The organism is Sphingomonas sp. SORGH_AS_0870 (assembly GCF_031453175.1).
GTDB lineage: Bacteria > Pseudomonadota > Alphaproteobacteria > Sphingomonadales > Sphingomonadaceae > Sphingomonas.
The window spans coordinates 32,501-89,338 of sequence record NZ_JAVIYW010000002.1; the positions used below are offsets into that span (position 1 = coordinate 32,501).

General features: G+C 67.1%; 50 protein-coding genes, 1 tRNA gene and 2 pseudogenes (2 of these 53 only partly in view). 24 read left to right on the plus strand and 29 right to left on the minus strand.

Annotated features, from left to right (window positions below; translation table 11 throughout):
• Nucleotides 1-1,259: the 5' portion of an aldehyde dehydrogenase (NADP(+)) gene (locus tag QE363_RS00535; RefSeq protein WP_309690700.1), read on the minus strand. It extends 265 nt beyond the left edge of the window; only the first 1,259 of its 1,524 coding nucleotides appear in the window; its start codon is at nt 1,257-1,259; the stop codon falls past the left edge of the window.
• A gap of 107 nt (nt 1,260-1,366) precedes the next feature.
• On the opposite strand from QE363_RS00535, the gene QE363_RS00540 reads away from it, so the two are divergent.
• A complete protein-coding gene (locus tag QE363_RS00540) occupies nt 1,367-2,158 on the plus strand; it encodes a FadR/GntR family transcriptional regulator (protein ID WP_309690701.1) in 792 nt (263 codons plus the stop codon).
• A 58-nt stretch (nt 2,159-2,216) separates the two neighbouring features.
• On the opposite strand, the gene QE363_RS00545 is transcribed toward QE363_RS00540, so the two are convergent.
• Genes QE363_RS00545 through QE363_RS00555 form a run of 3 tightly spaced genes read right to left on the minus strand, consistent with a single transcriptional unit; the run spans nt 2,217 to nt 5,055 of the window.
• On the minus strand, nt 2,217-3,080 hold the full coding sequence (locus QE363_RS00545) for an SMP-30/gluconolactonase/LRE family protein (protein ID WP_309690703.1): 864 nt from the start codon (nt 3,078-3,080) through the stop codon (nt 2,217-2,219).
• 29 nt (nt 3,081-3,109) lie between these two features.
• A complete protein-coding gene (locus QE363_RS00550; protein WP_309690705.1) occupies nt 3,110-3,895 on the minus strand; it encodes an SDR family oxidoreductase in 786 nt (261 codons plus the stop codon).
• 14 nt (nt 3,896-3,909) lie between these two features.
• Nucleotides 3,910-5,055, minus strand: coding sequence for a fumarylacetoacetate hydrolase family protein (locus QE363_RS00555; RefSeq protein WP_309690707.1), 1,146 nt, complete (start codon nt 5,053-5,055; stop codon nt 3,910-3,912).
• 185 nt (nt 5,056-5,240) lie between these two features.
• On the opposite strand from QE363_RS00555, the gene QE363_RS00560 reads away from it, so the two are divergent.
• Complete coding sequence (locus tag QE363_RS00560; protein WP_309690709.1) at nt 5,241-5,615, plus strand: hypothetical protein; 375 nt, start codon at nt 5,241-5,243, stop codon at nt 5,613-5,615.
• Between the two features lie 76 nt (nt 5,616-5,691).
• On the opposite strand, the gene QE363_RS00565 is transcribed toward QE363_RS00560, so the two are convergent.
• Nucleotides 5,692-7,482, minus strand: coding sequence for an IlvD/Edd family dehydratase (locus QE363_RS00565; RefSeq protein WP_309690711.1), 1,791 nt, complete (start codon nt 7,480-7,482; stop codon nt 5,692-5,694).
• A gap of 13 nt (nt 7,483-7,495) precedes the next feature.
• Nucleotides 7,496-8,590 carry an aldose epimerase family protein gene (locus QE363_RS00570; protein ID WP_309690713.1) on the minus strand — a complete coding sequence of 365 codons (1,095 nt, stop codon included), beginning with the start codon at nt 8,588-8,590 and terminating at the stop codon, nt 7,496-7,498.
• A 182-nt stretch (nt 8,591-8,772) separates the two neighbouring features.
• Here QE363_RS00570 and QE363_RS00575 point away from each other — a divergent pair, with 182 nt between their 5' ends.
• Together QE363_RS00575 and QE363_RS00580 are read left to right on the plus strand one after the other, a co-directional pair.
• Nucleotides 8,773-10,077 (plus strand): sugar MFS transporter, encoded by a 1,305-nt coding sequence (locus QE363_RS00575; RefSeq protein WP_307101306.1) that lies wholly within the window; start codon nt 8,773-8,775, stop codon nt 10,075-10,077.
• A 137-nt stretch (nt 10,078-10,214) separates the two neighbouring features.
• A complete protein-coding gene (locus QE363_RS00580; protein ID WP_309690717.1) occupies nt 10,215-10,823 on the plus strand; it encodes a DUF1826 domain-containing protein in 609 nt (202 codons plus the stop codon).
• Between the two features lie 267 nt (nt 10,824-11,090).
• On the opposite strand, the gene QE363_RS00585 is transcribed toward QE363_RS00580, so the two are convergent.
• The 5 genes and pseudogenes from QE363_RS00585 to QE363_RS00605 all read right to left on the minus strand — a co-directional run bounded on the left by QE363_RS00585 (nt 11,091) and on the right by QE363_RS00605 (nt 15,495).
• Nucleotides 11,091-12,407: a copper resistance protein B gene (locus QE363_RS00585; RefSeq protein WP_309690719.1), complete on the minus strand. Its 1,317-nt coding sequence runs from the start codon at nt 12,405-12,407 to the stop codon at nt 11,091-11,093.
• Nucleotides 12,404-14,178: pseudogene (locus tag QE363_RS00590) on the minus strand (copper resistance system multicopper oxidase). Before QE363_RS00590 ends, QE363_RS00585 begins: the two are co-directional and overlap by 4 nt.
• Nucleotides 14,179-14,210: 32 nt before the next feature.
• Entirely contained in the window at nt 14,211-14,771 is a 561-nt protein-coding gene (locus tag QE363_RS00595) for an RNA polymerase sigma factor (protein ID WP_309690721.1), read from the minus strand.
• Nucleotides 14,768-15,199, minus strand: a complete 432-nt coding sequence (locus tag QE363_RS00600) for a periplasmic heavy metal sensor (protein WP_309690723.1) — start codon at nt 15,197-15,199, stop codon at nt 14,768-14,770. The genes QE363_RS00595 and QE363_RS00600 overlap by 4 nt, the downstream gene beginning before the upstream one ends.
• A gap of 8 nt (nt 15,200-15,207) precedes the next feature.
• A complete protein-coding gene (locus tag QE363_RS00605; protein ID WP_309690725.1) occupies nt 15,208-15,495 on the minus strand; it encodes a hypothetical protein in 288 nt (95 codons plus the stop codon).
• Between the two features lie 528 nt (nt 15,496-16,023).
• Between QE363_RS00605 and QE363_RS00610 the strand changes: the two genes are divergently transcribed.
• The 5 genes from QE363_RS00610 to QE363_RS00630 all read left to right on the plus strand — a co-directional run bounded on the left by QE363_RS00610 (nt 16,024) and on the right by QE363_RS00630 (nt 20,041).
• Nucleotides 16,024-16,542, plus strand: a complete 519-nt coding sequence (locus QE363_RS00610; protein WP_309690727.1) for a hypothetical protein — start codon at nt 16,024-16,026, stop codon at nt 16,540-16,542.
• 1 nt (nt 16,543) lies between these two features.
• On the plus strand, nt 16,544-17,185 hold the full coding sequence (locus QE363_RS00615) for a hypothetical protein (RefSeq protein WP_309690729.1): 642 nt from the start codon (nt 16,544-16,546) through the stop codon (nt 17,183-17,185).
• Entirely contained in the window at nt 17,182-17,580 is a 399-nt protein-coding gene (locus QE363_RS00620; protein WP_309690731.1) for a hypothetical protein, read from the plus strand. Before QE363_RS00615 ends, QE363_RS00620 begins: the two co-directional genes overlap by 4 nt.
• Before the next feature lie 69 nt (nt 17,581-17,649).
• Nucleotides 17,650-18,150: a hypothetical protein gene (locus tag QE363_RS00625; RefSeq protein ID WP_309690733.1), complete on the plus strand. Its 501-nt coding sequence runs from the start codon at nt 17,650-17,652 to the stop codon at nt 18,148-18,150.
• Between the two features lie 625 nt (nt 18,151-18,775).
• A complete protein-coding gene (locus QE363_RS00630) occupies nt 18,776-20,041 on the plus strand; it encodes a site-specific DNA-methyltransferase (RefSeq protein WP_309690735.1) in 1,266 nt (421 codons plus the stop codon).
• Here QE363_RS00630 and QE363_RS00635 read toward each other — a convergent pair.
• The 3 genes from QE363_RS00635 to QE363_RS00645 are packed head-to-tail and all read right to left on the minus strand — an operon-like array spanning nt 20,038 to nt 23,847.
• Nucleotides 20,038-21,267 carry a hypothetical protein gene (locus QE363_RS00635; RefSeq protein WP_309690737.1) on the minus strand — a complete coding sequence of 410 codons (1,230 nt, stop codon included), beginning with the start codon at nt 21,265-21,267 and terminating at the stop codon, nt 20,038-20,040. The two genes, QE363_RS00630 and QE363_RS00635, sit on opposite strands and share 4 nt — an antisense overlap.
• Nucleotides 21,264-22,391, minus strand: a complete 1,128-nt coding sequence (locus QE363_RS00640) for an AAA family ATPase (RefSeq protein ID WP_309690739.1) — start codon at nt 22,389-22,391, stop codon at nt 21,264-21,266. The genes QE363_RS00635 and QE363_RS00640 overlap by 4 nt, the downstream gene beginning before the upstream one ends.
• On the minus strand, nt 22,384-23,847 hold the full coding sequence (locus QE363_RS00645) for a hypothetical protein (RefSeq protein ID WP_309690741.1): 1,464 nt from the start codon (nt 23,845-23,847) through the stop codon (nt 22,384-22,386). The genes QE363_RS00640 and QE363_RS00645 overlap by 8 nt, the downstream gene beginning before the upstream one ends.
• A gap of 212 nt (nt 23,848-24,059) precedes the next feature.
• On the opposite strand from QE363_RS00645, the gene QE363_RS00650 reads away from it, so the two are divergent.
• The 3 genes from QE363_RS00650 (at nt 24,060) to QE363_RS00660 (ending at nt 29,170) form a co-directional block, all read left to right on the plus strand.
• Nucleotides 24,060-25,061, plus strand: coding sequence for an HNH endonuclease (locus QE363_RS00650; RefSeq protein ID WP_309690743.1), 1,002 nt, complete (start codon nt 24,060-24,062; stop codon nt 25,059-25,061).
• A gap of 136 nt (nt 25,062-25,197) precedes the next feature.
• Nucleotides 25,198-25,959 carry an HNH endonuclease gene (locus QE363_RS00655; RefSeq protein WP_309690745.1) on the plus strand — a complete coding sequence of 254 codons (762 nt, stop codon included), beginning with the start codon at nt 25,198-25,200 and terminating at the stop codon, nt 25,957-25,959.
• Between the two features lie 262 nt (nt 25,960-26,221).
• A complete protein-coding gene (locus QE363_RS00660; RefSeq protein ID WP_309690747.1) occupies nt 26,222-29,170 on the plus strand; it encodes a MobA/MobL family protein in 2,949 nt (982 codons plus the stop codon).
• Nucleotides 29,171-29,392: 222 nt separating this feature from the next.
• Here QE363_RS00660 and QE363_RS00665 read toward each other — a convergent pair.
• A pseudogene (locus tag QE363_RS00665) lies at nt 29,393-29,746 on the minus strand (recombinase family protein); the annotation flags it as partial.
• A 471-nt stretch (nt 29,747-30,217) separates the two neighbouring features.
• Here QE363_RS00665 and QE363_RS00670 point away from each other — a divergent pair.
• The 5 genes from QE363_RS00670 to QE363_RS00690 are packed head-to-tail and all read left to right on the plus strand — an operon-like array spanning nt 30,218 to nt 34,875.
• A complete protein-coding gene (locus QE363_RS00670; RefSeq protein ID WP_309690749.1) occupies nt 30,218-31,624 on the plus strand; it encodes an AAA family ATPase in 1,407 nt (468 codons plus the stop codon).
• Between the two features lie 28 nt (nt 31,625-31,652).
• Nucleotides 31,653-32,024: a helix-turn-helix transcriptional regulator gene (locus tag QE363_RS00675; protein WP_309690751.1), complete on the plus strand. Its 372-nt coding sequence runs from the start codon at nt 31,653-31,655 to the stop codon at nt 32,022-32,024.
• The gene (locus QE363_RS00680) at nt 32,021-33,265 is read left to right on the plus strand and encodes a HipA domain-containing protein (RefSeq protein WP_309690753.1); all 1,245 of its coding nucleotides are present in this window, start codon (nt 32,021-32,023) and stop codon (nt 33,263-33,265) included. Before QE363_RS00675 ends, QE363_RS00680 begins: the two co-directional genes overlap by 4 nt.
• 48 nt (nt 33,266-33,313) lie before the next feature.
• The gene (locus QE363_RS00685; RefSeq protein WP_309690755.1) at nt 33,314-33,727 is read left to right on the plus strand and encodes a hypothetical protein; all 414 of its coding nucleotides are present in this window, start codon (nt 33,314-33,316) and stop codon (nt 33,725-33,727) included.
• Entirely contained in the window at nt 33,688-34,875 is a 1,188-nt protein-coding gene (locus QE363_RS00690) for a hypothetical protein (protein WP_309690757.1), read from the plus strand. The genes QE363_RS00685 and QE363_RS00690 overlap by 40 nt, the downstream gene beginning before the upstream one ends.
• 193 nt (nt 34,876-35,068) lie before the next feature.
• On the opposite strand, the gene QE363_RS00695 is transcribed toward QE363_RS00690, so the two are convergent.
• Both QE363_RS00695 and cpdR read right to left on the minus strand, forming a co-directional pair.
• A tRNA-Val gene (locus QE363_RS00695) sits at nt 35,069-35,143 on the minus strand.
• Nucleotides 35,144-35,188: 45 nt separating this feature from the next.
• Nucleotides 35,189-35,566: a cell cycle two-component system response regulator CpdR gene (gene cpdR / locus QE363_RS00700; RefSeq protein ID WP_307104665.1), complete on the minus strand. Its 378-nt coding sequence runs from the start codon at nt 35,564-35,566 to the stop codon at nt 35,189-35,191.
• Between the two features lie 100 nt (nt 35,567-35,666).
• Between cpdR and QE363_RS00705 the strand changes: the two genes are divergently transcribed.
• On the plus strand, nt 35,667-36,524 hold the full coding sequence (locus QE363_RS00705) for an N-formylglutamate amidohydrolase (RefSeq protein WP_309690759.1): 858 nt from the start codon (nt 35,667-35,669) through the stop codon (nt 36,522-36,524).
• Nucleotides 36,525-36,826: 302 nt separating this feature from the next.
• Here QE363_RS00705 and QE363_RS00710 read toward each other — a convergent pair whose 3' ends face one another.
• From QE363_RS00710 to QE363_RS00720, 3 genes are all read right to left on the minus strand, one after another.
• Entirely contained in the window at nt 36,827-37,366 is a 540-nt protein-coding gene (locus tag QE363_RS00710) for a cytochrome b (RefSeq protein ID WP_309690761.1), read from the minus strand.
• A gap of 3 nt (nt 37,367-37,369) precedes the next feature.
• Complete coding sequence (locus tag QE363_RS00715; protein WP_307101322.1) at nt 37,370-38,143, minus strand: SapC family protein; 774 nt, start codon at nt 38,141-38,143, stop codon at nt 37,370-37,372.
• 75 nt (nt 38,144-38,218) lie between these two features.
• The gene (locus QE363_RS00720) at nt 38,219-39,643 is read right to left on the minus strand and encodes an FAD-binding oxidoreductase (protein WP_309690764.1); all 1,425 of its coding nucleotides are present in this window, start codon (nt 39,641-39,643) and stop codon (nt 38,219-38,221) included.
• Nucleotides 39,644-39,709: 66 nt separating this feature from the next.
• Here QE363_RS00720 and QE363_RS00725 point away from each other — a divergent pair, with 66 nt between their 5' ends.
• The 3 genes from QE363_RS00725 to QE363_RS00735 all read left to right on the plus strand — a co-directional run bounded on the left by QE363_RS00725 (nt 39,710) and on the right by QE363_RS00735 (nt 41,954).
• Entirely contained in the window at nt 39,710-40,159 is a 450-nt protein-coding gene (locus tag QE363_RS00725) for a hypothetical protein (protein WP_309690766.1), read from the plus strand.
• A gap of 144 nt (nt 40,160-40,303) precedes the next feature.
• On the plus strand, nt 40,304-41,728 hold the full coding sequence (locus tag QE363_RS00730) for a DEAD/DEAH box helicase (protein WP_309690768.1): 1,425 nt from the start codon (nt 40,304-40,306) through the stop codon (nt 41,726-41,728).
• A 4-nt stretch (nt 41,729-41,732) separates the two neighbouring features.
• Nucleotides 41,733-41,954 carry a DUF1289 domain-containing protein gene (locus QE363_RS00735; RefSeq protein WP_309690770.1) on the plus strand — a complete coding sequence of 74 codons (222 nt, stop codon included), beginning with the start codon at nt 41,733-41,735 and terminating at the stop codon, nt 41,952-41,954.
• Between the two features lie 160 nt (nt 41,955-42,114).
• Here the strand turns inward: QE363_RS00735 and QE363_RS00740 are convergent, their stop codons facing one another.
• Entirely contained in the window at nt 42,115-42,882 is a 768-nt protein-coding gene (locus QE363_RS00740) for an enoyl-CoA hydratase/isomerase family protein (protein WP_309690772.1), read from the minus strand.
• A 574-nt stretch (nt 42,883-43,456) separates the two neighbouring features.
• On the opposite strand from QE363_RS00740, the gene QE363_RS00745 reads away from it, so the two are divergent.
• Nucleotides 43,457-44,884 (plus strand): glucoamylase family protein, encoded by a 1,428-nt coding sequence (locus QE363_RS00745; protein ID WP_309690774.1) that lies wholly within the window; start codon nt 43,457-43,459, stop codon nt 44,882-44,884.
• 28 nt (nt 44,885-44,912) lie between these two features.
• On the plus strand, nt 44,913-45,692 hold the full coding sequence (locus QE363_RS00750; protein WP_309690776.1) for an SDR family oxidoreductase: 780 nt from the start codon (nt 44,913-44,915) through the stop codon (nt 45,690-45,692).
• A gap of 6 nt (nt 45,693-45,698) precedes the next feature.
• Here QE363_RS00750 and rarD read toward each other — a convergent pair whose 3' ends face one another.
• The 6 genes from rarD to QE363_RS00780 form a co-directional block, all read right to left on the minus strand.
• Nucleotides 45,699-46,592: an EamA family transporter RarD gene (gene rarD / locus QE363_RS00755; protein ID WP_309690778.1), complete on the minus strand. Its 894-nt coding sequence runs from the start codon at nt 46,590-46,592 to the stop codon at nt 45,699-45,701.
• 220 nt (nt 46,593-46,812) lie between these two features.
• Nucleotides 46,813-48,105 (minus strand): dihydrolipoamide acetyltransferase family protein, encoded by a 1,293-nt coding sequence (locus QE363_RS00760; protein WP_309690780.1) that lies wholly within the window; start codon nt 48,103-48,105, stop codon nt 46,813-46,815.
• A gap of 1 nt (nt 48,106) precedes the next feature.
• Nucleotides 48,107-49,114, minus strand: a complete 1,008-nt coding sequence (locus QE363_RS00765) for an alpha-ketoacid dehydrogenase subunit beta (protein ID WP_309698030.1) — start codon at nt 49,112-49,114, stop codon at nt 48,107-48,109.
• A gap of 190 nt (nt 49,115-49,304) precedes the next feature.
• Entirely contained in the window at nt 49,305-50,600 is a 1,296-nt protein-coding gene (locus QE363_RS00770) for a 3-methyl-2-oxobutanoate dehydrogenase (2-methylpropanoyl-transferring) subunit alpha (RefSeq protein WP_309690782.1), read from the minus strand.
• 213 nt (nt 50,601-50,813) lie between these two features.
• Nucleotides 50,814-52,793, minus strand: coding sequence for a sialate O-acetylesterase (locus QE363_RS00775; protein WP_309690784.1), 1,980 nt, complete (start codon nt 52,791-52,793; stop codon nt 50,814-50,816).
• A 93-nt stretch (nt 52,794-52,886) separates the two neighbouring features.
• Entirely contained in the window at nt 52,887-53,744 is an 858-nt protein-coding gene (locus QE363_RS00780; protein WP_309690786.1) for an endonuclease/exonuclease/phosphatase family protein, read from the minus strand.
• A gap of 187 nt (nt 53,745-53,931) precedes the next feature.
• On the opposite strand from QE363_RS00780, the gene QE363_RS00785 reads away from it, so the two are divergent.
• A complete protein-coding gene (locus tag QE363_RS00785; protein WP_309690788.1) occupies nt 53,932-56,046 on the plus strand; it encodes a TonB-dependent siderophore receptor in 2,115 nt (704 codons plus the stop codon).
• Between the two features lie 36 nt (nt 56,047-56,082).
• Here QE363_RS00785 and QE363_RS00790 read toward each other — a convergent pair whose 3' ends face one another.
• Complete coding sequence (locus tag QE363_RS00790) at nt 56,083-56,766, minus strand: Fe2+-dependent dioxygenase (protein WP_309690789.1); 684 nt, start codon at nt 56,764-56,766, stop codon at nt 56,083-56,085.
• 19 nt (nt 56,767-56,785) lie between these two features.
• Nucleotides 56,786-56,838 carry the final stretch of a TonB-dependent siderophore receptor gene (locus tag QE363_RS00795; RefSeq protein WP_309690790.1) on the minus strand. It continues 2,335 nt past the right edge of the window, so only the last 53 of its 2,388 coding nucleotides appear in the window; its start codon lies off the right edge, out of view; it ends in the stop codon at nt 56,786-56,788.

Genomic DNA, 56,838 nt, shown 5'->3' on the forward strand with positions numbered 1-56,838 from the left:
CGCGCGGCCATATCGGTATCGCCCTCGTCCATCTGGATCGTCGCGGTCAGCTGGCCCTCGGCGGCCTTGAGCACCGCGATCAGCTCGGCCTCGTCGCGGCAGCGGACCAGGATCGACGACGCGCCGAACACCTCATGACCCAGCGCCTCGTCGGCGAGGAACGCCTCGGCCGTGGTCTGGAAGAAGGCGGCGCGACCGGCGGTGACGCCCTCGCCCACCTTTCCTTGCGCAACCGTCTCGACCTTGTCGTGGCTCGCCAGCGACTCCGACGCCTTGGTATAGGCGGCGTGGATGCCGGGCGTCAGCATGGTCTGCGCCGCCGCCTCGGTCAGCGCGGTGCGCGCCGCCTCGACAAAGCCGTCCAGCCCCTCGCCCTCGATCGCCAGCAACAGACCCGGATTGGTGCAGAACTGGCCCGCGCCCATGGTCAGCGAGCCGACAAAGGCGGTGCCCAGCGCCGCGCCGCGCGCCTTCAGCGCCTCGGGCATCAGCACGACCGGGTTGATGCTCGACATCTCGGCATAGACGGGGATCGGGATCGGCCGCTCCTGCGCGATCTTCAGCAGCGCCAGGCCACCCGCGCGCGAGCCGGTGAAGCCGACCGCGGCGATGCGCGGATCACGGACCAGCGCGCCGCCCAGTTCGTTGCTGGGGCCGGTCAGATGACCGAACACGCCCTTGGGCAGACCGCAGGCCTCGACCGCGCGTTCGATCGCGGCGGCGACCAGCGCGCCGGTCTGCGGATGGGCAGGATGGCCCTTGACGATCACCGGGCAACCGGCGGCCAGCGCCGAGGCGGTGTCGCCACCGGCGGTCGAGAAGGCGAGCGGGAAGTTGGACGCGCCGAACACCGCGACCGGGCCCAGCGGCACCATGCGCAGGCGCAGATCGGGGCGCGGCAGCGGCTGGCGGTCGGGCAGGGCGGGGTCGACACGGACCTGGAGATAGGCCCCGGCGCGCAGCACCTTGGCGAACAGGCCGAGCTGGCCGACCGTGCGACCGCGCTCGCCCTCCAGACGCGCGCGCGGCAGACCGCTTTCGCGCATCGCCGCCTGGATCAGATCGTCGCCAATGGCCATGATCTCGGCACCGATCCTGTCGAGGAACACGGCGCGCTCCTCGCGGCTGGTGGCGCGATAGACGTCGAACGCCTCCTCTGCTGCGGTACAGGCCGCATCGACATCGGCCGGTCCGTGCACCGCAAAGGCGTCGCCCACCGGCTGTCCGGTGGCGGCGTCGATCGAGCGGAAATCGGTCATAGGGGAAGCTCCTTTATATTACTCCGACATATTCGTTTGACGGAGCGATGGCAATGTTAAAGGTAATGCGCGAGGATAGGGGCGGAGAGGTACGATCGATGGATGACATGATGACGAACGGGGACGCCGCGCCCGAACCCCTGGTCGATTCCCCGGTCGAGTCCCCGGCCGATTCCGAGGTTCCCGCACCCAAGACCCGGCGCGGCACCGGCCGCCGTCTGCACGGCGCGATCGCGCACAAGCTGGGCGCGGCGATCGTGTCGGGCGAATATCGCCCCGGCGACACGCTGTCGGGGGAGGTCGCCTTTTCCGAGGCGCTCGACGTGTCGCGCAGCGCCTATCGCGAGGCGGTGCAGGTGCTGAGCGCCAAGGGGCTGGTCGAAAGCCGCCCCAAGACGGGCACCCGCGTCCTGCCGCGCAACCGCTGGAACCTGCTCGACCCCGATGTGCTCGCCTGGGCCTTTTCGGGCGAACCCGACATCCAGTTCGTGCGCAGCCTGTTCGAGCTGCGGTCGATCGTCGAGCCCGCCGCCGCGCGGCTGGCGGCCGAACGACGCGACAAGGCCGACCTGAAGGAGATGCGCGACGCGCTGGCCGCGATGCGCCGCCACACGCTGGCGACCGAGGCGGGGCGCACGGCGGACCGCGAATTCCACAACGCGGTGCTGGCCGCGACCCGCAACGACGCGCTGGTCGTGCTGACCGCCAGCATCGGCGCGGCGGTCGCCTGGACCACCCAGTTCAAGCAGCGGTCGCGCGCGCTGCCCCGCAATCCGGTGCCCGACCATGTGAAGGTCTATGACGCGATCGCTGCGGGCGATGTCGAGGGCGCAGGAGAGGCCATGCGGCTGCTCGTCGATCTGGCGCTGGAGGATACCCGCAGCGCGATGGAAGGATAAGAAGGCCCGCCCCCGTTCAGGAGCGGGCCACCCGAGACGCCGGGTTCGAAGATGGAGGTCAGAAGGCCGCGCGGTGGAGCGGCTTGGCCGGGATCGCGACCCGGAAGGTGAAGATGTCGCCCGCCTGGACCTGCTCGGCGAGTTGCTCGTCCGACAGGCCCTGGCGCGCGGTGGTGGCATAGGCGGTGCGGCCGTCGGGGCCGCCCAGTGCGATCTTGGTGATGTTGGACACGGGAAAGCGCACCTCGTCGGTCATCACCCCGTCGGGGCCGTAACGCCGCGCCGCCCAGCCGCCATAGAAGCCGACCCACACCCCGCCCTCGGCATCGCAGATCGCGCCGTCGGGATGACCGTCCGCATCGCCGAAGCGCGCGAACTCGGTCGCGGGGCCGAGGGTGCCGTCGGCCAGGATCGCATGTGCCAGGATGACCTTGCCCAGCGTGTCGACATGATAGAGCGTCGAGTCGTCGGGCGAGATGGCGGGACCGTTGGTGATGCACACCGCATCGGCGCTGGACGGCGAGACCAGTCCCGCGACCCAGCTGAACAGGCGGCCCGACAGCGCGGTTTCGTCATTGTCCATCGTGCCGAACCAGATCCGCCCCTGCCCGTCGACGCACGCATCGTTCAGGCGGTTGGCGGGGAGATGCGTATCGACCTCGGCCATACGCTCGAACCCGCCGGTCGCGGGATCGAAGTGATGCGGACCCGACTTCAGCCCGGCGACGAATCCGCCGCGCTGCGCCGGCACCACCCAGCCGACCATTTCGGGCGAGTCCCAGTGGTCGAGCGTGCCCGCCACCGGATCATGGGCATAGATGCGCTGCTGCTTGATATCGACGAACCACAGCAGGCCGTCGACCCAGATCGGGCCCTCACCCAGCGTCGCACCCACGGTCAGGCAATGTTCGGCCTGCTGCATCACTCTCTCCTATGCTCTCGCCCGGTCTGTCAGCGCCAACCGGCGTCGATGAAATAGTCGTGGCCGGTGCACATCCTGGCATCGTCCGAGGCCAGGAACAGCACCAGCGCCGCGACATCGGCGGGCTGGATGCGCCCGTCGAGGCACTGGGCCGCGACGATCTCCGCCTCGCCTTCGGGCGTGTACCATTTTTCCTGGCGCGGCGTCTGGACGTTGCCCGGCACGATGGTGTTCACACGGATATTGTCGCGGCCCAGGTCGCGCGCCAAGCTGCGGGTCAGGCCCTCGATCGCGGCCTTGCACGTCTGGTAGAGGACGAGGTCGTTCAGACCCAGGTGCCAGCTGATCGACCCGAAGTTCAGGATCGCGCCGCCACCGGCGCGCTTCATCGCGGGGATCACCGCCTGCGCGGCAAAGAACTGGTGCCGCAGATTGACGTTCAGCCGCTCGTCCCAATAGGCCGGGGTCACGTCCGCGATGCTGTGGCGGTCGTCATTGCCCGCATTGTTGACCAGGATGTCGACCCCGCCCAGCGCCTCTTCCAGCTCGGCGAAGATCGTCTTGAGATGGTCGAGATCGGTCAGGTCGCAGCGGCGATGGATCGGCGCATGGCGGGCATCGCCCGACAGCCGCTCGACCAGCGCCCGGCTCGCCTCCTCGGCGATGTCGACGAACGCGACGCGCGCGCCCTGCGCGACGAACGCCTCGACCAGCCCCTCGCCGATCCCCGAGCCGCCGCCGGTCACGATCACCCGCTTGTCGGTCAGGCTGGGATAGCGCGCGACCAGATCGGCGGCGCTGGTCTTCTGCAACATGTCTTGAGTCTCCGTCACAACAGGCCACGCTTGGCCAGGTTGCGCATCAGGTCGCCCAGACCGAAGGTCCAGGCCGGGGCGTCGGCGCTGGTCATCACCGGGTTGACCAGCGTGCCCAGACGCGGGTTGGCGATGACGACGGTGTCGCCGACCTTGTGGGTGAAGCCGCGACCGGGCTCGTCACGGTCCTGGGTCGGCGCGAACAGCGTGCCGAGGAACAGGACGAGGCCGTCCGGATAATGATGCTCGCTGAGCGCCTGGCCCAGCAGGTCCTCGGGATCGCGGCTGATCTGGTCCATCGAGCTGGCGCCTTCCAGCACATAGCCGTCGGCGCCGGTGATGGTCAGCTTGACCTCGCTCGACCGGACATCGTCCATGGTGAAGCCGTCGTCGAACAGCCGGACGAGCGGCCCGAGCGAGCAGGAGGCGTTATTGTCCTTCGCCTTGCCCAGCAGCAGCGCCGAGCGCCCCTCGAAATCGCGCAGGTTGACGTCGTTGCCCAGCGTCGCGCCGACCGCCTTGCCATGCGCGTCGGCGACCAGCACCACCTCGGGCTCCGGGTTGTTCCAGGTCGAATCGGAACGGACCCCGACCGGCATGCCCCAGCCCACGGTCGACAGCACCGGCGACTTGGTGAAGATCTCGGCATCCGGGCCGATCGCGACCTCCAGATATTGCGACCACAGCCCCTCGGCGATCAGCGCGTCCTTCAGTTGCGCGGCCTCGGGCGAGCCCGGCACCACCGAGCGGATATTGCCGCCCAGCGCCTGTTCCAGCGTGGCGCGCAGCCCCGCCGCCTTGGCATGGTCGCCGCGCGCGCGCTCCTCGATCACCCGCTCCAGCGCCGACACGGCGAAGGTCACACCCGCCGCCTTCACGCATTGCAGGTCGATCGGCGAGAGCAGGCGATTGGCCGCGCCTTGCTCGGGGGACAGGTTCAGGTCGCCCAGATCGCCCAGCGATTCCCCCTGCCCGGCCTCGATCGTACCGGCCGCGATCAGCGCCGAAACGGTCGGGGCGACGCGGCTCATGTCGAAAACTTCCCCGCCCTGCACCAAAATAGGACATGGCCCCTCGCCGCGATCGATACGGCCGACGAAACGGCCCGTCCGCCAATCCTCGGGCAGGGCATCGATCAGAGGAGTGGAATTGCTTGCCATGTCTTACTCTCCGCGATTTTTGTTAGCGGTATCGAGTGCCGCCCGGTTCAGGTCAAGAGGCGCTCGCCGTCGTCCAGCCGTCATCGCCATAGCGACATTTGGGTCATTCCCAATGGGTCCATTTTGGTTTTAACCACTTGGACAGCGACGCCATGCCATCTGGTGCCGGAGGGGGGAACAGGACCATGCGAATCGACGACCCCGGATTCTCCGTCTGGCTGGACGACCGCTTCATCATTCAGGTCCGGACGCGAACCGCGTGGACCATCGAGATCGCCGACCGTTACTGGGCCTGCTTCCAGCCCTTCCTCGACGCATCGCGCGCGCAGTGGGGCCATGCCAGGGTGCTGGTCGATCGACGCGGCACCCCCATCATGCCGATCACGATGGTCCAGGTGATGCGCGACGGCATCATGGCATTCTATCGGCCCGGCGACCGGCTGGCGCTGGTCGTCGATTCCAGCCCCCTGAAGATGCAGGTCCGGCAGAATTACCAGTTGCCCAATATCGACGCCTTCCTGTCCTACGACGCCGCCCTGGCCTGGCTCGAGAACAGCTAGACGAAAGGGTCGGTCCCCCGCCGGGCGGCCGGACGGGATGGACCCGCCCGGCCTGACCGTTCCGGCCAGTACCCGATCAGTGGTTGTCGCGCGGCAGGCCCTGGGTCTGGGCGATGCGCTGATACTTCTCGGCCCCCTCCAGGATCGCGCCGGTCGACATCTGGCCGACCACCGAACGCTGGATTTCCTGCCACGGGGTCTGCGAAGCGGGATATTTATACCCGCCCGCCGCCGCGAGGGTCTTGCGACGCTCGGCCAGTTCCTCGTCGGAGATGAGGATGTTGGCGGTGCCCTTGTTCAGGTCGATGCGCACCCGGTCGCCGGTCTCGATCAGCGCAAGGCCGCCCATCGCCGCCGCTTCCGGGCTGGCGTTCAGGATCGAGGGCGAACCCGAGGTGCCCGACTGACGCCCGTCGCCGATGCAGGGCAGCGAGTGCACGCCCTCGGTGATCAGATAGGCGGGCGGGCGCATGTTGACGACTTCCGCCGCGCCCGGATAGCCGATCGGCCCCGCGCCGCGCATGAACAGCAGCGTCTGCGGCGTGATGCCGGTCGCGGGATCGTCGATCCGGTGGTGATAATCCTCCGGCCCGTCGAACACGACCGCCGGGCCTTCAAAGGCATCGGGATCGTCGGGGTTGGACAGATAACGCTCGCGGAATTCCTCCGAGATCACGCTGGTCTTCATCACGGCGGCGTCGAACAGATTGCCCGACAGGACGATGAAGCCCGCCTCTTCCTTCAGCGGCTGAGCGAAGGGGCGGATGACCTTCTCGTCCTCGATCGCGACGCCCCGGCAATTCTCGCCCATGGTCTTGCCATTGACGGTCATCGCGCCCTCGTGGATCAGCCCCTGCTCGATCAGCTGGTTGACCACGGCGGGCACGCCGCCCGCGCGGTAATAATCCTCGCCCAGATATTCGCCCGCCGGTTGCAGGTTCACCAGCAGCGGGATCTTGTGCCCCTCGGTCTCCCAGTCCTGCACGGGCAGGTCGACGCCGATATGGCGCGCGATGGCGGCCAGGTGGATCGGCGCGTTGGTCGAGCCGCCGATCGCCGAGTTCACCTTGATCGCGTTATGGAACGCTTCCTTGGTCAGGATGTCGGAGGGCTTGAGGTCCTCGTTCACCATCTCGACGATGCGCTTGCCGGTCAGATACGCGACTTCCTGGCGATCGCGATAGGGCGCGGGGATCGCGGCCGAGCCGGGCAGCGACATGCCCAGCGCCTCGGCCAGCGAGTTCATCGTGGTCGCGGTGCCCATGGTGTTGCAATAGCCGGTCGACGGCGCCGACGAGGCGACCAGGCGGATGAACTCCGCATCGTCGATCTCGCCCGCCGCCAGCATCTGGCGCGCCTTCCAGACGATGGTTCCCGAGCCGGTCCGCTCGCCCTTGTGCCAGCCGTTGAGCATCGGCCCGACCGACAGCGCGATCGACGGGATGTTGACGGTGGCGGCGGCCATCAGCGCGGCCGGGGTCGTCTTGTCGCACCCGATGGTCAGCACGACGGCGTCGAGCGGATAGCCGTACAGCACCTCGACCAGCCCCAGATAGGCCAGGTTGCGGTCGAGGCCCGCGGTCGGACGCTTGCCGGTTTCCTGGATCGGGTGGACCGGGAATTCCAGGACGATGCCGCCCGCCTCGCGCACGCCCTCGCGCACCCGCTCGGCCAGCACCAGATGATGGCGGTTGCAGGGCGACAGGTCCGAGCCGGTCTGCGCGATGCCGATGATCGGCTTGCCCGACTGAAGCTCCTCCAGCGACAGGCCGAAGTTCAGATACCGCTCCAGATAGAGCGCGGTCATGTCGATATTCTCGGGATTGTCGAACCAGGCGCGGCTGCGCAGTTTGGGCGTGTCGGTCATGTCAGGCTTTCGGTCAGCGAACGGTGGAGAAGCGGTAGATCATGGTATGCCGGTAGGGCTTGCCGGGATCGACGCGCGGCGAGACGAAATCGGGCTTGTTGGGCGAATCGGGGAATTTCTGCGGCTCGAGCGCGATGCCGTCGCCCATGCGGTACAGATGGCCCTTCTTGCCGACATAGGTGCCGTCGAGGAAATTGCCTGTGTAAAATTGCACGCCCGGTTCGGTCGACAGCACCTCGAGCACGCGGCCCGAGGCGGGGTCCTCCAGCCGGGCCGCCAGCTGCGGCGTCGCGGTCAGCCCCTTGTCGAGCGCGAAATTATGGTCGTAGCCCTGGCCATAGCGGATCTGCTGGTCGTTGCCGTCGCGAATGCCGTCGGCGACCACGCGCGGGCTGCGGAAGTCGAAGACGGTGCCCGCGACCGGACGACGCTCGCCGGTCGGGATCAGCTTGGCGTCGACCGGGGTATAGGTCGTCGCCGGGATGGTCAGCTTGTGGAAGGTCGCACCCAAAGGCGAGCCTTCGCCGTTCAGGTTGAAGATCGCGTGGTTCGTCATGTTGACGATGGTCGGCTTGTCGGTCTTCGCCTCGAACGCGATGGTCAGCGCCCCCGCCTCGTCGAGCGAATAGGTGACGGTCGCATCGACCTTGCCCGGATAGCCCTGGTCGCCATCGGGGCTGGTCAGCGCCATGACGACGCTGGCGGTCGGGCCGTCCTTCATCGAGACGATGCGCCACAGATGCTTGTCGAAGCCCTTGGTCCCGCCGTGCAGCGAATTGACCTTGTCGTTCAGTGTCAACTGATAGGGACGCCCGTCGAGCGTGAAGCGCCCGCCGCCGATCCGGTTGGCGAAGCGGCCGACCGTCACCCCGAAGAAATTGGGATGGTTCACATAATCATCGGCCTTGTCATAGCCGAGCAGGACGTCGGCCAGCTTGCCGTCGCGATCGGGCGCCATGACCGACTGCAACGTGGCGCCATAGGTCAGGACGCGCGCGGACAGCCCGGCCTTGTTGGTCAGGGTCACCGCCTCGATCGCGGCACCATCGGCCAGTTGCCCGGCGGGGGCGCGTTTCGCCTCGCCCGCCAGGGCCGCAGTCGAACTCATTACGGACGTTACCGCTACCAACGTGAAAAAGGTCTTGATTGACGCCCTCGACATGCCTCACCCTTTCGTCGCCAGACGCCATTGACGCGCCTTTTGCGTCACTATAGTCAGACAAAATATCAGGAGCAAGCCGGTCTGCGAACAGTTTTTCGCGAGATTACCGGTCCGAAGGAGAGGATTGCATGGCCGCACCCGTCGTTTCCCGCGCCAACGGCGCGTCGCCAGCCGCGGGAGGGGGCAGATACGGCTCCGCACTGGCGCTGCTGGCCAGCCTGTTCTTCATGTGGGGCTTCATCACGGTCATCAACGGGACGCTGCTGCCGCACCTGCGCAGCGTGTTCGAGCTGAGCTATTTCCAGGCGTCGCTGATCGAGAGCGTCTGGTTCATCGCCTATTTCTTCGCCTCCATCCCCTCGGCCAAGCTGATCGAGCGGATCGGATACCAGAAGTCGCTGGTGACGGGCCTGCTCATCATGGCGGCGGGTGCGGTCGGCATGATGCTGGCGGCGTCGCTGCCCTCTTATGGCGTCACGCTGCTGATGCTGTTCGTGATCGCCAGCGGCATCACCCTGCTCCAGGTCGCGGCCAACCCCTATGTCGCGGTGCTGGGCCCGGCGGACACGGCGTCGTCGCGCCTCAATCTCGTCCAGGCGATGAACTCGATGGGCACGATGCTGGCCCCGCTGTTCGGCGCCTATCTGATCCTCGGCCGGTCCAAGGGCGGCACGGCGCAGGCCGGTGAGGCGCTGACCCAGGCCGAGCGCCTGGCCGATGCGCATGCGGTGGTCCTGCCCTATGGCCTGGTCGCGATCGTTCTGGTCGTCCTGGCGCTCGTCATCGCGCGCTTCCCGCTGCCCGCCATGGGTTCGGCGACCAGCCGGATCGCCAAGGAGGAGCGCAAGAACCATTCGCTGTGGAAGCATCGCAACCTGGTGTTCGGCATCGGCGCGATCTTCATCTACCTGATCGCCGAGATCGGCGTGGGCAACCTGTTCGTCAACTTCGTCAGCCGCCCCGACATCGGCAACATGACCACCGAGGCGGCGGGCCGTTACCTGACGCTGCTGTGGGGCGGGATGATGGTCGGGCGCTTCGTCGGCTCGGCGATCATGCAGAAGGTGCCGGCGGGTGCGGTGCTGGCGGTCTTCTCGATCGGCGCGTTCCTGACCATGCTGGTCACCGTGTTCGCCGATGGTCACATCGCCATGTGGTCGCTGATCCTGGTCGGCCTGTTCCACTCGATCATGTTCCCGACCATCTTCACGCTGGGCATTCGCGGCCTCGGCCCGCTGACCGAGGAGGGCTCGGGCCTGCTGATCATGGCGATCGCGGGCGGCGCGCTGGTCGCGGTGCATGGCTGGCTGGCCGATCATTACGGGTTGCAGCAGTCGTTCCTGCTGACCGCGGTGTGCGAGCTCTACATCCTGTTCTACGCGGTCTGGGGTTCGAAGCCGACCAACGCCTTCCCCGACGAGGACGCGGGCTGATACCGGACGATCCTCGTTCGAAAACAGGGGGCGGTGCCGCAGGGTGCCGCCCCCTTCTGCTTTGGAGCGGCGGCATCTTTCGCCAATGGATACGGCGTGGTACGATACATCATACCATTCAGCCGAGGATCCTGCCCTTGTCCCCTTCCCTCGACCTGCTCCACGCCGCACCCCTCGCCCTCCCCGATCATGTCCGTCTGGGACGCGACTCCGGCGTGCTGGGCACGATCGACGATCCGGCGGTGACGCTGGCGATATGGGAACGCGCGTCGCCGCTGCCCCGGCCCGATCTGGCGGAGTTTCCGGCGCTACGCTTCGCGGCCGATGCCGGATCGGTCGCGGCGAAGGTGCGGGCCGCGCTGGCGGATGCGGTTCCACAGGACTGGCATGACGGGCTCGCCCGCGATGTCGAGACGCTGGCCCGGCTTTATGCCACGCTGACCGGCGAGGACCGGGTCGAGGTCCGTATCGAGCGGGTGACGGGCAATGGCTGCTGGAAATTCCATGCCGACTATGTCGCGCTGCGGATGATCACCACCTATTGCGGGCAGGCGACCCAGTGGCTGCCCCATGGCGCCGACCCACAGTCCCCGCCCCGCGCGCTGGCGCCGGGCGATGTCGGCCTGTTCAAGGGCCGCGAGCGCGCGGGCGACCGGGCGATCATCCACCGCTCCCCCCCGATCGCGGGCAGTGGCGAGGACCGGCTGTTGCTGGTCATCGATACCGAATGGCCCGACCGTGGCTGACCCTACGCCGGTCTGCCGCGACCAAGATGCCTTCTTACCTCTCCCCTCGCAGAGGGGAGAGGGTTGCGCAGACTTGGTCTTTGCGAAAGCAAAGGCTTAGTCGGAGCTGGGTGAGGGGTGGGCGCTCGCCTTGCGAGCGCGCGAGCCTTTGGGCTCGCTCAACCCCTCACCCAAGCTGCGCTAGCCAGCACGCTGGCAAGCTCCGCTAACCCTCTCCCCTGTCCAGGGGAGAGGGAAGAAGATGCAATCTTAAATGGCGATCCAGCCCTAAAACCAGCCACGGATGCCCAGCGCCAGCGCCGCGCCGCTGCCCCGGGCGGGGCCATAGCGGCGTTCCCAGTTCACCCCGACATAGGGGGCAAATTCGCGGGCGATCTCATAGCGCAGGCGCAGACCCAGCTCGATATCAGAGACGCCCGCCGCGATCCGCTGTTCGGGCACGTCCTGCGCGGCGAGATTGACCTCGACGCGCGGTTGCAGGATCGCCCGCTGGGTGATCCGCTGGTCCACCCAGGCCTCGGCGCGGGCCAGCACATCGCCCCTGTCCGACAGGAACAAGGCGCCCTCGACATCGAACCAATAGGGGGCGAGCCCCTCGACCCCGACGACCGCATAGGTGCGCCGCACCCCGCTGCCGACATCCTGCCGCACGCCCGCCTGGAGGTTCCAATAGGGATCGATCGCGCGGGCATAGAGCGCCTGCACTTCCGCCGCGCCGACCCGGTCGCCAAAATCCCCCTCGCCTTCGCTCTTGACCACCAGCCGGTGGATGTCGCCGCCGAACCAGCCCTCCCCGTCCCAGCGATAGCCGTCGCGCCCGTCGCGGACCTGGACCTCGGCCAGGTTGAACAGGATCTGGTGAAAGGCCATGCCGCCATGCTCCGCCCGCATCCGGCGGTCGGCGGCGGCCATGACGGCGGGGTCGTAGAAGCGATCCGCCGCGCGCGTCCTCGGTGCGGGCGGCGGCGGGGCATGGCCCACCAATGCCGCCGGGGTGGCAGCGGGCTGGCAGTGGCCCATCGCGGCATGTTCAGGCGAACAGGCTTCCGTCCCCATCGCCATGCCCGGCATCGCGACGGGATCAGCGGCGCGGGTCTCGGCCGCCGGTGCGGGTTTGCAATGGCCCATCGCGGCGTGTTCGGGTGGACAGGCCTCCGCCCCCATCGCCATGCCCGGCATCGCGGCGGAATCGGCTGCGCGGGTTTCGGCCGCCGGTGCGGGTTTGCAATGGCCCATCGCAGCGTGCTCGGGCGAACAGGCCACCGCCCCCATCGCCATGCCGGGCATCGCGGCGGGATCGGCCGCACTTGCTTCCATGGCCGGAGTCGCCTGGCAATGGCCCATCGCCGCATGCTCGGGGGCGCAGGCCAAAGCCGCCGCCTTATGCTCCATGGCATGATGCGCCATTCCGGCCTGGCCCAGCGCGGCGTGCGGAGCGCGAGTGGCCTTTTTCCGGGGCCTGGCCTTGCCCGGCTTGCGGAGCGCGGCGGGCTTCGGGTCGGCCATCGGCATCGTCATGCCGGGCATCGCCATGCCCTGATGCTGCATCATCGGATCGGCGAGCAGAAGCGACAGCAGGATCATGCCGCATCTCCCTTCGTCGCCGGATCGGGTCGGACGGTCACCACCTGCATCATGCCCGCATGCATGTGATAGAGGAGGTGACAGTGGAACGCCCAGTCCCCCTCGGCATCGGCGGTCAGGTCGAAGGTCGCGGTGCCCCCCGGCGCGACATTGACCGTATGCTTGCGCGGGGCATGATCGCCATGCCCGGTCACCAACTCGAAGAAATGGCCGTGCAGATGGATCGGGTGCGCCATCATCGTGTCGTTGACCAGCGTGACCCGCACCCGCTCGTTCAGGCGAAAGGGAATGGGCGCGGTCACGGCGTTCAGCTTCACCCCGTCGAACGCCCACATATAGCGCTCCATATTGCCGGTCAGATGGATGGTCAGCGCGCGCGAGGGCGTGCGGCGATCGGGATTGGGCCGGGTGCTCGCCAGGTCGCGATAGGTCAGCACCCGGTGCCCGGCATCGGCCAGCCCCTGTGGCGGCTCGCCGGTGCGGTCGACCGGCATCGGCGAAACCGTCTGGACGACCGGCGTGCGCGGCAGGCCGGGCGCGTTGGCGAAGTCGCGCATGCCGTGCTTCATCGCACCATGATCCATGGCGCCCCCCCGCCGGGCTGGCAATGTCCCATCGCGGCATGTTCGGGCGAGCAGGCAGCGGCGCCCTGGTCCATCCCGCCCATCCCCATATCCTTCATCGTCGCCAGCGGCCGGGGGCGCAGCGGCGGCACCGGCGCGACCATGCCGATCCGCGGCGCCAGCGTGGCCCGCGCCATGCCCGACCGATCCCAGGTCTCGGCGACCAGCGTATAGGCACGGTCCTCCACCGGGGTGACGATCACGTCATAGGTCTCGGCGACCGCGATCTGGAGCTCGTCGACCGCGACCGGCCGCACATCCTGCCCGTCCGCCTGCACGACGGTCATCGCCAGCCCCGGAAGCCGTATGTTGAAGATCGTCATCGCCGACGCATTGACCAGCCGCAGCCGCACCCGCTCGCCGACCGCGAACAGCCCGGTCCAATTGTCCGCCGGGCCATGGCCGTTGACCAGATAGCGATAGGTCGAGCCGGTCACGTCCGACACGTCGCTGGGGTCCATCCGCATCGCGCCCCAGCGCAGCCGCTCGGCCAGGGGCTGGTCGCGCCCCGCCAGCAATCCGCCGATGGTCTGTTTCTGATAGTTGAAATACCCGCCCTGCAATTTCAGGCGGCGGAAGATCGCATGCGGATGCAGCGCGCTGTGATCGGACAGCAGGACGACATGCTCGCGCTCGGCAACGATCGGATCGGGTCCGGCGGGATCGATGACGATGGGGCCGTACAGCCCCTCCTGCTCCTGCAACCCCGAATGGCTGTGATACCAATAGGTCCCCGCCTGGACGACCGGAAACTCATAGGTGAAGCGCCCGCCCGCCGGAATGCCCGGAAAGCTGATCCCCGGCACCCCGTCCATCTGGAAGGGCAGGAGCAGCCCGTGCCAGTGGATCGAGCTTTCCTCGTCCAGCTGGTTGACGACGGTGATCCGCGCGCGCTGCCCCTCGCGCAGCCGGATCAGCGGCGCCGGGGCCGAGCCGTTGATGCCGATCGCGTGATAGGGCTTGCCGTCGATCATCATGTGCTGGCGCGCGATGGTCAGGGTGATGTCGGGGCCGCTCAGCTCGGGGCGTGCCATATCCAGGCCATGCGCATGGCTTTGCGCCCAGCCCGGCACCGCGACCAGCGCGCCCAGCCCCGCCGCCCCCGCCAGCAGATCGCGGCGGCGCATCATCGTCTTCGGATCGATCATGCCCCCTTATACGCAGGCCCGGCGTGCGCCCCTCACCCGGTCTTGTCGCGCAGTTCGGCACGGGCCCGGCGGATGCGCAGTTCGACCGCCTTCACGCTCAGCCCCAGCGCCTCGGCGGCCTCGGCCTGGCTCAGCCCCTCGATCGCGCACAGGATCAGCGGCGCGCGCAAGGCCTCGGGCAGCGTGTCCAGCGCGGCCAGCGTGCGCGCCAGCGAGTCGCGCTCGATCGCCGCCGCTTCGCCGCCGATCCGGTCGTCGGCCACCGCCTCGGCCGCCTCGACCGGCAGGAAACGCGCGATCATCGCGCGCACCCGCCGCCGCCGTGCCCAGTCGCGGCATTTGTTGAGCGCGATCCGGCTGAGCCAGGCGCGCAGGCTGCGCGTCGTATCGAACCGCGCCAGCGCGCCGTGGGCGGCGACGAAACTCTCCTGCACCAGGTCCAGCGCCTCCTCGGCGTCGCGGACATGCGCCAGGATCAGGCGATACAGCGCCGCCTTGTGCCGGGCGACGATCGCGGCATAGGCCTCGGGCCGACCGCCCCGCACCAGCGCGACCAGATCGCCGTCGGACAAGCCCGCATAATCGCGGCTCACCGCCCCGTATCGGTCAGCTTGGCGACCACCAGCCGATCGAAGGTCGCCGCCTGGTCGGGCCGCAGCACGCGGCGCATCGCAAAGACATGCGCCAGCGTCGCCTTTTGCAGGTCGCCCATGCTGTGATGCACCGCGTCGATCGCCTGGGTCACACGGGGACCGTCGCGATGCTCGGCCTCAATCGCCGCCGCCAGCCGGGCATTGTCGCCGCGCAGCCGGGCGTCGAGCGCGGCGCGCGTGGCGGCGAACTGCGTCTCCAGCCGGTCGAGCGCCACCGCCTGCGCCGGGTCGAGCGCGATTGTCTGATGGACGAGCGTATGGATGTCGCTCGCCTGTGGCTCGGTGGGCATCAGCAACCGGCATCCGATCGCCACCCCGGCCAGCGCGGCGACGAAGGCGATCACCATGGTCAGCACCGCCCGGCGCATCTCGCCCCTCACCGGCCCAGCAACAGCGTTGACGGCGCCAGGCCCCCGCCCAGCGCGACGACCGCCGCCCCGGGCCGCTCGCGCGCCTCGCTCCGCCCGGCCATCACGCCCCCGCCCGCCAGGCCCAGCACCATGGCGACAGCGGCCGCCAACGCCATGCCCCGCGCCGAGAGCGTTCCGACAGGGGCGGGCGCCGCCGCGATCGTCGCGGCGACCCGCTGCTCCATATCCGCAAGCGCGGCGGGCGGCATGCCCCGCGACAAGCGGGCGAGATCGTGGTCGATGGGATCGGTCATGACGGGACTATACGCGACAAAGCGCCAAACCCCTCATGGGGATAGGATCCGCCAAAAACGGCCAGCGGGCAGTCGATCCGCACAGCATAACAAAAACCCCGCTAAGCCGTTGGCCTAGCGGGGTTTTCGATGGTGGGCGTGGCAAGGATTGAACTTGCGACCCCTGCGATGTCAACGAAGATGGGACCGACTAAGTCGTTGATTTTGCGTTATCCGAGCACGCAAACGCGAAAGAACGCGACGAGAACAGGCCGTGAATGGCGGTTGCTTTCACGCAAAACACACGCAAGTCGTTTTTCGCGCCAATATCCTTTTGAGCCAGTGTTTTAGCCGCTCTCGCCTATTCAAGTGCGATAAGCCGGTCTGAGGCGATCTCGCGCGATGCCGACCTGATTGGCGATACCGCCAGGAAGGTCAAGAGCTAGGCAATTGAAGGGCGCAGCGAAGCTGCTGGCCGAACGAAAAAAGGCACGCGGCCTGATCCGGACCCGGGCCGGGCCGGTGATCCTCTCGCCGAAAGTACACAACATGTTGACCTCCCCGATCGAGCCGTCGCTCGATCCCTCGCTGCGCGTCCTGTCGCTGCCGCTCACCGCACTCTACGAAGCACCGGTGCCGATCGGCGCACTGGCCGGTCTGCCCGTCGGCATGCTCGACATCGCCTCGGCCAATCTCCTGATCGCCGCCACCCCCTGCGATCCGCCGCTGTTCGGCATGAAGATGGAGGATGCCTGCACCCGCTTCGGTCGCGATGTCATGCTGGTGCGGACCGGGCTGTTCCCGGAAACGATGAACCCGGTCACGGTCGATGTCGCGCTGGTCGGGCCGGACGGGCCCTTCACGATGACTGACCTCGTCTTCATGCGACGGCGTGACGACAGCCTGTGGCTGGTGCCGCAGCAGGCCGGCGCGTTCGTCGAGATCCGGGGCGATGGCCTGGCGCTGCAGACGACGCCGCCCTTCGTCACCTGGGACGAGCGCTGCGACGGGGTCTGCCGCGCCGCCGCCGAGATCGTGCGGATCGTGACCTACCGGCGGGGACGCTGACATGGCCGCGCGCAAACCCCGCAAGCTGCCGGTCAGGCCGACGCCGACCGACGCCGATCCGCAGAGCTGGCTCTATCTGAACCCGTCCGGGCCGTCCCCGGCGGGGACGGTCTTTGCCGTTCTGCGTCGGACCTATGCCGGTCGGGTCAACAGCGCACTGGAGTTCGGCTATCGCAAGGCGCATCTCGGCCCCGTCGTCACGGGCGCGGATCTCGCCGCATGGTCGCCCAACGTCGAGCGGGTCGAGGTGCTCCTCCCCGCAGGCGCCGACGACAGCCTCGCCGATCCGGCGACGCTGTTGGGGCAGATGGACGCACATGCCGTCGAGCGGGAGAAGGCGCTGCTGACCTATCTGACGCTACCGCTCGGCGACGTCGACCGGGTTCATGTCGGCTGGGAACGCGCCCGCGCCTTCCTCCACGATAGGTTCGCCCGGGATCGACAGCTTGCCTCCGTCCTGATCCTGCATGCGCCGGGGACGATCAACGCCGCCTTCCCACTCCATGCCCACGCCCTGATCGTGCCCAGGCGCCTAACCGGTTTCGGCATCCGCCAGGGCTTGTACGACGAGGACATGATTCACGATCGCGGACAGGCGATCGTCGAGGCGATGTGGGCCGATCATCTGGCGAGCTTCCGGTGACCGGCACACAGGACGAGGCCGGCGCGGTGCTGGTTGACCTCGCCGGTCGGATCATGCTGACCCATGGCATCGATCTCGCCCATGCCATGCGCCTGCTCGGCATCGTCCGCGCCGAAGCGGAGGACATGATCCACCTCGGTCGGTTGTGGTCGCCTTTGGACACCGCTCGGGTGGAGCGGCTGCGACTGTTCATCAACATCCTGATACGGCTGGAATGGCGGCTGAACCACGACAGCCGCGCGATCCGCCACGCGCTGGACCTGCCGCTCGATGCACTGGGTGGCGCAGCGCCTGCCGAACGGTTCGGCGGCAGCCTGGAGGACTTGCGCGAACTGCGCGGCGCGATCGACAGCGTCGCCGCGCCCACGATCAAATGGTGGCGAGTCGGTCACTGACCGCCCGCCTTGATGGGAAGGAGATGAAGGCGATCCCGGATTGCGGGACGAAAACAGGAGTAAGCGACCATGACCCACCACGACGACGCCATCCTCCGCGCCTACACCGTTGCGGCGACCCGGCTTCTGCTCGGCAACCGCAAGCTGAAAGACGGCGTCGTCGTCACGGGTGGCGAGGCGCTCGGCCAAGAAGAGCGCACCGAGATGGCACGGACAGCGGCCCTGTCCGGCACCGACGTCGTCGCGCTCGAGTTCGGGATCACCGCGGACGGTCGGTTCGGGCGGACCGGGATCACGGTCTACCTGCCGCGCGACGAGGGCTGCTATGTCCAGACCGACTGCCGCTTCTGGCTGAGCAAGGCGGGCAACCGCGCCGTGATCTTGCCTCGGTCAGGATCGCGTGGGCATTTCCGCATGTCGCCGCGTGAGTTGATCCACGTCGACGGCAAGCCGGCGGAGGACGCGGTCGACGGCATCGCGCGGGCGGATGCCTGGCTGGCGCGTCGGATGGGGGCGAAGTTCGCGGAGGCCGCAGACGCAAACTTCTTCAGTGTGCACGAATTTGCGTGATCAGATCACTTTCTAGAAAAGTCATTTGCGGATGGCAGGTGTACGCTTCAGTACAAGGAAGCGCTAAGTTCAAAGCCTGGCGCTCGCGATCCTCAGTCGAATCCAGGCTGTAAAGTTCGGTGGAAACTGCAATGTCTGGTTTGAAAAAAACTTCCGAAGCAAGCAATCATTCAAAATACTACCTTGAAATGACGCCTGCGCATCTCAATACTGATCATTGCGAGACGCGATCGGCATTTTCGAAGGCGGCCATTGTGTTTTTCCTTAACGTGAGCCACGCAACTGCTATTCAAGCCGGGACATAGTTGGTCTGTCGATTATCAACGACGGATCGCCGATCGCGATGGCGCTTTCGCGCATTAGCACCTCGCGAATGTGCTCGATCTCGGCGCGCTGAACCGCCGGCAGATTATCGACATCGGATCACATGACAAAGAGGTTTCCGCGATTGCCGGGCATTGGCAAGACGCACCTTGATGTTGGGCAGATTGGATTGCCGCAACCGCACGGGTCTTTGCGACGAACCGAGTCTTACGGCCGAAAATCGTTGTTGTAATACGTTTACCCCTGAGCTAGCCGGTTATTGTAACACGCCAATCATTTACCACGCCAACAAGGTGCGCTCATGTCACGACCCCGCTCCATCGACCCTCGCGACCGCACCGCCACCGTCCGGCTCACCGCCGACGAGCGTGACGAGATCGATGCAGCCGCCGAGAAGCTCGGCTTCGGCACGACAAGCGACTATCTGCGGCACCTCCATCGCACCGCCCAGCGGCAGCAAATGCCCGGCTCGCTCGAGGAGGAAACCGCCCGCGACTACCCCGCGTCGACCCTCAAGCGCTTCAAGAAGACCAAGCATGGCGAGATGTTGCACGGCAACGCGCTGGCCTATCTGTTCAACGTCGCGCCCGAGAAGGGCGTGGATCTGATCATGACCTCGCCTCCGTTCGGACTCGTCCGCAAGAAGAGCTACGGCAACGAAGACGCTAACGATTATTGCGACTGGTTCCGGCCATTCGCTGCGGGCTTCCGCCGGGTGCTCAAGGACACCGGCAGCTTGGTCATCGACATCGGCGGAGCGTGGATGCCCGGCCAGCCGACCCGCAGCCTCTATCATTTCAAGCTGCTGCTGATGCTGGTCGAGGAGTTCGGCTTCCACCTCTGCCAAGAGCATTATTGGTGGAATCCTTCTAAATTGCCGACACCCGCGGAGTGGGTCAACGTCCGCCGTGTGCGTGTGAAGGATGCCGTGAACACGGTATGGTGGTTGTCCCCGACGCCGTGGCCGAAGGCTAACAATAAGCGTGTGCTCGCGCCCTATAGCCCGGCAATGAAGGACCTACTGCGCAACGGTTACACGGCGAAGCTGCGGCCCTCAGGCCACAACATCTCGGACAAGTTCGGCAAGGACAATGGCGGGGCGGTCCCGCCCAACCTGCTCGCGATCGCCAACACCGAGTCCAACGGCTCGTACCAAGACTTCTGCCGCGAGAAGAAGCTGGATATCCACCCCGCACGCTTTCCGGCGCAGTTGCCCGAGTATTTCATTCGCTTCCTGACCGATCCGGGCGACCTCGTCGTCGATCCGTTCGGGGGTTCGTGCGTCACGGGAGCCGTAGCGGAGAACTTGAAGCGCAGATGGGTCTGCACCGAATTGTCGGACGACTATCTCAAGGGCGCGCTGGCGCGCTTCGCTCCGGCGCCGATCCCGCTGCCCAAGGCGGCCCAGCCCTACACGATCTTCCCGCCCTGCGCGGTGCCCGCAGATGAGCGGCAAACGCCGCTGTTCGAGAATGGCGGAAAGACCCGGCCACCGGGGATCGGCAAGAAGCGTGCAACTGCCGGTGACGATTTGGACGACAAACCGCCCGCTCGCCGCGTCGCCTAGACGAGTGCCTCGGCCCAGCGGGCAAGGCGTTCGCCGCCGATCATGTCTTCGAAGCCAAGCACCGCCGGCGCGCAGGCAGGCTGCGGCACGTCCGGCCGACGGACGAGCGCGATCGCCGAGCGTTCGAGCAGCGGGTCGATCTCTTCAAGGACGCGGTAGCCGCGCGCATAGCGCACGACTTGATGGGTCGCCTCGCGTAAGCGGTCCAGTGCGTCTTCAGCCGCGGCGGTGAAGTATTTAGCCTCGACCACTGCCACGACGCGGTCCGTCTCCAGATCGGCGACGACGAGATCGGGGCGGTCCTGATCCGGTCCCAGACCGAAGCGCGCGAGCACAGCGCGTACCACCGCTTCGGATCGCTCAACCTTCGGCGGTACGTACCAGTTGGTTCGGGACTGCCAGAAGATTGCGAACCGGCCGATGGAGGCGATTGGCATCCTGTTGCCGCCTGCGAGAATGTTCAACCGCATCGGCACACCCGTGGCACCGGCAAGCGCTTCCGCCATGGCGAGCGCGGTAGCCAGCTCGAACCGTCGCCAGATTTCAATCGGTGCGACCAATGTATCTCGCAAAACCATTTCAATTGCGACCGTATCGCCGGCCTCGACCGCAGCCAGCGTGGAATACGCTTCGTACGCGAGTCGGTAGGTCCGACGGCGTGACTGAGCGGCGGCACGCAACGCTCCGGCGCTTGGACGGCGAAACAGATTGATCTCAGCCATGGCCGCACTGATAGCACCGATCTTGCGAACGCGTTCGAGCCTGCCAACAGCTGCGTCGGACGACGTGCGGTACGTGGCGTCGGAGGGGAGCAGGGCACTAAAGCGCCCGGCTAACAGCCACGCCTGTTGCAGTACCCAGACGGTCACATGATTGGGCCCCGAATCGAAAGACCGGACCGGCTCGTGGGCGACGACGATCGCCGGATCGCCGCCCACCGTACGCTTGAGCAACGTGGCGCGCGCGTCGATTCGGCCGCGGACGGTGCCGCTGTCGCTCCGCTCACGCGTGACGAGAAAGCTTTGAGTCTCGTGCCGGTGCGCGAGGATATAGTCCGCCAGTCGCGTGACCGTAGCGGACAGCGCCCATTGCAGCCGCAACAGGTCACGATCGCGCTCGGCGTCGATCCTGATCACCTTGGCGTCGGCTGCCACCGCCGGCCGAAAATATCGCAGCAGAAACGCTGCGACGTGATCCGTGATCGCGCCAGCAATATCCTCAGTCATATTGCGAGCGCGGCAAGCCGTCGCTTGAGTGTGGCGGCTTCCTCCGCAGCGAGACCCAGCGCAACCGTCGCGGCCTCGGCAATTGCGTTAGCCTCGTGGCTGAGAATGCCGTCCAGCATCGGTATCAAGTAGAGGTCGATGCCATCGAGATAGCTGGTCCGCTCCGCAGGCGTTGGCGCGACCGTAAAGTCGATACCTGGCGAAAGGATCGCGGCGGTTCGCATCAAGTCGATGATCGGCGCGGGGCCAACGACGCGAACATCGTTGACTGCGCGCCACAGCGCACCGAGCGGAGTCGGCGTCTCCGCTGGCGGATCGATCAGCAGCATCGCGTTGCGGCGAGCAAACTCGACGACGAAACCGTCTAGGTCTTGCGGCGCATCTACGTAAATCCAGCCGAAGCGACGAGCGAGCGCGTAACTCATCTGATAAAGCGACGCTTTGTCGATTGAGTTGATCGTCGCGATCAGCCGCCAGGCGGGTCCGGGCGCATACTCATGCGGCGGCGCTCCCGGCTTGGGGTGCGGCAGGATAACGAACTGCTCGCTCTCAAGATCGGCGACCTCGGCGCGATAGGGCAAGGTGCTCGCTTGCCCGCTCAACACCGTGAAGAGCGGACCGATCACCTTGTCGATGTCGCAACGGTTGAGTTCATCGATGATCAAGGGACGATCGAAGTTCTGGAGGAGCACGCCTGGCACGAATCCGATCTTGCCATCGCCGATCGGCTGATACCCGCCGATGATGTCCTGCGAAGACCAGTCGGCAGACCCAGTGATCAGCTTCCAACGTCTGGCCAGCAGGCCGCCCAACCGCCGCGCGATCTCGGTTTTACCGGTCCCCGGCGGTCCGTAGAGCATGAGGTGACGCTTGCCGGCGCGAAGTGCCGCCTCGATCTGGCGTCGGACGGACGGATCGATCCCAATCAGATCGTTGAAGTCCGGGATTGCGATGTCCGCGGCGGCTGTCACCTCGCCCTCGAAATCCTCATCCTCGTCATCGCCGGCCGCAACCGGCGCGGGGATCGCGCGCGCGGCGATATCGTAAGCGCGCTCCAAATCGCGGCCAAGCCGTTCGAGGTCGTCCGGTTGGCTCGTGTCGTAAAGCGGAATGCGTTCAGTCATGAGCGGCCTCCGCGTTAAGATCGACCGACGGGCTCACGTTGAGCATCGCCCGGAGCGCCTGCGTCGCCTCGGCGTAGGTGATTTGACGTGGACCGCCCGGCAGGTCGGCGACAAAGATCGAGTCCGGCTCGTTGAGCGCAAGCAGCCCCGCAGCCACATAGGGCTGCGGTTTGCCCTTGTAACTGATTGCGCCGCTTTCCGGGTCGTAATTCTCGAGGAGCTGTGCTGCCGACCCCGCTTCAAGTGCGGGTAAGAAGCACAGCATCAAAAGCCATTCCCATGTCTCGAAAAATTCGAATTGGTTGTCGTCGAGCTTGATCGCGGGCACGATCCTGACGAAAACCCCGCCGCTCACGCCTTTGCCGCTGTTGAGAAACGCGATGCGGTTAGCGCCGTGGCTGTCAGGTATCTTGGCGGTGATCAAGTCGCCGGTCGGATCAATCTGCAGGATCCAGCGAAGCGGCTTGTTGGTCGCGTCGTTCGGGTTGCTCCAGAATCCGACCCTGGTGTCAACCGGACGGGTGTCCTTTAGTCGGCGCTTTTTGCTGCCGGTCTGGTTAAGCTCGAGATTATAATTGCCGAGTACGCCTTCGATCTTCGCAGCCGCCAGCTTTCGCCGCTCGTCGCGGCCCTCGACTTGCCACATGGCGCGGAGGGGCGCCCGATAGAAGTCGATCTCCTCGGTACCCAGCAATCGCGCTAGGTGCCGTCGAATCGCGAGCAACGCTTGATCCAATTGGCGCGCTGACGGCTCGTCGCTGCTAGGCAGTTCCGCCGCAGCCAGCTTCCCCCGCAGCGCCAGAAACATATCGAGACGGTGGGTTGCGCTGACGTTCCGTTCGAAGAAATCTGGGAAGCAGAAGTAAAGGAGCGCGTAACGCAATGGCCATTTGTCTGCGCCGGGCACGGCGTCAAGCCAATCTGCGAATTTGAACGCTGCCGCCTCGCCCGTTCCTAAGTCGCGCTGGCCGTCCGGACGTCGCTTCCAGCGCTGAGCGACCTCGACCAGAAAGCCGAACTGATTGGGAATGTTGGTCTGGTAATAGGTGCCAGCCCCGCCCGCACCGGTCAGTGCAGCGTCGCTGAGGAAGGTCGCGTCTGGCGGTGCCGATTCGCCCGACCAAGACCAAATCTCAATCACACGCTGACGTTTCGTGGCAGCCTGCATGCTGCTGGCGTGAGGAAACAACAGGACCATCCAGACGACTTCGGCGGCTAATTGCACGAGGTTGGGCTCGGCATCGGTCAGTTGAACCCGCAACTTCTCGAAAAAGGTCGCGTCCGCGCCCTCGATCGGGTTGCCTGCGAACAACTCATTGAGGCTCGCAAGATTGGCTTCGGTCCACAGTGGCCGAGCAGACAGGATCGAGCCATCCGTCTCAAGACAGCGTGTACGCCAAGCCGACCCAGCCGCGAGAACGTCGGCGATCTCATCTGTTCCCGTCCAACGCGCCATGCGGCCTCCTTTGCTGACCGTTCGCGTGATCGCCCGAACTCGTCACCGCCGTCAACAAGCGTGTGCGCAGACGACTCGAGAATGGTTCTAAAAGCGTGAAAAGACTTGGGTCGAAAGCTGTGACGCGACCGCTATCTACGCCAGGGCTCGCATCGTACGTGGCTTTGCCATTAAATCGTCAGGCGAGACACGATCAAAGCGGAGGAAGCGTTATGGCCAGGCTGCAGAAGCGGGATTTGATCGCCCAAGCCGCGGATGCGCTTAAGGCTGGCGGATGGAACGTCCTGTATCTGACGCCGCCGACCGTCCATCCCGCGCGCTTTCGCCTCTTCCGCGACGGGGTCGTCGAGACGGTGCGAGTCTATATTTGGAACGTTTCACACGGCGGCGGCAAGGTCCGGCCGAAGGACGAATTCCGTATCCAGATCACTGGTGTGACACATCTGACACCGGAGACCGGTGGCAAGACGCTCCTCCTTGGTTGGGATGACAACCTCGGCGTGTTTGCCGCCTATGACATCGCCAAACATAAGGGCGCTGTCGCGACATCGCCGTCGATCCAGATCGGGCGCACGGCGCTGGAGAATGCCGCGCAGAATGGATTGGCGCCCTACAATCGAGGGAACGGCGAAGTCGCCTATGCAGTCCGCCCAGACTTTCTGTCGATCTACGTCGCGCAAGTGCAGGCGCTTCACGAAAGCGGATCGGCGAGTGCTGAGGTCGCGTTGCTCGAAAAGCTGACGGCCGACCCCGACACCGTCGATGACGACGAGGTCGAGAATATCGTAAGTGGACCGCGCAAGCGCGCACTGCTGATGACGTGGCGGCTGTTGCGCGATCGCAAGTTCAGCAAGAAGGTGCTCAACGCTTACCATCACGGATGCGCGATGTGTGGCGTGCAACTCGGCCTTCTTGATGCCGCCCATATTCTCCCCGTTGGGCATCCCGATAGCACCGATCGCACTCGCAACGGGGTAGCGCTCTGCGCGCTTCATCACCGCGCCTACGATCATTCGTTAGTCACATTCGACGAGACCTTCGACATTTTGGTCAGTGTTGAAGGCGTCGCCAAGCTCACGGCTAGCAAGCGCGCCGGCGGAGAGAAAGGTTTTCGGGATGCTCTGCAGGCGAAGCTGACGCTGCCTACGGTGCCCGGTCATCGACCGCGGGCCGCAAATGTGCGCAAGGCGAATCAGTTGCGCGGCTGGCTGTAGCGGCTGATACTCCATGCGCAGGCGAACAAGGGTCGATCGCGATACACCGGCGGAACGTTATCAGTTTCCATCCCAGTACCTGAGCCGCGCCCAGGCGTGTCTCGGTGACTGGATCATATATTATGAGCCCCGCAAGGTGCGAGACACCCGCGGCTATTTCGCTGTCGCGAAGGTCGAGAGGATCGTGCCGGATCCAACTGCACCCGGCATGTACCTCGCACTGATCGAGCCAGGCAGCTATCTCGATTTCGCAACGCCCGTTCCCTTCGCAGATGCGGACGGTCAGGTCATCGAGCGTGGCGTCCTGAACGATACTGGCCGGATCTCCGGCCGTGCTCAGGCTGCCGTACGGTCGCTGTCACCGGCGGACTTCAACCGCATCGTCTCGGTCGGGCTCGACGACACCAGCCCGCTCCTGCCCCGTACCGACGACGTCGATCAGCCAGCCGCCGTCCGGGAGGATCGCACGCCCTTCGTCTTCGACGAAGCCCGCGAGCGGGTCGCGACACTGGTGTCGCGCGTGGTGCGGGACCGGGTGTTCCGCCGCATCGTGCTGCGTGCCTATGACGAACGCTGCGCCGTCACCGGGCTGAAGCTGATCAACGGCGGCGGTCGTGCCGAGGTGGAGGCCGCCCATATCCGGCCCGTCGAGGCGAACGGTCCCGACATCATCAGCAACGGCATGGCGCTGTCGGGCACGGCGCACTGGATGTTCGACCGCGGCCTGATCGGCTTCGACGATGACATGCGCATCCTGGTGTCGCGCCAGGTCAACGATCCCGACAGCGTCCGCTCGATCGTGAACCCGTCCGCGCGCGCGATCCTGCCCGCGCATTTGGCGAGCCGACCGCATCCCGACTTCGTGCGCTGGCACCGCGACCACCGCTTCAAGCAGTAGCTGGCACCGGTCCAACCGCTCCGTTAAGGCGGAGCGGTGAACAGCGTGATTCAGGGAGGCGCAATTCCGCTAAGGTGAAGTATTCACCTTAGCGTGCGTTGCCATGCGGCGAGGCGAGGCCGGGACGCCGGGGTCGGCGTCCCCAAGGGCGCGCCGGGGGCGCGGCCCGTCGGTGGCTGGGCCACCTCCGGGAAAATCGACGTGGGGGTGATTCACCCCGTGATTCGCGTCCTGTACCATAGCTGGCAACAGGAGCCCGGCTATGTCGATCCAGCGTCCCCTCGGTCCCATCGGTCATTGTTCTGCACGGTTGCGACGCCTGCTCGCCATCGAGGAGGAAGAGGCGCTCGGCCGCACGGTACGGGTCCGGCGGGATGTCCGTGACGCGGTCAGGGACCGGAAGCCGCGCGGCAATCGCTGGTCGCGCTCCCCCGACTTCGCGGTGCCCGGGGCCTTCCACCAGCGGTTCGTCTCGGCAGACGGAAAGGTCACCTTCAACTTCACCTTCGAGCCGGTCAGCAAGACCAGCGATGGCGGCTGCCAGATCAAGACGTCAGAGGGAACCAGGCGATTGGAAGCCGGGGCACCGAAGGACCACGATGCCTATATCGACCGTCCCGAGGCGGTGGAGGTCACGATCTCCCCGGACGGGTTCGACCGCTATGCGGTGCGACCGTCCGCGACGGAAGCAATCGATGGCGAGCGCGCCGTCTTCTCCAACATCTCGCCCGACCCGCTGGAACGGCAAGCCTATTGGCAGGCCGTGCATGAGCACGAACGCACACCGGGCGTGGACCGGCTGACGCTGGTGCCGGAGAATGCGTCGCGCGGCGCCTGGCAGGCGCTGGCGACTGCGCCCGACGTCCCGGACGTGATACGCGACGTCGCCGCCGCTTTCGCCACGGCCAGGGGCAAGCGCAAAACCTGCACCATCCCGCTCGATGATCTGGCAATCGACGGTGCCGTCGCGGGCAAACTGGTGAAGACGCTCGCCACGATCCTAGGGACCGGCAAGAAAAAGAAGGCGGTGAGGGTTTCGGAGGGACGTGGCGGACGGACACAATACCGGCTGACGGCGGAGTTTCCCGATGGCCTCGATGCCGCGGGTCGGCGGACGGTCACCCAAGCAATCTGCGACCGGCTGGATTCGTTCGGCATCATGTACGTCGCTGCGATCCATGCGCCCGATCATCACAATGACCGCCGCAATCATCACCTGCACCTCGCCTGCCATGACCGGCCCGCCAGGAAGATCGGGGACCGTTGGGACTTCACGATCGCCGAAACCGTCGCGGGACAGCATGGCCGGGTGCGCTATCCGTATGCCCAGAAGAAGGTCGTCGAATGGTCGCGCGATCCGGACGGCGGGAACCATCGCGACCATGGCACCACCATGGTGGCCGAGATGCGGACCTTCTTCGCCGACCGATGCAACGAGGAACTCGACCGGCTGGGTGTCACCCGCAAGTTCCATCCGGGCACGCTGCGCTCGCTGGGGTGCGATCGCGACGGGCAGAAGCCGCTCGGCACCCGCGCGGCGCCGCTAGAGGCGGTCGGTGTGCCGACCGCGAAAGGCATCGACAATGCCGAACTGCTCTGGTCGGCGCTGCTGCGCGAGGCGTGGACCGCGGCCGAGAAGCGCACCAAGGCCCGCACCGCCCTCCGCCGCAAGCTGGCCGAGGCGGAGTGCCGGTTCGCGGAAGGGACAGCCGCCGATCAGGCCCACGTCGCCGCCATCCGTGACCTGACCGCCCGGCTTGATGCGGCCGACGCGGTGCTGCGCCAGCATGATGCGGAATGTGCCGAGTACGACGTCACGCTGGCCATGGCACGCGCCCGGCCGGACAAGGCGATCACCGTCTGCCGCCGCATCCTGAAGGCCATCGGCGAGGGCAAGGCGGACTCGGCCGAGCAGCGGGCGAACGTCGCGATCGCCGCCCGCGCCGACGCGGCCGAGACCTTCCTCGCCGGCATCGCTGCCATCGAGCACGATCATGCCCCGGAGCTGGCCAAATACCGGACGGCGGTCACGACGGCCCAGGCGGAGGTCGAGGCGATCGCAGATGCTGCGAAGCCGCTGATCGATCGCCCTGCACCGGCTCGCACGCCCGAGCCAGCCCGTCCGGATCCGCGGGCAACGCTCGAGGCGCTGTTCGACCGGATCATGGCGGACGACATGCCGATCCTGCCGCCGGAGGGCACGGTGGCCGGATATCGTGTGCCCGGCGTGACCCGCGCCGAATTCGCCGCTCTGACCACGCCCGCCCTGGCCGAGATGGCGCAGAAGCGCCTTGCCGTTCTGGCCGACATCCAGGCCAAGCGGATGACCGCTGCCGCAAAGCACCTTGCGTCGGTGGGCACGGAGGTCCTGACGCGTGCCGCCGCCGATGGCGACCCCGGCGCAGCGCGGACACTGAAGCACGTCCGCGCCTATGGTGCCCATCCCGTCTATCTGCGCGCTCTGGCCGAGGCGCAGAAGACGGAGCCGCCGGTCACTGCGCCCGCCGAGAAGACCGGCCGCACGTGGCGGGACTTCATCGGGGGCCTGCTGGGTCACAATCCGCCGGTCCAGCCTTCTACTCCCATCGAACCGACGCCGCAGCCGCCCGTCCCGGAACCGGCCGAGGATGCGGCACTCTCGCCACGCGACGAGGCGATCGCCGCCCTAGCCGCCGCCCTCCTCGCCGACCCCGCCCTGCGGGTTGCCGAAGGGAAGCATGGGCTCGTCATCGATACTGCCGACGCTCCCGACTGGCGGGTGTCCGCCGACGTCTTTGCCGACGCGCCTGCGGTCCTTGACGCGATGCGTCGACGTCACGCGGCGCCGTGGCTTGACCACAGTGCCATCGAGCGGAACCGCCTGCTGGCCGACCTTCACGCCGCGCTGATGGGCTCCCTCCGGCCTCCCCTCCGGAAGGTCGGGGAACAGTGGGATGTCGACCTCACCGACAAACGGCTCGCTGACCTGGCTACCCGCTGGCGCGGCTACGATCGTCTCGACGTCCTTCTGACTGACGTCGATCGCCAGTGGCGGGGGACCGACGTCGACCGGTACATCGTCGAGGGATCGACCAGCGTGGGGACCGCCGACGTGACCGTCAGCCACGTCCCGGATCTCGTTACGGACCGTGGTGATGGGCTGCACGACGACCGCACCTTCGTCCCCATGGGGTGGGGGGACCGGGGTCGGGGGTGGAGCGGTGAACGCTAGATAGCGTTTCACCGTCGCCCCGCTGATGCCGAAATGCCTGGCGGTGACGGACAGGCTTGCCCCGTTCGTGATGCGCCAGGCGATGACCTCGACGGGGTTCGCCTTGCGCGGTCGCCCGAGGCTCTTCTTGCCGCGGTGCGTACGGCCGGTGGCGGCGAGCGACTTCCTGGCGTGATCCCGCCCGGCCTGGGTGCGCTCGCGGATGGCCTCACGCTCCATCTCCGCGATCTCTGCCAGCACCGCGACGATCAGCCGACCTGCGCTCGAGCTGATCAAGCCGAGTCCACGGACGATAATCTCGACGCCCCTGTGGTTGAGCGCCCGCACCGTCGCGTGGATGTCGATGGCATTGCGGCCCAGCCGATCGATGGCGGTGACATGCAGCCTGTCGCCCTCGCGGATGTATCCGAGCATTGCAGCGAAGCCGGATCGATCCCGGGCCAGCACCGAGCCGCTGACGCCCTCATCGAAGAATTCCTTGTCGAAGGGCTGGATCGTCGATCCGAGCAACGCGCTACGCTGCGCCTCGATCGTCTGACCGCTGGTCGACACACGGTAATAGGCAATCTCACTCATTCTTTTTCATCCTGGGGTGAAAGTTACCCCAGCACTTCCGAACCTAGCTCAATTGCCTTTCTTCTATCTTTTAAGCCCGCACTGACGCCCGCCGAGACCTTGGCACGAAAGTTGGAACTTTCGCACGGAGGTGGACCGGGGAAACGAAAGATCAGGATGGTTGCGACGCGGGAACGTCCGGACCGGTGATCGTCATCACGCCTGTCGCGGCACGGGGGACCGCGCGGCCTCATCCGCATCGGTAACGGCAGAGCGCGACGACGATTTGCACCAAGCACGCATTCAGCAATTCAGCGGCAGGTATAAGGGGTGCGTCAGCTTACCCCCTTTATATATATAAACCCTGCTGCGCTGAATTGCTGAATACGCTGCCTTCGGGGTGCCCCAGGCTCTCGGATCAAAGCAGATCATCTTCCGTTACCATACCGTAACGATCCCGCCTTAAGCCTCTCGTATAACGGGAGGGCATATATGACGGACGATGATCATCAGGGACCGGTCGAACTGCGGCAGTGGATCTCGCAGTCCCTTGGCGGACATTGGCGCGCCACCGACGCCATGGATCAGCTGAGCACGTCGAACGACTATCTGATCGACGGCATTCTGCCGCGCACGGGTGCATCGGTCTGGTTCGGCGCTGGATCGACCGGCAAGACCCAGGTCCTGATCTGGATGGCGACCGCGATCGCTGCCAGCCGATCGCATGTCCCCGCATGGCTTGGTCACGCCATCAACGGCACGGGCCACGTCGTGATCCTGTCGGCCGAGGACACACGCGAGCAACTGTACATGCGCCTGCGCAGCGTCCTGACCGAGATGCATGGCTTGTCCGAGGACCTCGCGCGCGAGGTCTGTTCGCGCATCCACGTCATGCCCTTCATCAGCATGACCGAAGAGGAGTTCGATCGTCCGAACCCGAGCCTCTTCTCCTCGGACGGCGCATGGGGGCCGTCCGAGACGATGAAGGCCATTCGCGTCTTCATCACCGACTGGAACAAGGTGGCGGAGCGGCCGGAAGATCGGATCGTCGGCATCGTCATGGACTCAGCGACCTCGATGGCAGGCTTCGACGCCAATGCGGCGGACGCGGTCACCAACTTCTTCTTCTACGTCAATCGACTGTGTCAGGCTCTCGAGATCTTCTGGATCATCATCGGCCATACGCCCAAGGTGCAGAAGATCGACCCCACTAACCCTGATATCGACGCGGCTGCACGCCTGCGCGGCGTCGCCTTATGGACGACCGCGCCGCGCACCACCGTCGAGGTGCGTCAGGCGCAGGGTCCTCAGTCGCGGGGCGGGAAGCCCGCCAAGAACAAGAAGTCCGCGCCGTTCGAGGCCAAGCCGGTCCTTGATGCCGGGCTGGCGGCCAGTGCCGATGAGGTCGTCATCGTGCGCCTCGCGAAATCGAACTTCCACGATTCGCACCGGGGTAAGCATTTTCTGGTCCGGCGACCGGGTGGGATGTTCGAAGACGTCACCCATCGCCTCTCCACGGATGCCGTAGAGACGATGGGCGAGGAGCCTGACGATGAGGCCGCTGAACCTGCCGTCACGCTGGAGGACGGAACCTATGCCATGTGGCAACTGATCCGCGCACAGACCGACGCCAGGGCAGGCCAAGCAGTCAGTGCTCATGCTCTGTCAAAGAAGCTCGAGGAGCACATCGGTGTCATACCCCATCTCAAGACGATCAAAGCGATCGGCAACACCGATGGCATGCCGCGCGAAGGTGCGCTGAACTGGCATCTGGAACGCCTTCGCGATCACGGCCTGCTCATCAAGCATGGGCGTCCTTACAAGATTGCCCAGGACGCCGAGACGATTGCAGCCAGCATCTGGTCCGATCGTCCGACCGAACTCAACAGCGCCGTGTGACCATTCGCATGCATATAGGCGTCCAGATATGGCCAGCAAAGTTGCATGGATCGGTCATAAAGGCCATATTTGGACGATGCTGCATACGCCCAGCGAAATCGCCGCCGATCTCGGCCGGAGGATCCAGCATCGTCGCCTGGCGATGAACCTGACGCAGGTCGACGCGGCGGCCCGTGCTGGCGTGTCCTACCGCACCTGGCGGCGCCTCGAAGCTGAGGGCAAAGCCTCGATCGACGATCTTGTCCGTGCCGCCGTGGCGCTGCGGTGCGAGCAGGATCTGTTCACCCTCTTCCCGGAGCCGGTGGCCAGTTCGATGGATGCCTTGCTGGAGCAAAAACGGATGACCGAACGCACCGCGCCGAAGCGCCGCCGCCGGGCCGCGTCGAGGGCCACGTCGTGAAGCTGAGGCCGGGGGCACCGCTGGGGCTAGCATTGGCGTTCGACGATGCCATGCCCGCTGCGCCGGCCGGCCGGGTCGTGATGGCCGGTGGCGTCGCCCAGCTCGAATGGTCGCCCGACGTCATCCGCGGCGGCTTGCCCGTGGCCCCACTCCTCTATCCTCCGGAACCGGGCCTGCACGCCGCGCGGAGTCGGTCGTTCGGCGGGCTGCACGGCTTTCTGGCGGACAGCCTGCCCGATGCCTGGGGACGGCTGCTGCTGCGACGTCGCCTCGCCCGTATCGACGTTCAGTTCGACACGCTGAACCCCGTCGATCAGTTGGCCATCATCGGTGCCGGTGGCCGCGGCGCGCTGGTCTATCAGCCAGCCACCACGCCCGACGACGCGATCGGGACGATCGACCTCGATGCCCTGGCCGAGGAATCACGGTTGCTCCTCGCCGGAGACGAGGGCGCGCTGGTCGACACACTGGCGGCCTTGGGCGGCGCATCGGGCGGCGCTCGTCCCAAAGTTCATGTCGGCTTCGCCCCCGATGGCGCGATCAGCGTCGGCAAGGCCGCGGACGGCCATGACGCTTGGATCGTCAAGTTCCGCGCGACCGGCGACCCCGTCGATATCGGCCCGGTCGAGGAAGCCTATACCCGCATGGCCCGCGCGGCCGGTCTGACGATCGCGGAGTCCCGCGTCCTGCCCGAGCGCGACGGGCCTGGCTATTTCGCGACGCGCCGCTTCGACAGACCGGCCCCCGGACGCCGGCTGCACATGGTATCCCTCGCCGGGGCAGCCGAAGCCCCGTCCGAGATGCCGAGCCTCGACTATGACGGATTCCTGCGCGCGACCCTGGCGATCACCCGCCATGCCGGCGACGTCGAACAAGCCTTCCGCCGCATGGTCTTCAACGTCCTGGCGCATAATCGCGACGACCATACCCGGCAGCATAGCTATCTGATGGGACCGAGCGGTGAGTGGCGCCTCGCCCCGGCCTATGACCTGACCTTCTCGGTCGGCCCGGGCGGCGAACACTATCTCGCGGTCGAAGGCGAAGGCCGCACCCCGACCCGCGCGCACGTCCTCGCACTGGGCCGTCGCCATGGACTCTCGGATCGCGTCATCACCCAGATCATCGACCGGACGCGCGGCGCGCTGGCCGAATGGCCGGTCATCGCCGCCGATGTCGGCGTCACTGTCTCGCGACGCGAGATCGCGGATCGCCTGAAGGTCACCGACGACCACTTCGGGTGAGAAGAAGGCCCTACACGTGGGTGTTACCCACGTCAGGAAGGAAAAGACATGATGAGCATCGACGCGGACGCCGGCGGCACCGTCGCGATGACGCCGGGGACCGGCCCGGTCCTCCCCCAGGACATGATCGACGCGGCAACCGCCGACGCCATCCTGCGGCTCGACCGCAAGATCGCCCGTGCGATCCAGACGGACCGGGGCATCAACCTCAAGTCGGAGGATCTCGACCTCCTCACCCTGGTGGGGGCAGTGAACCTGCTCGGAAAGGCGCGAAGCGAAATCCTGAAGGAAAAAGCGCAGTGCCGGCACCGAAAGTTCTCTACCGCCGGGGTGAATTCCACCTCGATCACGTCCGGGGCAAGGACGGCGAGGTCGTCAGCCCGAACCTCTACATCTGTTGGTACGACCCGGCCTCCGGCCGAATGCAGCGACGCAGCACGCGCACGCCTGATCTTCGCCTAGCGATCGAGGTGCTCGACCGCCACTATCTGGCGTTCCACCAGCCTGCCGATGACGACAGGGCGTCCTACACGGTCCATCAGGCGATGACGGACTATTGGACGCTGCACGGTGCCGAGCAGGCCAGCGCCGACGCGATCCGTGCCCGGCTGAAACTGGTGACCCGGTTTATCGACCATGAACTCAAGGTCGGTGTATTGCGTGAACCCGTGCTGCCGAAGGTCCTGGACGCCGAATGGCTGAAGCGATTTCGCCATTGGGGGACCGAGATCGATCCCGTGACCCAGCGGCGGCGTGATCCGAAGACCGGCGGATGGACCGTGTCGATCCGCAAACGCGCGAAGTCGACGGTCGAGGAGAGCATCATCCAGCTGAAGGCAGCCTTGCGGTTCAACGTGAAGCGTATGGAGGCGCTGCCCGAACTGAAGCACCTGCCCCGCGCCGCCGTGACGCCGGTACGCAACTTCCGCCTCTCGCTCGATCAGATCGCCGAGATGCTCGACTATACGGCTGAGGGTGATCCGGCGCTCAGCGCGGCGCATCCGGCACGGTTGATGCCGCTGCGCCGCTATCTGATTGGTGCGATCTGCACGCTGGCGCGTCCGGATGCGCTCTATGACATCTCGGTACACCCGGACCGACAGCAATGGCACCGTGATGCCAGCGTGCTCGACCTCAATCCTGCGGGACGAATCCAGACTCGCAAAAACCGACCGGCGCTTCCCGTGACATCGCTCCTGGCGAACTGGCTGGAGGCGACGGACGATCGGCTGGTCTGTCATGAGAGCGTGGTCGAGGAGGATGAGGACCGTTGGGTGGTTCAGCGGTCTGTCGCGGACGTCAAGAAGGCGTGGAGAGTCATGGCGGATCGGTTCGGTGTGCCGGTCGGCTTCGGACCCAAGCTGATGCGCCACAGCATGGCGACCCTGATCGCACAGCGCGGCGTCTCGCAACAGGAGATCCCCCTGGCGCTCGGTCACGTGGTGCTGCCCCCGTCGACACGGCGCTACGTGATCTTCAGTCCGGCTTATCTTTCCGAGACCCGACAGGGGCTGGAGGACATTGCGTCCGAGCTGGCGCGGAAGATGGCGACGCCGCTTCACGCAAAACCCACGCAAGTCGGTCCGGATGGACGGCGGCGGCGGACGTGATGGCCGGTCGCTTTCACGCCATCGCTGCCGGTCCCAACTCGCTGGCGCAGCCGCCCTAGCACCACCGAGGCCCCCGTGAGCCCGGATGTTCCACTCGGTATGACACGCAAAAGGCACGCAAAACCGTGACGCGCAACTCGGGGGCCCGAAAACCAAAAACCCCGCTAAGCCGTTGGCCTAGCGGGGTTTTCGATGGTGGGCGTGGCAAGGATTGAACTTGCGACCCCTGCGATGTCAACACAGTGCTCTACCACTGAGCTACACGCCCGCCGGAGGCCGGCCAATTAGCCGGGGTGTGGGGGGCTGGCAAGCCCTAAATTGCACCATCGACCGAATTTGTCTGAAAAAGGCGATCTACCTCCATCACCAGGTCGCGCAGGTGGAAGGGTTTGGACAGGACGCGGGCGTTGGGAACCGCCTGCCCGGCCTTCAGCGTCACCGCCGCAAAGCCGGTGATGAACATCACGCGCAGGTCGGGCACCATCACGGCGGCGCGCTGGGCCAGTTCGATGCCGTCCATCTCGGGCATGACGATATCGGTCAGCAGCAGGTCGAACCGTTCGCTCTCCAGCAGCGGGATGGCCGCCGTGCCGCGATCCACCGCCGTCACCCGATAGCCCGAACGGGTCAGCGCCCGCGTCAGATATTCGCGCATGACCTCATCGTCTTCGGCCAGCAGGATGTGAAGCATCTCTTGATCCCGATTCATGTGGTGGCCGTTCTAGCGGCGAGGCCGTTAAGATTTCCAGACCATTGCTTGCCTTGCCGCCCCGCCATAGGATCGCCCGTCAATGGCCCAAGCGAACCCCGGCCCCTGCTATGACGGTTACGGGCTGGCGCTGCCCGCCGGTCCGGTCGTGCTGTCGGTGCCGCATGGCGGGCGGGACTATTCCCCCGCGCTCGTCGCCGCGCTGCGCGTGCCGCCGTCCGCGCTGATGGCGCTGGAAGACCGGCTGATCGACCGGGTGGCGATGGCGGCGCGCGGCGACGAGCCGATGCTGATGCAACGCACTCCGCGCGCCTGGATCGACCTGAACCGCGACGAGGGCGAGCGCGATCCGCTGATCGATGCGGGCGCGCGGATCGGCGGGCGCAGTTCGGCCAAGCTGCGCAGCGGACTGGGGCTGGTGCCGCGCCGGACCGCCGGTCATGGCGACATCTGGGCGCGGCGCTTCACCGATGCCGAGATCGTCGCCCGGATCGAGACGGAGCACCGACCCTATCACCAGGCGCTTGCAGCCTGTCTGGCGGCGGTCCGGGCACGGTTCGGGGTGGCGGTGCTGCTCGATCTGCATTCGATGCCGCCGCTGGGCGGCGCGACGGTCAGCCCCAGGGTGGTGATCGGCGACCGGCACGGCACGACCGCCGAGCCTCGCTTCGTCCGCCGGATCGAGGCCGCCGTGCGCGGGCTGGGCGTCGCCGTCACCCGCAACGCGCCCTATGCGGGCGGCCATATCGTCGAGCGGCACGGCGATCCTCGCCGCGGCATCCATGCGATCCAGCTGGAGCTGGACCGTTCGCTCTATCTCGATGCCGCGCTGGAATCGCTGGGCGAAGGCTTCGATGCCACGGTAGCCTTGGTCCGGGGGGTGATCGCCGCGCTTGGCGCCGAGGCGCTGGGGCAGGACCTGCCGCTCGCCGCCGAATAAAAAACCACCTCGCGCAAGGGGGAGAGCGCGAGGTGGCCAAGGTTCAGGGAGGAGACACGCTGAAAGCGTGTCATACGACACCGCGAAAGGGGGGACACGATGCCGTACAGGGTATAAATAAGAAGGGGCCTATTTGGTTCAACCCCGCCTCCCGCAATTCGTCATTTTTTCGTAACGGGTCGTGGGATGCGACGGCCTGACGAGGGGTATCCCGTTCTGCGAGGGTGCCGACCGGTCTCAGGCGGCCACACCCCTCCACCATGCTTGGCATGGCCCCCCTCCCCTTGCAGGAGAGGAAAGGCTCAGCGCGTGCGGAAGCTCATGCGCGCGAGCAGGCCGTCGCGCAGCAGATAGTGATGGCGCAGCGCCGCCGCGACATGGATCGCCACCAGGGCCAGCATCGCCCACCCCAGAATCTCATGCGCCTCATGCCCCAGCCCGGCGGCGGCCTTGCCGATGGGCAGAGGCGGCACGTAGAACAGTCCGAACCAGCTGACGGGGCGCGGGACGTCGCGGCCCGATCCCATCGCCCAGCCGCTCATCGGCATGACGATCATCAGGACATAGAGGGTCATGTGCAGCGCATGGGCGCTGCCGCGCGCCCAGGCCGGGACCTCGGCGGGCAGCGGCGGCGGGCGATGGCCCAGCCGCCAGAGGATCCGGCCGACGGTCAGCGCCAGCACGGTCAGCCCGATCGCCTTGTGCAGCGGGATGGTCCCCGGCAACAGGCTTTCGTGGAGCAGGCCGATCGCCAGATTGGCGACCACCAGGACCGCGATCGCCCAGTGAAAGGCGATCGCGACATGGCTGTACCGCGCCGTCGCGGCGACCGGCCCGCCCATGGCTTAGCCGATCGGCTGAAGCTGCGGCTGGGGCATCTTGCCCAGTTGCATCTGGCGCGAGAAGATGTCGCGCATCAGCGAGAGCGAGAAGAGGTGCGCATAGAGCAGCGGGAGCATGCCCGACTGGCTCATCTTGCGCAGCTGGTCGCCGCGCAGGTCGACCAGCTTCTCTTCATTGACCATCTGGAAACCGCGATAGACGAAGGGCTGCTCGGCGCCGTCGGGCTGGATCGAGACTTCGCCGTCCATCAGCAGGCCCATCTCGACCAGTTCGGCCATGAAGTTCTGCGTGCGCGCACCGGCCTGTTCGAACGATTCATTGAACGCCAGGATGTTCTTGGTCAGCTCGCTGGGCTGGCCATTGTCGAACAGTGCGTCGCCGTCGTCGAACGCGCCGATGGTCGGCGAGGTCGGGTCGAAGCAGAGCGACAGCTCTTCGGCCTCGGGACGCAGGCGCGCCAGCATGTACGGATAGCGGCGGACATAGGCGGGGACGTAGAAATTCGTCTCGGTCAGACGGCCCTCGTCGCTGACGAAGACGTTGACGCCCTCGTTCAGGCCCATCAGCGCGAGCGGGATCGGCGCCTCGCCGACCGAGAAGACGATCGGCATGAAACGCTGGACCAGCGGGAATTCGTCGACGGTGACGGGGATGGCATGCTGGCCGGCGAGGAAGGGCGCCGTTTCCTGCGGACGGACCTTGTAATTGGCGTGAGCCTCGCTCGAAAGCGGCTCCAGGCCGTTATAGAAAAGCGGAAGGGACGGCGCGCTGGCCATGATAATCTCCAAAAAACGCGTTCACGCGAGCCCCCCGGCCGCGTGTCGTGGCCTCGTGTCTATGGGGCCGGGGCCTTATGCGCAAGCGACGAGCTTGCCCGGATTGAACAGGCCGTGCGGATCGAGCGCCGTCTTGATGGCGCGGATCGCCGCGACCCGTTCGGGCGAGAGGCGGGCGAGTTCGTCGCGCTTCATCTGCCCGATGCCATGCTCGGCCGAGATGGTGCCGCCCGCCGCCGTCACCAGGTCGTGGACATAGCGGGTGATGGTCGCGGCCTGTTCGGCATAGAAACGGTCGCGGTCGGTGCCGGGCGCGGCGCGGACATGGAAATGGATATTGCCGTCGCCCAGATGCCCGAAGCCCGAGGCGTGGGTGCCGGGGAAGCGCGCGTCGCACGCCGCCGCCGCCTCGACCATGAAGCGCGGCATCGCCTCGACCGGGACCGCGATGTCATGCTGGACGGCCGGGCCCAGCGCGCGCTCGGCATCGGACAGCGAGTGGCGGAGCAGCCAGAACGCCTCGCCCTGCGCGTCCGATGCCGCGATCACCGCATCGGCGACCACCCCGTCCTCCAGCGCGGCGGCGAGTTGAACCTCCAGCATCGCGGCCGGATCGGCGGCGGGGTCGCCCGTCACCGCCTCGATCAGCACGTGCCAGGGATGCGACCCAGTCAGCGGCGCGCGCGCGCCGGGGAGATGCGCGACGGCGGCGGCCAGGCTTTCGGCGGGCAGGATCTCGAAACTCTCGATCATGTCGCTCGCGGCCTGCAACCGGCGCAGCAGCGACAGGCCCGCCGCCGGATCGGACAGCCCGACCCAGGCGGTCGCATGACCCGCGATCGCCGGTGCCAGCCGCAGCGCGGCGGCGGTGACGATGCCCAGCGTCCCCTCCGCGCCGATCAGCAGCTGTCCCAGGTCATAGCCGCGATTGTCCTTCTTCAGCGCGGACAGCCCGTCATAGAGCGTCCCGTCGGGCAGCACCGCCTCCACCCCCAGGGTCAGTCCGCGCATCGTCCCGAAGCGCAAGACCTGCGTGCCGCCCGCATTGGTCGAGACGAGCCCGCCCACCGTCGCATTGCCCTTGGCCCCCAGGGTCAGCGGAAAGCGCCATCCTTGCGCCTCGGCGGCGTCGTGCAGCTCGGCCAGGATCACCCCCGCCTCGGCGATCGCCATGCCCGCCTGCGCATCGATGCGGCGGATGCGGTTCATCCGGCGGGTCGACAGGATCAGCGCCGAGCCGTCCCCAGGCGGGGTCGCCCCGCCGACCATCGAGCTGTTCCCCCCCTGCGGCACCAGCGGCACCCGGTGTTCGACCGCAGCGCGCAGCACCGCCTGGACCTGCGCGGTATCGGCGGGGGCCAGGATCGCAGGCGCATGGCCGGAGAATCGCCGCCGCCAGTCGATCTCCCAGGGGGCAATCCGTTCGGGATCGGTGACGATCCCCTTGTCGCCCAGCAGGGGGCGAAGCGCGGCGATCATGGCGGTCTGGCTGGAATTCATGCCCCATCCGCTAAAACAGGTTCAGGAAGTGTTCAACGATCGCTGCTATGAGCGGGTCCCGCTGACATGCTGCGCCGCCCTTGGAAACTTGCCGCCGCCACTCTGGCGACGCTGGTAACGCCCGCCTTGCTGGGGGCGGCCGATCCGTCATTTCCGCAAGGGCGCTTCGCCCAGGTCATGATCCGCGAGCGGGTCATCGTCCGCGTGCCCCGCACCCCGATGCGGGTGATGACGCCGACCCGGTGGAAGGAGCGCAAGGGCCCCCGCTGCATCCCCGCGCAACAGCTGGCGGGCGCGCTGCCCGGCGAGGAGGGAACGGTCGACATCGTCCTGGCGGGCGGCAACCGGGTGCGCGCCCATCTGTCGCGCGCCTGTCGGCAGATCGACTATTACGCCACCTTCTATATCCGCCCCGGCGCCGACGGCCAGATTTGCGCGCGACGCGATCCGATCCGGACGCGGGCGGGCGGCACCTGCGATATCGAGCGCTTCCGCGCCCTGACGCCGGCGCGCTGACCATCGCCGCCCTGTCCGGCAAGCGGGTGATTCACGACCCGAACGCGGCAAAAACTTGACTTTTGCCGTCAAATCCGCAAGCGCCTACCCTTGCTGGGCGAGCGCGGGGCGATTCCCACTCCACGCCATATTCCGGAAAACTGCATGAGCTTTGCCGATCTCGGCCTCTCCGACGAACTCCTGAAGACGGTCCACGATGCCGGCTATACCGAGCCGACCCCGATTCAGGCGTCCGCCATCCCCTCCGTCCTGATGATGCGCGACATCATCGGCATCGCACAGACGGGGACGGGCAAGACCGCTTCCTTCGTCCTGCCGATGATCGACATCCTGGCGCATGGGCGCAGCCGCGCACGCATGCCGCGCAGCCTGATCCTGGAGCCGACGCGCGAACTCGCCGCGCAGGTGGCCGAGAATTTCGAGAAATACGGCGCCAACCACAAGCTCTCGATGGCGCTGCTGATCGGCGGCGTGTCGATGGGCGACCAGATCAAGGCGCTGGAAAAGGGCGTCGACGTGCTGATCGCGACGCCGGGCCGGTTGATGGACCTGTTCCAGCGCGGCAACATCCTGCTGACCGGCTGTTCGATGCTGGTCATCGACGAGGCGGACCGGATGCTCGACATGGGGTTCATCCCCGATATCGAGGAAATCTGCACCAAGCTGCCCAAGCAGCGCCAGACCCTGCTCTTCTCCGCGACGATGCCGCCGCCGATCAAGAAGCTGGCCGACAAGTTCCTGGAAAGCCCCAAGACGATCGAGGTCGCGCGTCCCGCCTCGACCAACATCAACATCGCGCAGTTCGTGGTGCCGGTCGCGCCCCAGTCGTTCGAGAAGCGCAAGCGGCTGCGCCAGCTGCTGGGCCAGGAGGAGGTTCGCACCGCGATCATCTTCTGCAACCGCAAGACGACGGTGCGCGAGCTGAACAAGTCGCTCAAGCAGCATGGCTTCCGCTCGGGCGAAATCCACGGCGACATGGAACAGCCGCAGCGGCTGGCCGAGCTGGAGCTGTTCAAGCGCGGTGAGATCAACATCCTCGTCGCCTCCGACGTCGCGGCGCGCGGGCTGGACATCAAGGGCGTCAGCCATGTGTTCAACTTCGACGCGCCCTGGCATCCGGACGATTATGTCCACCGTATCGGCCGCACGGGTCGCGGCGGCGCGACCGGCACCGCCTATACCTTCGTCGCGCCCGACGATGCCGAGAATCTCGAGAATATCGAGAAGCTGACCGGCCAGACCATCGACCGCCTGGAACTCCCCGCCCCCGTCGAGGAGGAGCGCCCCGGTCGCCGTCCGCGTCGCGAACGCAGCCAGCGCGCCGCCGAGATGCCGGTCGAGCCCCCCCCAGCCCCCGAGCCGGTCGAGGAGGCGCCGCGCGCCCGTCCGGCACGCCCGGCCCGCGAGCCGGAGCCCCGGCAGGAGCAGCCCCGGTTCCAGGATGCGCGCCCGCCGCGCGGCGACGAGCGGCGTCGCGACCGCCGCCGCTCCAATGCCGACGAGACGCCCGATGACGGCGGCTGGAACGGCCCGATCCCGGACTTCCTGAAAGTCTCGTTCGGGATCTGATCCCATGTCGCTCGACATCATCAGCTTCGTCGAACCGGAACCCGCGAGCATCGCCAGCCCGTGCGTGCTGGTCTGCACGATGGACAAGGCGACGGGCTGGTGCCTGGGCTGCGCGCGGACGATCCGCGAAATCTCAAACTGGAGCGCCAAGCCGCCCGAGGAACGCCGCGCGATCCTGGCCGCCCTGCCTGCGCGCAAGGCGGAACTGGCGGCGAAGCAGGGCTGAGGGGATGGCGGGCCCGGCCCCGCGCCCCCTACCCCACCCGCCCGTTCAGCCTGAGCGAAGTCGAAGGCCACGCTAAACCGCCGCCCCGCGCTTCTGGCGGCGTGATTCCCTTGGCCTTCGACTTCGCCCAGGCTGAACGGCGGGTCGGAGTTGCCGCCCCCTATCGCCCCACGAACCGTCCGGGTCGGCGTTCGCTGACCGCGCGTACCCCTTCGGCGAAATCCTCGGTCCGCATCAGCCTGGCCTGCTCGGCCAGTTCATGGTCGGTCGCCGCCTCGATCAGTGCGCGCAGGTCGCCGCGCAGCGTCCGACGGGTCGATGCCACCGCCAGCGGTGCGCCCGCCGCGATCTCCCGGGCCAGCGCCAGGGCCGTCTCGTCCAGCCGGTCGGGCGGCACCAGCTGGTCGACCAGCCCCCAGCGTTCGGCCTCCTCTCCCCGGATGCGCCGCCCGGTAAGCAGCATCATCGCCGCGCGCTGCCGCCCGATCACGCGCTCCAGCACCGCAGAGATGCCGAAGCCGGGATGCAGGCCGAGCGCGACGAAATTGGCCACGAACCGCGCCTCGGGAGTGGCCACCCGGAAATCGGCGACCAGCGCCAGCCCCAGGCCTGCGCCCACCGCCGCCCCCTGCACCGCCGCCACGACCGGCGTGGCGACCCCGAACAGACGCGCCGCCGCGACATAGAAGGGGCTGCGCGCCCCCGGCGGCAAAGGCTCCGCCACCGGGTTGGCGTTCACCAGGTCGGCCCCGGCACAGAAGACCCGACCTTCGGATCGAAGAAGGATCGCCCGGATATCGGGATCGCGATCCGCCGAATCGAACGCATCACCCAATTCGGAAATGGTTCCCAGCCCCAGATGATTATGGGGCGGATTCCGTAGCGTCAGGACCGCCACCGCCGCGTCACGCCGAAATTCAACTGTCATGCCGCCCTCTTAGCGCGGTTTCCACGCGAACGGCCAGCACCATACCCGTTGCTCGAAAGACACAGGATCACCGCTTTAACCCAAGGTCCATCGACAAGGGCTTGAGCGGGCGGCCAAGACAGGATTAAGAGCCGTTCATGTCAGAATGACCGACCGAAAACAGGTCGGCATCAGGCATCGGAGGCCGCAAGGCTTCGTGCCGGGAGAGGATGCCGGGCGGCTCGGTGGCGAGCCGCCCTTTCCCTTTTTCGCGATCATCCCATCGCCGATGCGCCCGCCCGGATTGGGCAGGGCCCGCCCCGTACCGATTCGGCGTCTCGGCCACCCGGCCAAGTAACCGGTTACATTTTTTTATTCGCATGCCTGGACGGGCATGCTCACATCGGGCCGCCCGGCTGCCCCTATCATACTGTATCACCGACATATTTCGCCCAGCACGGCATCCGGGACGCCGGGGTCGGCCATGCCCCCTCCTGCTCTTCCCCGTAAAGGGTCGTTCCGGCTAGGTTGCGGGCCATAACGACCGGGCCGGGTCCAGAACGGCACGGCACCAGAAAAGAAGCAAGGAGAGACCATGTACGACCGCCGCGGCGTCCTGAATCTGGGCGGGCTGAGCCTCGCCGCCCTGATAACGGGATGTGCCGGGCCGCAGGGCCGGGTGAGCGCGCCGCGCATCATTCCGCAGGTTCAACCCGACCTGATCCGCGATCTGCAGGAACGCACCTTCCGCTTCTTCTGGGAAACGACCGATGCCGAAACCGGGCTTGCCCCCGATCGCTGGCCGACGCCGTCCTTCGCCTCGATCGCGGCGGTGGGCTTTGCGCTGACCGCCTATCCGGTCGGCGTCGTCAATGGCTGGATCACCCGCGAAGAGGCACGGCTTCGCACGCTGACCACGCTGCAATTCTTCGCCGATGCCCCGCAGGGGCCGGGCGAGACGGGGTTCAGCGGCTATAAGGGCTTCTTCTACCATTTCCTGGGCGTCACCAAGGGACAGCGCTTCGCCCGGTGCGAGCTGTCGACGGTCGACACCGCGCTGCTGCTGGGCGGCGTGCTGTTCGCGCAGAGCTGGTTCGATGGCGATCATCCCGACGAGGTCCGCATCCGCGCGCTCGCCGACCGGATCTACGGCGCGGTCGACTGGACCTGGATCACCCCGCGCGCGCCCCTGTTGTCGATGGGCTGGCACCCGGAGACGGGGTTCATCAAGTCCGACTGGGACGCCTATAATGAGGGGATGCTGCTCTATCTGCTGGCGCTGGGCTCCCCCACCCATCCGCTGCCGGAGGGGACGTGGCAGGCCTGGTCCAGCCGGTTCGAGCCGAGCTGGTCGGATCGCTGGGGCCAGCCGCATCTCCACTTCGCGCCGCTGTTCGGCCACCAGTACAGCCATGTCTGGGTCGATTTCAAAGGCATCCGCGACGGCTATATGGCGGGCAAGGGCATCGACTATTTCGAGAACAGCCGCCGGGCCGCCTATGCCCAGCAACGCTATGCCATCGAGAATCCGGGCCGTTGGCGCGGCTATGGCGCGGATATCTGGGGGCTGACCGCGTGCGACGGGCCGGGCGACTTCATCCAGACGATCGACGGGCTGCCGCGCGAATTCTACAGCTATTCGGCGCGCGGACCGGGCGAGCGCGACGACGGCACGCTGGCGCCCACGGCCGCCGCCGCGTCCATCCCCTTCGCTCCCGATATCGCGATTCCGGCGGTGCAGGCGATGCACGACCGCTATGGCCAGGGCATCTACGGCAAATACGGCTTTCTCGATGCGTTCAACCCGACGCTGACCAACCCGCCCGAGCCGTTGAAACATGGCGAGATCGTCCCCGGCATCGGCTGGGTCGACAAGGATTATCTGGGCATCGACCAGGGCCCGATCGTCGCGATGATCGAGAATCACCGCACCGGCCTGATCTGGAAGACGATGCGACGGAACCCGCACCTGCGGCGCGGATTGCAAAGGGCGGGATTCACCGGCGGCTGGCTGAACGGATAGGGACGGCCGCGCGATTTGGGAGGCGGCCATGACCGACACCATCCTGATTACCGGCGCATCGGCCGGGCTGGGCGCGGATTTCGCTCGCGCGCTGGCGAAAAAGCCGGTGACCTTGGTCCTGACCGCCCGGCGCACCGACCGGCTGGCCGCGCTGGCGCAGGATCTGGGGCAGCGACCGGGGGTGGAGATACATGTCGTCTCCGCCGATCTGGGACAGCCGGAGGGGGTGAAGACCTTGCTCGACGGGGTGGCGGATCGCGGCTTGCATATCGATACGCTGATCAACAATGCCGGTTATGGCGCGCTGGGCCCTTTCGCGGACGGCGATCTGGCGACGCAACTGGGGATGATCGACCTGAATGCCCGTGCGCTCGTCGCGCTGACCCATGCGCTGCTGCCCCCGATGCTGGCGCGCGGGCGGGGGGCGGTGCTGAACGTCGCGTCCACCGCCGCCTTTCAGCCGGGGCCCTATATGGCGGTCTATTATGCCAGCAAGGCGTTCGTGCTGCACTTCTCCGAGGCGCTGCACGAAGAGGTGAAGGGGCGCGGCGTGACCGTCACCGCGCTGTGTCCGGGGCCGACCAGGACCGAGTTCGCCGATGTCGCGGGCATGGCGCAGACGCCGCTGTTCGAACGCTTTGCGGGCACGTCGGACCAGGTGGTGCGCGACGGGCTGGATGCGCTCGGCCGGGGCCAGGCGGTGATGGTGTCGGGGCTGCTCAACCGGCTGACCGCCGCCAGCACGCGGGTGGCGCCGCGCGGGGTGTTGCGGCGCGCGGTCGCGAAATTGCAAAGCGGGCGGCGGTGAGCCGGTTTATTCGGCGGTGACGGGCGTCCGGCTCCCCCGCACGCTGTCAAAGGCATAGAGCGCGCACCCCGCCCAGATCAGCGCGAAGGTGACGATGTGCACGGGCTTGAGCGGCTCGCCGAACAGCAGCACCGCCTGCGCGAATTGCAGCGTCGGGGCGAGATATTGCAGCAGCCCCAGGGTCGAATAGCGAAGCCGCCGCGCCGCCGCCGCGAACATCAGCAGCGGCGCCGCCGTCACCGCCCCCGCCAGGATCAGCAGCATGTCGAGATGCCGGTCGACCCCGAACGCCGCCGTGCCGGTGGCGCTGGCCTGCACCAGCACCGCGAGCGCGGGCGCGGCCAGCAGCAGCGTCTCGACCGTCAGGCCGCCCAGCGCGTCGATCGCGGCGACCTTGCGGACCAGGCCATAGAATCCGAACGACAATGCCAGCGTCAGCGATATCCAGATCGCCCCGCCCCCGCTGATCGCCAGCACCGCCACGCCCAGCGCGGCGATGCCGACCGCCACCGCCTGTCCCCGGCGGATCCGCTCGCCCAGCAGCACGACGCCCAGCGCGACGTTGATAAGCGGGTTGATGAAATAGCCCAGGCTCGCCTCGAGCACATGGTTGTTCTGGACCGACCAGATATAGACCAGCCAGTTCACCGCGATCAGCGCGGCGCTGGCGCAGAGCAGCAACAGGGTACGTCCGCGCGCCGCCGCCAGGATCGCCCGCCCCCGCCGCGCGACCAGCACGACCAGCGCCAGCAGCAACAGCGACCACAGGATGCGATGGGCCAGCACCTGAAGCGCGGGCACGCCCTTCAACAGTTTGAGATAGAGCGGCAATATGCCCCAGCTGATATAGGCCCCGATGCCGAGCATCAGGCCGGTGCGGGCGTTATGGTCGGTCGTCATGCCGCCCCTGTTCCACGCCGGGGGCGCGGTTGGCAAGGCTTGGTCGGCGCGCGACCCTGACGTCCGCCCGTCTGCGAGGACAGGGCGGGTGGCCGGTGGATGGGGTGATGCGTGGCCTTCGACTTCGCTCAGGCGGAACGGAGGTGGGGGATGACTACCCACAGCCGTTCAGCTTGAGCGAAGTCGAAGCGCACGCCCCGCCCTCACCCCGGATCGCCCCTCAATCCGCGAACAGCATCACCGGCGTCTCCAGCAACCGCTTCAGCGCCTGGACATAGCTTGCCGCGTCATAGCCATCGACGACGCGGTGATCGCAACTGATCGACAGGTTCATCAACTTGGCGCGCGCGATCGTCTCGCCGCCGCGTCCGTCGGAGCGGAACACCGGTCGCTCGACGATACGGTTGGGGCCGATGATCGCGACCTCGGGCCGGTTGATGACCGGTGTCGTCGCGATCCCGCCGAGCGGCCCGAGCGAGGTCAGCGTGATGGTGCCGCCGCCCATGTCGCCCCCGGCGATGCTGCCGGTGCGCGCCGCATCGGCCAGCCGCGCGATCTCGGTCGCCAGCTGCCAGACATTGCGGCTCTCGGCGTTGCGGATGACGGGGACCATCAGCCCGGCGGGGGTCTGGGTCGCCATGCCCATATGCACCGCGCCCGATCGGGTCACGACGCCCGCCTCGTCGTCATAGCGCGCGTTGAGCATCGGGAAGTCAGGCAGCGTCTTGCAGATCGCGACGATCAGCAGGGGAAGCAGGGTCAGCTTGGGCCTGTTGCCGCGCCCCGCATTCAGCTGCGCACGGGTGTCCTCCAGCGCGGTGACGTCGATTTCCTCGACATAGGTGAAATGCGGGATGGCGCGCTTGGAGGCGGCCATGTTCTCGGCGATGCGGCGACGCATGCCGATGACGCGGACCTGCTCGTCGGCGCGGGGCGGGCGGGCGGGGGTATAGCCCTGCCCCGCACCATAACGCAGGAAGGCGTCGAGATCCGAATGGCGCACCCGGTCGCCCTCGGCAGGCTTCACGCTCGACAGGTCGATGCCCAAATCCACCGCCCGCGCACGAACGGCGGGCGAGGCCAGCACCTTCTTCTGCTCCCTCTCCCCTTGTGGGAGAGGGTCGGGGTGAGGGGGAGCCACGGGGGTTTCGGCTTGCGGAGCCCCCTCACCCCGGCCCTCTCCCACAGGGGGAGAGGGAGATTGCGCTTCTTCGACACCGGGGTTCTCGGCTTCGAGCACCGCCTCTTCCGTCGCGGGCGAAGCCTCCACCGCATCCGTCTCGATCACCATCAGCGCCGATCCGATCGGCACCTGATCGCCGACCTCGCCCGCCAACTCGACGACCGTGCCCGACACCGGCGACTCCATCTCGACCGTCGCCTTGTCGGTCATCATGTCGGCGACCGACTGGTCCTCCTCGACCCGGTCGCCCAGCTTGACGTGCCACGCGACGATCTCGGCCTCGGAGATGCCTTCGCCGATATCGGGCAGGCGGAAGGTGAAACGGGCCATGTCAGGCGTCCTTCAACAAGGTCTTGAGCGCCTGGCCGATGCGGACCGGGCCGGGGAAATAGGCCCATTCCAGGCTGTGCGGATAAGGCGTGTCGAAGCCGGTCACGCGCGCGATCGGCGCTTCGAGGTGATAGAAGCAGCGTTCCTGGACCAGCGCGGAAAGCTCCGCGCCGAAGCCCCCCGTCCGCGTCGCCTCGTGCACGATCATGCAGCGGCCGGTCTTCTTCACCGATTCCTCGATCGCTTCGATGTCGAGCGGGATCAGCGTGCGCAGGTCGAGGATCTCGGCATCCACGCCCATCTCCGCGACCACGGCGGCGCAGACATGGACCATCGTGCCATAGCAGAGGATCGTCACCGCCTCGCCTTCGCGCACCGTCGCCGCCTTGCCCAGCGGGATGCGGTAATAGCCGGTCGGCACTTCGCCGCCGGGATGCTTGGACCAGTTTTCGGCGGGGCGATCCCAATGGCCGTTGAACGGGCCGTTATAGATTCGCTTGGGCTCGAAGAAGAGGACCGGGTCATTGTCCTCGATCGCGGCGATCAGCAGGCCCTTGGCGTCATAGGGAGTCGCCGGGATCACCGTCTTGATGCCGGAGACATGGGTGAAGATGCCCTCCGGCGACTGGCTGTGCGTCTGGCCGCCGAAGATACCGCCGCCAAAGGGGGAGCGGACCGTGATCGGCGCGGTGAACTCGCCCGCCGAGCGATAGCGCAACCGCGCCGCCTCCGACACGAGCTGGTCGAGCGCGGGGTAGATATAGTCGGCAAACTGGATCTCCGGCACCGGGCGCAGGCCATAGGCGCCCATGCCGACCGCGACGCCGATGATGCCGCATTCGGTGATGGGCGTGTCGAAGACGCGGGTCTTGCCGTACTTCTTCTGGAGACCCGCGGTCGCGCGGAAGACGCCGCCGAAATAGCCGACATCCTCGCCCATCACGACCACATCCGGATCGCGCGCCATGACCACGTCCATGGCGGAGTTGATCGCCTGGATCATGTTCATGCGGGTGGTTTCGCCCGCCTGTTCGAAAGTCTCGGTCATGGTGTCGCTCACTGTCCCTCTCCCTTTGGGAGAGGGAAGGAGGCGCATAGCGCCGGGAGGGTGAGGGTGGGACGTAAGGCGAGGATACCCTCACCCTCCCACTCGGCGGTGCCGAGCGGGCCCCTCCCTCTCCCGATGGGAGAGGGGAAATTCACTTGCGCGCCCATGGCCGTCCGCTCGCCTCTTCCTCGTCGAGCATCTGCTGGCGCTGCTCGCGCAAATGCCAGGGCATCTCCTCGAACACGCCGTCGAACAGGCTGTCGAGCGGCTGGTGCAGGCCGTGGCCGAGAATCCCGTTCGCCTCGGCCGCCTTTTGCGCGGCGCGGACTTCCTCGGCGACTTCACGGTCCTGGGTCGCGTGACGCTCTTCGTCCCACTCCCCCAGCGCGATCAGGTGATCCTTCAACCGCCGGATCGGATCGCCCAGCGGCCAGGCGGTCGGCTCGCCCGCCGAGCGATATTGCGTGGGGTCGTCCGAGGTCGAATGCCCCTCGGTGCGATAGGTGAAATGCTCGATCAGCGTCGCGCCCTGGTTGGTTCGCGCGCGCTCGGCGGCCCATTGGGTGGCGGCATAGACCGCCAGCGCGTCATTGCCGTCGACCCGCAGCCCCGCAATGCCATAGCCGATCGCGCGCGCGGCAAAGGTCGTCGCCTCCGCCCCCGCGAACCCGGAAAAGCTGGAAATCGCCCACTGGTTGTTGACGACGTTCATCACGACCGGCGCGCGATAGACGGCGGCGAAGGTGCAGGCCGAATGGAAGTCGCCCTCCGCCGTCGAGCCCTCGCCGCACCACACCGCCGCGATCCGCGTATCGCCCTTGGCGGCGGAGGCCATCGCCCAACCGACGGCCTGCGGATATTGGGTGGTGAGGTTGCCGGAGATCGAGAAGAACCCGGCCTCTTTCGCCGAATACATGATGGGCAGCTGCTTGCCGCCCAGCCGGTCTGCGCTGTTGGAATAGATCTGGTTCATCATGTCGACCAGCGGCCAGTCGCGCGCGATCAACAGCCCCTGCTGGCGATAGGAGGGGAAGCACATATCCTCATAGTCCAGCGCATGGGCGGCGGCGACCGCGACCGCCTCCTCGCCCAGCGCCTTCATATAGAAGCTGGTCTTGCCCTGACGCTGCGCGCGGAACATGCGCTCGTCGAACGCGCGGAGCAGCACCATGTGGCGCAGCATCCGGCGCAAGGCATCGGGGGAAAGCCGGGGGTCCCAGGGACCGACCGCGCGGCCTTCGTCATCCAGCACGCGGACCAGCGTATAGGCAAGTTCGTGGAAGCTGTCGGCGGGCGCGGCGGTGTCCGGGCGGCGTTGCGCACCGGCGGGGGGAACCTCGACACCGGCGAAGTCGACCGCGTCGCCCGGCCGGAACTTCGGCTCGGGGACATGCAGTCGCAACGGGGCCAGGTTGGCGCGCGAAATGCCTTCTGGCGGCACGGCCATGCTCTCTCCTCAACGCTTCGCCCGATTCCATCGGGTCGTTGCTATCTTTCAACCCGATGGAATTTTATTTCAAGCGCCTTTTGTGGCGGCTCAACGGGTTGCAGGCAGGACACCCAGCCACAAACACCGTCGTCCCAGCGCAGGCTGGGATCTTTGGCAAGGATCGTCGTCATCCGCAAAAGGCCCCAGCCTGCGCTGGGGCGACGGGTTGCGTTATTGGTCGGTGATCGCCGCCTCGAACGGCACCACCGGATGCGGGGCTTCGTCATAGAGATTGACCACCGGCGCATCGGCCCAGGCATAACGCACACGCACATCCCCGGGCCTGGCATCGGCCAGCCGCACCTCCGCCCCGTTCACCGTCGCGTCGGCATAGCGACAGGCGGTGGCGTCACACAACTCGAACCCGATCGGCGCCGCCGCGCTCCAGGCGTGGAGCGCACCCTGCACGCCGGTAAAGCGCAGCACCACCTCGCTTTGGCCCCGCGTCGCCGAGGCGATCATCGGGCCGGAGGCCTTGGCGCGGTCGCCCGCCTCCAGATGCTTCTGCGCAAAGACCAACCGCTTGGCCAGCTCGTTCTTGTCGGCGGGATGGATGTCGTTGCGCACGCCGATATCGACCGTCGTGGCCAGCGCGCTATGCGGATCGCGCAGCACCGCCAGACGCTGCGTCTCGCGCAGCGCCGCCCAGCCGCTATCCTCGATCCGGACCGGCGGCGCGCCGTAATTGGCGAGCTGCACGATCAGGAAGGGCAGGTTCGCATCGCCGAACTGCCGACGCCAGCCCGCCATCAGGAGCGCCAGCCGATCGCCATAATCGGCGCGCCCTACATCCGATTCACCCTGATACCAGGCGACGCCCTTCAGCCCGATCGGCCCCAGCGGCGCGATCATGCCATTATAGAGCGTGCCGATCCCCGCATGGCTTTCCCAGGGGCTGCGCGGATAGCTCTGGTCGTCGCGCTTATAGACCGAATAGCGCCAGCCGGTGCCGAGCGGAATCGGCGCTCCCCCGGCGGGGGTGAAGCGAATCTGATCGGCCGGGCCGAACATACCGCCCGGACCATAGCCGTCGCCCAGTCCCACGACGATCTCGTTGCGCCCCTTTCGAAGCGCCGCGCGGGGCACGGTGTAGCGACGCCAGTCGCCCCAGCCGAAGGTCGCGCCCACGACCACCCCGTTGACCCACACCGTGTCCATCTCGTCGATCCCGGCCAGCTCGACCACGCCGTCGCCGGTCGGGGCCTGGGCCAGATCGAAGCTCTGCCGGAACCAGACCAGCCCGTTATAATCGGCCAGCGCGGGCACGCCCCATTCCTCCCATGGGCCGAATTTGGGCACCGGGGTCCAGTTCAGGCGGTCGGGCGCATTCCAGGGCTCCTGCCCCGCCCTGGTCCCGCTGGCCTTGCGCCACCACTCGCCCCAGCGGCCGCCGAACGCGCGAAGACCGGCGGCATGGTCGCGCGCATAGAGCGCCAGAAGGTCGACATCGGCGGCCAGCCCCGGCAGCTTGCGCGCATCGACGCCGGGGATCCACGGAATGATCTTGGTCCCGCCCCAGCTCGAATCGATCGCGCCCATCGGCACCCTGGACTTCGCCGCGAGATCCTTGACCATCAGATAGCAGGCGGCGGAGAAATCGGCGACGCTGGCGGGCGCGGCGGCGGCCCAGACCGGGCGCTTCTCCAGCGTCTCCTCAGGCGACAGGCCGACATGATGCGCGATGTCGAGCAGGCGGATATGGTCGTCGGCCGCGCCCTTGACCAGCATCTCGCCGTTCAGCGCCTGCTTGGTCGGATATTCCATGTTCGACTGGCCCGAGCACAGCCAGACATCGCCGATCAGCAGATCGTCCATCGCATCGGTCGCGCCGTCCTGGCCGGTCGCGGTCAGGGTCAGCGCCGCGCCGCCCGCCGCCATGGCGGGCAGGGTCGCGCGCCAGCGGCCCTGGCGGTCGGCGGTGGCATCGGCACTGTTGTCGCCCAGCGTGACCTTCACCCGCTCGCCCGCGTCCGCCGTCCCCTCGACGATGATCGGGCGGTCGCGTTGCAGGACAGCATGCGCGCTCATCGGGGTCAGGATGCGCGGCCGTGCCTCGGCCATGACCGGCCAGGCGGTTGCCGCCCCCAGAACCAGCGCCAGAATCGCCCGCCGCCCGGCGCCAGACCGTGATTGCCCTTCGCGCATCGTCATCCCTCTCCTGTCCCGTCGGGCCGCCGGTTCGCGGCCATCGGATTCCGGCAGGAGCATAGGAACGGGCAAATGATAACGCTATCGCAAAAGACGTTACCGGCCGTGCCCCGCCGCGAAGGACAGGGTGGCGCGGACCGGGAAATGATCCGACGGATAGGTCGCGCCCCGGTGCCAGCGGTCGGTCGCGATATGGTCCGCGCGAAAGCCGCGCAGGAACAGATAGTCGATCCGCCGGTCGGGCGTGCCGGTAAAGTCGTGAAAGGTCATCTCCGGCCCTTCGCGCCCGGCGGCGCTGGTCCAGGCATCGGTCATCGCCCCCGCCAGCGTGCGATAGGCCGCGCTGTCGGGCCGGGCGTTCATGTCGCCCGCCAGCACCACCGGCAACCCCTGCGCCAGCGCGGGCAGCCGCGACAGGATCAGCCTGGCCGCACGGTCGCGCGCCTCGGCATCCTCGTCGCGGTGCGGCAGATGCGTGTCGACGAACAGGAAGCGGCGGCGCTCCGCCCCCTTCGTCTCGAACACGCCCCAGTTCGCCATGCGCGGCAGGTCGGTGCCCCAACTCCGGCTGCCCACCATGTCGGGCGTGTCCGACAGCCAGAAATCGCCATGCCGGATCAGGGTCAGCCGGTCGGGGCGATAGAAGATGCCCATATGCTCGTCGTCATGCCCCCCGCGCCGGTCGCGCCCGAACCAGCGATAGCCGGGCAGCGCACGGGTCAGGTCGTCGCCCTGCCGCTGGAGCAGCTCCTGCGTCCCGATCAGGTCGGGCGCGGCGCGGCGGATGAGTTCGACCATCACCGGCCGCCGCACCGCCCAGCGCTCCGCCCCCTCGTCCGAGGCATAGCGGACGTTGAACGTCATGACCTTGAGCGGCTTTGCCCAGCCGCTCAGCGGGGCGAGCGTCGCGGCCAGCGCCGCCGCATGGGAGATGATTCGCCAGAATCCGGTCATTTCATGATCCTCAATCGCCATGGTCGCCCGGAAGTTGCCCGAGTCCCGACCGTCATGCCCCCGGCGCATGACAGCGCGGCATGTCAGCGGCGTGACAGGTAGCGGTATCCGATCATCACTTCATGATTGAGAGTTATTAGCATTATCGATATGGCGCGCCCGAAATCGATTGATGTGGGGGCTTGTAATGATGTCGAAGGCGATGGGGCGCGCCATGCTGCTGGCCGGGGCGATGATGGCCCAGGGCGTTCAGGCGCAGACCGCGTCGGCACTGCGGGGCGATGGGGCGGTACGCGACGATACGACGGACCGCACCGATATCGTCGTCACCGGCCTGCGCGACGCCAATGCCAGCATCACCGGCACCGACGCGTCGCCCGCCCGCTATCCCCAGAGCCTGCGCGTCATCGACCGCGCGCTGATCGACCGGCTGGGCGCGACACGGCTGGACGACACGATCGACCTGGCGGGCGGGGTCGCGCGGCAGAACGACTTTGGCGGGCTGTGGGACAAATATTCGATCCGCGGCTTTGCGGGGAACGAGAATAGTGGCCCCGACATCCTCATCAACCGGTTCAACAGCAATCTGGGCTTCAACGCGCCGGTCGACACCGCCACGGTCGAGCGGTTCGAATTCCTGAAGGGCGCCGCCGCCGCACTGTCGGGGCTGGGCGAGCCCGGCGGTTCGCTCAACATCGTCACCAAGACGCCGACCACGACGCTCCAGGGCGAAACCTCGCTCAGCTATGGCAGCTGGAACCGGCTGCGCGCGACCGGCGACATCAGCGGCCCCGTGACCGATACGCTGGCCGCGCGGCTGATCGGCGTGTCGGAACAGGGCGACAGCTTCCGCCAGTTCGTCCACACCGACCGGCTGCTGCTCGCCCCCTCGGTCTCGTTCACCCCGAGCCAGGACCTGCGGTTCCTTTACCAGGCCGAATTCATGCGCAACCGCGCGCCGATCGATCGCGGTGTGGCGGCGATCAAGGGCAATGCGCGCGCGATGGACCGCGACACCTTCCTGGGCGAGCCCGCCGATGGCCGGATGACCCAGCGCATGCTGTGGCAGCAGGGCAGCGTCTTTGCCGCGCTGTCCGACCGCGTCTCGCTGGAGGCCGGGCTGTCCAGCCGCGACGGCTTCCTGACCGGCTATGCGACCCAGCCCGATTTCGGCGGGCGCGGGGTGCAGGCCGATGGCCGGACGATCGGACGGTCGCGGCGCTTCCACGATTTCCGCTGGCAGGACCTGACCGCGCGGGCCGAGCTGACCGCGAAACTCGACTGGCTGGGCCTGTCGCACGAGCTGCGCATCGGGGCCGACCGGGTGCGCCACGGCATGGATTTCCGCATGGACCAGGCGCGCGGGCGGCCGGGCGCGCCAATCCTGACCATCGACGCCTTTGCCCCCGTCTATGGCCAGCCCCTGCCCGTGCCGACCGCGTTCCAGAACCGCCACCACTCCTTCCGCAGCGAGAGCCTCTATGCGCAGGACCTGATCCGCTTCGGCGATTTCACCGCGCTGATCGGCGCGCGCTGGAACAGCTTTCGCGAGACGATGGTGAACCATGTCCGCGGCGATCTGCGGCTGGATACGGTCGACCGCGGCATCACCCCGCGCGCCGCGCTGAGCTGGGCGGCCAGCCCGCGCTTCTCGCTGTTCACCAGCTGGGGCCAGTCGCTGCGCCTGAACCCATCGGACGGGATCAGCAGCTTCGATGCCGAGCGTAGCGAGTCCATCGAGATCGGCGCGAAATATGCGCTGTTCGGCGGCGCGCTGACCGGCCAGACCGCGCTGTTCACCATGACCAAGCGCAACGTGCTGAACCCCAATGCCACCGACGTCTTCACCAAGACCCAGATCGGCCGCCAGCGGTCGCGCGGGGTCGAGACGGTGGCCGACCTGCGGCTGGCCAGCGGGCTGACCGGCACGGCGACCTACACCTACACCGACGCTACGGTGCGCAACGACAAGAACGCCGCGCTGATCGGCACCACGTTGTCCAATGTCCCGAAGCATCTCGCCGCGCTGGACCTGCATCAGCGGGTGGGGACGGTGACGGTCGGCGGCGGCGTCACCCATGTCGGCGCGCGCAACGGCGACCCCTTCGCCAGCGGCTATCGCCTGCCCGCCTATACGATCGTGCGCGCCGATGCGACCTGGGCGGTGACGCCGCGCTTCGACGTGCGGCTCGACCTCGAGAATCCGTTCGACGTCTATTATATCAGCAGCAGCTATGCCGATGTGTGGACGATGCCGGGTGCGCCGCGCAATGTGCGGGTGACGCTGCGCGGGCGGTTCTGAGGGCTTGTCGCCCCGGCCCGGACCGGGGCGATCCGCTCAGGCGTCGGCCCAGCGGCGCAGCAGATTGTGATAGACGCCGGTCAGCTCGACCACCGATCGGTCCCCCTGCCCCTTCTCCGCCCCGACCCGCTGGATCGCGCGGTCGAGGTCGAACAGGATGCGCCGCTCGCCATCGTCGCGGACCATCGACTGGATCCACAGGAACGAGGCGACGCGGCACCCGCGCGTCACCGGCTCGACCCGGTGCAGGCTGGAGGCGGGGTAGAGCACGGCATCGCCCGCGCCCAGCTTCACCCGCTGTTCGCCGAACAGATCCTCGACCACCAGCTCGCCACCGTCATAGGCGGCCGGGTCTTCGAGGAAGAGCGTCAGCGACAGGTCGCTGCGCATGCGGAAATCGCTGCCGCGCTTCAGCCTGACCGCATTGTCGACATGCACGTCGAACGCCTGCCCCCCGGCATAGCGGTTGAACAGCGGCGGATAGACCTTCAGCGGCAGCGCCGCCGCCACGAACAGCGGCGACCGGCCTAGCGCGTCGAGGACCATCCGCCCCGCCTGGGTGGCGGCGGCGGAGTCCTCGGGCAGTTGCGCGTTGCGCTTGGCGAGCGCAGCCTGCGGGCCGGAGGTGGCGTTGCCGTCCGCCCATTCCCCCGCATCGACGATCGCGCGGACCTGCGCCACGCCGGCGGGGTCGAGGACATCGGGAATGGCGATCAGCATGACGGCAACGCTAGTCCGTTCAGAAGTTGGTGAACAGGCTGAGCGTCGCCTGCCGCCGATCGCCGGGCACCG

Bases quoted from the DNA above. Each gene is read 5' to 3' on its own strand.
- QE363_RS00540 (WP_309690701.1), top strand. From the start codon at position 1,367: ATGATGACGAACGGGGACGCCGCGCCCGAACCCCTGGTCGATTCCCCG.
- QE363_RS00545 (WP_309690703.1), bottom strand. From the start codon at position 3,080: ATGCAGCAGGCCGAACATTGCCTGACCGTGGGTGCGACGCTGGGTGAG.
- QE363_RS00550 (WP_309690705.1), bottom strand. From the start codon at position 3,895: ATGTTGCAGAAGACCAGCGCCGCCGATCTGGTCGCGCGCTATCCCAGC.
- QE363_RS00555 (WP_309690707.1), bottom strand. From the start codon at position 5,055: ATGGCAAGCAATTCCACTCCTCTGATCGATGCCCTGCCCGAGGATTGG.
- QE363_RS00560 (WP_309690709.1), top strand. From the start codon at position 5,241: ATGCGAATCGACGACCCCGGATTCTCCGTCTGGCTGGACGACCGCTTC.
- QE363_RS00565 (WP_309690711.1), bottom strand. From the start codon at position 7,482: ATGACCGACACGCCCAAACTGCGCAGCCGCGCCTGGTTCGACAATCCC.
- QE363_RS00570 (WP_309690713.1), bottom strand. From the start codon at position 8,590: ATGAGTTCGACTGCGGCCCTGGCGGGCGAGGCGAAACGCGCCCCCGCC.
- QE363_RS00575 (WP_307101306.1), top strand. From the start codon at position 8,773: ATGGCCGCACCCGTCGTTTCCCGCGCCAACGGCGCGTCGCCAGCCGCG.
- QE363_RS00585 (WP_309690719.1), bottom strand. From the start codon at position 12,407: ATGATCCTGCTGTCGCTTCTGCTCGCCGATCCGATGATGCAGCATCAG.
- QE363_RS00600 (WP_309690723.1), bottom strand. From the start codon at position 15,199: ATGCGCCGGGCGGTGCTGACCATGGTGATCGCCTTCGTCGCCGCGCTG.
- QE363_RS00605 (WP_309690725.1), bottom strand. From the start codon at position 15,495: ATGACCGATCCCATCGACCACGATCTCGCCCGCTTGTCGCGGGGCATG.
- QE363_RS00610 (WP_309690727.1), top strand. From the start codon at position 16,024: ATGTTGACCTCCCCGATCGAGCCGTCGCTCGATCCCTCGCTGCGCGTC.
- QE363_RS00615 (WP_309690729.1), top strand. From the start codon at position 16,544: ATGGCCGCGCGCAAACCCCGCAAGCTGCCGGTCAGGCCGACGCCGACC.
- QE363_RS00625 (WP_309690733.1), top strand. From the start codon at position 17,650: ATGACCCACCACGACGACGCCATCCTCCGCGCCTACACCGTTGCGGCG.
- QE363_RS00630 (WP_309690735.1), top strand. From the start codon at position 18,776: ATGTCACGACCCCGCTCCATCGACCCTCGCGACCGCACCGCCACCGTC.
- QE363_RS00635 (WP_309690737.1), bottom strand. From the start codon at position 21,267: ATGACTGAGGATATTGCTGGCGCGATCACGGATCACGTCGCAGCGTTT.
- QE363_RS00640 (WP_309690739.1), bottom strand. From the start codon at position 22,391: ATGACTGAACGCATTCCGCTTTACGACACGAGCCAACCGGACGACCTC.
- QE363_RS00645 (WP_309690741.1), bottom strand. From the start codon at position 23,847: ATGGCGCGTTGGACGGGAACAGATGAGATCGCCGACGTTCTCGCGGCT.
- QE363_RS00650 (WP_309690743.1), top strand. From the start codon at position 24,060: ATGGCCAGGCTGCAGAAGCGGGATTTGATCGCCCAAGCCGCGGATGCG.
- QE363_RS00660 (WP_309690747.1), top strand. From the start codon at position 26,222: ATGTCGATCCAGCGTCCCCTCGGTCCCATCGGTCATTGTTCTGCACGG.
- QE363_RS00670 (WP_309690749.1), top strand. From the start codon at position 30,218: ATGACGGACGATGATCATCAGGGACCGGTCGAACTGCGGCAGTGGATC.
- QE363_RS00675 (WP_309690751.1), top strand. From the start codon at position 31,653: ATGGCCAGCAAAGTTGCATGGATCGGTCATAAAGGCCATATTTGGACG.
- QE363_RS00685 (WP_309690755.1), top strand. From the start codon at position 33,314: ATGATGAGCATCGACGCGGACGCCGGCGGCACCGTCGCGATGACGCCG.
- QE363_RS00690 (WP_309690757.1), top strand. From the start codon at position 33,688: ATGCAGCGACGCAGCACGCGCACGCCTGATCTTCGCCTAGCGATCGAG.
- cpdR (WP_307104665.1), bottom strand. From the start codon at position 35,566: ATGCTTCACATCCTGCTGGCCGAAGACGATGAGGTCATGCGCGAATAT.
- QE363_RS00705 (WP_309690759.1), top strand. From the start codon at position 35,667: ATGGCCCAAGCGAACCCCGGCCCCTGCTATGACGGTTACGGGCTGGCG.
- QE363_RS00710 (WP_309690761.1), bottom strand. From the start codon at position 37,366: ATGGGCGGGCCGGTCGCCGCGACGGCGCGGTACAGCCATGTCGCGATC.
- QE363_RS00715 (WP_307101322.1), bottom strand. From the start codon at position 38,143: ATGGCCAGCGCGCCGTCCCTTCCGCTTTTCTATAACGGCCTGGAGCCG.
- QE363_RS00720 (WP_309690764.1), bottom strand. From the start codon at position 39,643: ATGAATTCCAGCCAGACCGCCATGATCGCCGCGCTTCGCCCCCTGCTG.
- QE363_RS00725 (WP_309690766.1), top strand. From the start codon at position 39,710: ATGCTGCGCCGCCCTTGGAAACTTGCCGCCGCCACTCTGGCGACGCTG.
- QE363_RS00730 (WP_309690768.1), top strand. From the start codon at position 40,304: ATGAGCTTTGCCGATCTCGGCCTCTCCGACGAACTCCTGAAGACGGTC.
- QE363_RS00735 (WP_309690770.1), top strand. From the start codon at position 41,733: ATGTCGCTCGACATCATCAGCTTCGTCGAACCGGAACCCGCGAGCATC.
- QE363_RS00740 (WP_309690772.1), bottom strand. From the start codon at position 42,882: ATGACAGTTGAATTTCGGCGTGACGCGGCGGTGGCGGTCCTGACGCTA.
- QE363_RS00745 (WP_309690774.1), top strand. From the start codon at position 43,457: ATGTACGACCGCCGCGGCGTCCTGAATCTGGGCGGGCTGAGCCTCGCC.
- QE363_RS00750 (WP_309690776.1), top strand. From the start codon at position 44,913: ATGACCGACACCATCCTGATTACCGGCGCATCGGCCGGGCTGGGCGCG.
- rarD (WP_309690778.1), bottom strand. From the start codon at position 46,592: ATGACGACCGACCATAACGCCCGCACCGGCCTGATGCTCGGCATCGGG.
- QE363_RS00760 (WP_309690780.1), bottom strand. From the start codon at position 48,105: ATGGCCCGTTTCACCTTCCGCCTGCCCGATATCGGCGAAGGCATCTCC.
- QE363_RS00765 (WP_309698030.1), bottom strand. From the start codon at position 49,114: ATGAACATGATCCAGGCGATCAACTCCGCCATGGACGTGGTCATGGCG.
- QE363_RS00770 (WP_309690782.1), bottom strand. From the start codon at position 50,600: ATGGCCGTGCCGCCAGAAGGCATTTCGCGCGCCAACCTGGCCCCGTTG.
- QE363_RS00775 (WP_309690784.1), bottom strand. From the start codon at position 52,793: ATGACGATGCGCGAAGGGCAATCACGGTCTGGCGCCGGGCGGCGGGCG.
- QE363_RS00780 (WP_309690786.1), bottom strand. From the start codon at position 53,744: ATGACCGGATTCTGGCGAATCATCTCCCATGCGGCGGCGCTGGCCGCG.
- QE363_RS00785 (WP_309690788.1), top strand. From the start codon at position 53,932: ATGATGTCGAAGGCGATGGGGCGCGCCATGCTGCTGGCCGGGGCGATG.
- QE363_RS00790 (WP_309690789.1), bottom strand. From the start codon at position 56,766: ATGCTGATCGCCATTCCCGATGTCCTCGACCCCGCCGGCGTGGCGCAG.